The 55,615-nt window shown below is 72.4% G+C and carries 47 protein-coding genes, 1 tRNA gene and 1 pseudogene (1 of these 49 only partly in view); 35 read left to right on the top strand and 14 right to left on the bottom strand.

Annotated elements, in window-relative coordinates; all coding sequences use genetic code 11:
* From ACWBNA_RS26015 to ACWBNA_RS26000, 4 genes are all read left to right on the top strand, one after another.
* The coding region (locus tag ACWBNA_RS26015; protein WP_482706927.1) for a zf-HC2 domain-containing protein at positions 1 to 718 on the top strand (718 nt) is incomplete at its 5' end.
* 40 nt (positions 719 to 758) lie between these two features.
* The gene (locus ACWBNA_RS26010) at positions 759 to 1,547 is read left to right on the top strand and encodes an ABC transporter ATP-binding protein (protein WP_482706926.1); all 789 of its coding nucleotides are present in this window, start codon (positions 759 to 761) and stop codon (positions 1,545 to 1,547) included.
* Positions 1,548 to 1,612: 65 nt separating this feature from the next.
* Positions 1,613 to 2,896 carry a hypothetical protein gene (locus tag ACWBNA_RS26005; protein WP_482706925.1) on the top strand — a complete coding sequence of 428 codons (1,284 nt, stop codon included), beginning with the start codon at positions 1,613 to 1,615 and terminating at the stop codon, positions 2,894 to 2,896.
* On the top strand, positions 2,893 to 3,534 hold the full coding sequence (locus ACWBNA_RS26000) for a hypothetical protein (protein ID WP_482706924.1): 642 nt from the start codon (positions 2,893 to 2,895) through the stop codon (positions 3,532 to 3,534). The genes ACWBNA_RS26005 and ACWBNA_RS26000 overlap by 4 nt, the downstream gene beginning before the upstream one ends.
* A 64-nt stretch (positions 3,535 to 3,598) precedes the next feature.
* Here ACWBNA_RS26000 and ACWBNA_RS25995 read toward each other — a convergent pair whose 3' ends face one another.
* Positions 3,599 to 4,135 (bottom strand): HNH endonuclease, encoded by a 537-nt coding sequence (locus ACWBNA_RS25995; RefSeq protein WP_482706923.1) that lies wholly within the window; start codon positions 4,133 to 4,135, stop codon positions 3,599 to 3,601.
* A gap of 339 nt (positions 4,136 to 4,474) precedes the next feature.
* Between ACWBNA_RS25995 and ACWBNA_RS25990 the strand changes: the two genes are divergently transcribed.
* The 7 genes from ACWBNA_RS25990 to ACWBNA_RS25960 all read left to right on the top strand — a co-directional run bounded on the left by ACWBNA_RS25990 (position 4,475) and on the right by ACWBNA_RS25960 (position 12,592).
* Positions 4,475 to 5,572 carry a mechanosensitive ion channel family protein gene (locus ACWBNA_RS25990; RefSeq protein ID WP_482706922.1) on the top strand — a complete coding sequence of 366 codons (1,098 nt, stop codon included), beginning with the start codon at positions 4,475 to 4,477 and terminating at the stop codon, positions 5,570 to 5,572.
* 278 nt (positions 5,573 to 5,850) lie between these two features.
* Positions 5,851 to 7,062, top strand: a complete 1,212-nt coding sequence (locus tag ACWBNA_RS25985) for an ROK family transcriptional regulator (RefSeq protein ID WP_482706921.1) — start codon at positions 5,851 to 5,853, stop codon at positions 7,060 to 7,062.
* Between the two features lie 99 nt (positions 7,063 to 7,161).
* Positions 7,162 to 8,493: an ABC transporter substrate-binding protein gene (locus ACWBNA_RS25980; RefSeq protein WP_482706920.1), complete on the top strand. Its 1,332-nt coding sequence runs from the start codon at positions 7,162 to 7,164 to the stop codon at positions 8,491 to 8,493.
* On the top strand, positions 8,493 to 9,461 hold the full coding sequence (locus ACWBNA_RS25975) for a carbohydrate ABC transporter permease (protein WP_482706919.1): 969 nt from the start codon (positions 8,493 to 8,495) through the stop codon (positions 9,459 to 9,461). Before ACWBNA_RS25980 ends, ACWBNA_RS25975 begins: the two co-directional genes overlap by 1 nt.
* Positions 9,462 to 9,463: 2 nt before the next feature.
* Positions 9,464 to 10,357, top strand: a complete 894-nt coding sequence (locus ACWBNA_RS25970; RefSeq protein WP_482706918.1) for a carbohydrate ABC transporter permease — start codon at positions 9,464 to 9,466, stop codon at positions 10,355 to 10,357.
* A gap of 7 nt (positions 10,358 to 10,364) precedes the next feature.
* Positions 10,365 to 11,630, top strand: a complete 1,266-nt coding sequence (locus tag ACWBNA_RS25965) for a 6-phospho-beta-glucosidase (RefSeq protein ID WP_482706917.1) — start codon at positions 10,365 to 10,367, stop codon at positions 11,628 to 11,630.
* Entirely contained in the window at positions 11,621 to 12,592 is a 972-nt protein-coding gene (locus tag ACWBNA_RS25960) for an N-acetylglucosamine kinase (protein WP_482706916.1), read from the top strand. Before ACWBNA_RS25965 ends, ACWBNA_RS25960 begins: the two co-directional genes overlap by 10 nt.
* On the opposite strand, the gene ACWBNA_RS25955 is transcribed toward ACWBNA_RS25960, so the two are convergent.
* Positions 12,577 to 13,194 carry an AAA family ATPase gene (locus tag ACWBNA_RS25955; RefSeq protein ID WP_482706915.1) on the bottom strand — a complete coding sequence of 206 codons (618 nt, stop codon included), beginning with the start codon at positions 13,192 to 13,194 and terminating at the stop codon, positions 12,577 to 12,579. The genes ACWBNA_RS25960 and ACWBNA_RS25955 overlap by 16 nt on opposite strands.
* 256 nt (positions 13,195 to 13,450) lie before the next feature.
* Here ACWBNA_RS25955 and ACWBNA_RS25950 point away from each other — a divergent pair, with 256 nt between their 5' ends.
* The 7 genes from ACWBNA_RS25950 (at position 13,451) to ACWBNA_RS25920 (ending at position 24,079) form a co-directional block, all read left to right on the top strand.
* Positions 13,451 to 14,878, top strand: coding sequence for a hypothetical protein (locus tag ACWBNA_RS25950; protein ID WP_482706914.1), 1,428 nt, complete (start codon positions 13,451 to 13,453; stop codon positions 14,876 to 14,878).
* 14 nt (positions 14,879 to 14,892) lie between these two features.
* A complete protein-coding gene (locus ACWBNA_RS25945; protein WP_482706936.1) occupies positions 14,893 to 15,966 on the top strand; it encodes a glutamate ABC transporter substrate-binding protein in 1,074 nt (357 codons plus the stop codon).
* Positions 15,967 to 16,054: 88 nt separating this feature from the next.
* Positions 16,055 to 17,386 (top strand): hypothetical protein, encoded by a 1,332-nt coding sequence (locus ACWBNA_RS25940; RefSeq protein ID WP_482706913.1) that lies wholly within the window; start codon positions 16,055 to 16,057, stop codon positions 17,384 to 17,386.
* A 25-nt stretch (positions 17,387 to 17,411) separates the two neighbouring features.
* The gene (locus ACWBNA_RS25935; protein ID WP_482706912.1) at positions 17,412 to 19,958 is read left to right on the top strand and encodes a serine/threonine-protein kinase; all 2,547 of its coding nucleotides are present in this window, start codon (positions 17,412 to 17,414) and stop codon (positions 19,956 to 19,958) included.
* Positions 19,959 to 21,230, top strand: coding sequence for a PP2C family protein-serine/threonine phosphatase (locus ACWBNA_RS25930; RefSeq protein WP_482706911.1), 1,272 nt, complete (start codon positions 19,959 to 19,961; stop codon positions 21,228 to 21,230). It begins immediately after the preceding gene.
* 98 nt (positions 21,231 to 21,328) lie between these two features.
* Positions 21,329 to 22,678 carry a vWA domain-containing protein gene (locus ACWBNA_RS25925; protein ID WP_482706910.1) on the top strand — a complete coding sequence of 450 codons (1,350 nt, stop codon included), beginning with the start codon at positions 21,329 to 21,331 and terminating at the stop codon, positions 22,676 to 22,678.
* A 48-nt stretch (positions 22,679 to 22,726) separates the two neighbouring features.
* Entirely contained in the window at positions 22,727 to 24,079 is a 1,353-nt protein-coding gene (locus ACWBNA_RS25920) for an FHA domain-containing protein (RefSeq protein ID WP_482706909.1), read from the top strand.
* 79 nt (positions 24,080 to 24,158) lie between these two features.
* Here ACWBNA_RS25920 and ACWBNA_RS25915 read toward each other — a convergent pair whose 3' ends face one another.
* A complete protein-coding gene (locus tag ACWBNA_RS25915) occupies positions 24,159 to 25,142 on the bottom strand; it encodes a methyltransferase domain-containing protein (RefSeq protein WP_482706908.1) in 984 nt (327 codons plus the stop codon).
* 69 nt (positions 25,143 to 25,211) lie between these two features.
* Between ACWBNA_RS25915 and ACWBNA_RS25910 the strand changes: the two genes are divergently transcribed.
* The 9 genes and pseudogenes from ACWBNA_RS25910 (at position 25,212) to ACWBNA_RS25870 (ending at position 34,214) form a co-directional block, all read left to right on the top strand.
* A complete protein-coding gene (locus ACWBNA_RS25910) occupies positions 25,212 to 25,625 on the top strand; it encodes a globin (protein ID WP_482706907.1) in 414 nt (137 codons plus the stop codon).
* A gap of 203 nt (positions 25,626 to 25,828) precedes the next feature.
* The gene (locus ACWBNA_RS25905) at positions 25,829 to 29,077 is read left to right on the top strand and encodes an FtsX-like permease family protein (RefSeq protein ID WP_482706935.1); all 3,249 of its coding nucleotides are present in this window, start codon (positions 25,829 to 25,831) and stop codon (positions 29,075 to 29,077) included.
* A complete protein-coding gene (locus tag ACWBNA_RS25900; RefSeq protein WP_482706906.1) occupies positions 29,070 to 29,234 on the top strand; it encodes a hypothetical protein in 165 nt (54 codons plus the stop codon). Before ACWBNA_RS25905 ends, ACWBNA_RS25900 begins: the two co-directional genes overlap by 8 nt.
* The gene (locus ACWBNA_RS25895) at positions 29,227 to 29,391 is read left to right on the top strand and encodes a hypothetical protein (protein ID WP_482706906.1); all 165 of its coding nucleotides are present in this window, start codon (positions 29,227 to 29,229) and stop codon (positions 29,389 to 29,391) included. Before ACWBNA_RS25900 ends, ACWBNA_RS25895 begins: the two co-directional genes overlap by 8 nt.
* Positions 29,384 to 29,548: a hypothetical protein gene (locus ACWBNA_RS25890; protein ID WP_482706905.1), complete on the top strand. Its 165-nt coding sequence runs from the start codon at positions 29,384 to 29,386 to the stop codon at positions 29,546 to 29,548. Before ACWBNA_RS25895 ends, ACWBNA_RS25890 begins: the two co-directional genes overlap by 8 nt.
* A gap of 1 nt (position 29,549) precedes the next feature.
* A complete protein-coding gene (locus tag ACWBNA_RS25885; protein ID WP_482706934.1) occupies positions 29,550 to 32,534 on the top strand; it encodes an FtsX-like permease family protein in 2,985 nt (994 codons plus the stop codon).
* Between the two features lie 55 nt (positions 32,535 to 32,589).
* Entirely contained in the window at positions 32,590 to 33,555 is a 966-nt protein-coding gene (locus tag ACWBNA_RS25880; protein ID WP_482706904.1) for an ABC transporter ATP-binding protein, read from the top strand.
* Positions 33,470 to 33,898, top strand: a pseudogene (locus ACWBNA_RS25875) (GntT/GntP/DsdX family permease); the annotation flags it as partial. The gene ACWBNA_RS25880 and the pseudogene ACWBNA_RS25875, both read left to right, overlap by 86 nt.
* A gap of 85 nt (positions 33,899 to 33,983) precedes the next feature.
* A complete protein-coding gene (locus ACWBNA_RS25870; protein ID WP_482706903.1) occupies positions 33,984 to 34,214 on the top strand; it encodes a GntT/GntP/DsdX family permease in 231 nt (76 codons plus the stop codon).
* 114 nt (positions 34,215 to 34,328) lie between these two features.
* On the opposite strand, the gene ACWBNA_RS25865 is transcribed toward ACWBNA_RS25870, so the two are convergent.
* The 8 genes from ACWBNA_RS25865 to ACWBNA_RS25830 form a co-directional block, all read right to left on the bottom strand.
* The gene (locus ACWBNA_RS25865) at positions 34,329 to 35,027 is read right to left on the bottom strand and encodes a DUF8185 domain-containing protein (protein ID WP_482706902.1); all 699 of its coding nucleotides are present in this window, start codon (positions 35,025 to 35,027) and stop codon (positions 34,329 to 34,331) included.
* Positions 35,024 to 35,452 (bottom strand): acyl-CoA thioesterase, encoded by a 429-nt coding sequence (locus ACWBNA_RS25860; RefSeq protein ID WP_482706901.1) that lies wholly within the window; start codon positions 35,450 to 35,452, stop codon positions 35,024 to 35,026. The genes ACWBNA_RS25865 and ACWBNA_RS25860 overlap by 4 nt, the downstream gene beginning before the upstream one ends.
* Before the next feature lie 2 nt (positions 35,453 to 35,454).
* A complete protein-coding gene (gene ettA, locus ACWBNA_RS25855; RefSeq protein ID WP_482706900.1) occupies positions 35,455 to 37,119 on the bottom strand; it encodes an energy-dependent translational throttle protein EttA in 1,665 nt (554 codons plus the stop codon).
* Between the two features lie 222 nt (positions 37,120 to 37,341).
* The gene (locus ACWBNA_RS25850) at positions 37,342 to 37,812 is read right to left on the bottom strand and encodes a hypothetical protein (RefSeq protein WP_482706899.1); all 471 of its coding nucleotides are present in this window, start codon (positions 37,810 to 37,812) and stop codon (positions 37,342 to 37,344) included.
* Between the two features lie 143 nt (positions 37,813 to 37,955).
* Positions 37,956 to 39,371 (bottom strand): Cys-Gln thioester bond-forming surface protein, encoded by a 1,416-nt coding sequence (locus ACWBNA_RS25845; RefSeq protein ID WP_482706898.1) that lies wholly within the window; start codon positions 39,369 to 39,371, stop codon positions 37,956 to 37,958.
* 262 nt (positions 39,372 to 39,633) lie between these two features.
* Positions 39,634 to 40,098: a single-stranded DNA-binding protein gene (locus ACWBNA_RS25840; RefSeq protein ID WP_482706897.1), complete on the bottom strand. Its 465-nt coding sequence runs from the start codon at positions 40,096 to 40,098 to the stop codon at positions 39,634 to 39,636.
* 298 nt (positions 40,099 to 40,396) lie between these two features.
* Positions 40,397 to 42,478 (bottom strand): YfjP family GTPase, encoded by a 2,082-nt coding sequence (locus ACWBNA_RS25835; RefSeq protein ID WP_482706896.1) that lies wholly within the window; start codon positions 42,476 to 42,478, stop codon positions 40,397 to 40,399.
* Between the two features lie 3 nt (positions 42,479 to 42,481).
* Complete coding sequence (locus tag ACWBNA_RS25830) at positions 42,482 to 44,089, bottom strand: dynamin family protein (RefSeq protein WP_482706895.1); 1,608 nt, start codon at positions 44,087 to 44,089, stop codon at positions 42,482 to 42,484.
* Positions 44,090 to 44,413: 324 nt separating this feature from the next.
* Between ACWBNA_RS25830 and ACWBNA_RS25825 the strand changes: the two genes are divergently transcribed.
* The 3 genes from ACWBNA_RS25825 to ACWBNA_RS25815 all read left to right on the top strand — a co-directional run bounded on the left by ACWBNA_RS25825 (position 44,414) and on the right by ACWBNA_RS25815 (position 46,622).
* Positions 44,414 to 44,486 (top strand) — tRNA-Arg (locus tag ACWBNA_RS25825).
* 369 nt (positions 44,487 to 44,855) lie between these two features.
* Positions 44,856 to 45,182, top strand: coding sequence for a GYD domain-containing protein (locus ACWBNA_RS25820; protein WP_482706933.1), 327 nt, complete (start codon positions 44,856 to 44,858; stop codon positions 45,180 to 45,182).
* A 480-nt stretch (positions 45,183 to 45,662) separates the two neighbouring features.
* Positions 45,663 to 46,622 carry a D-2-hydroxyacid dehydrogenase family protein gene (locus tag ACWBNA_RS25815; RefSeq protein WP_482706894.1) on the top strand — a complete coding sequence of 320 codons (960 nt, stop codon included), beginning with the start codon at positions 45,663 to 45,665 and terminating at the stop codon, positions 46,620 to 46,622.
* A gap of 29 nt (positions 46,623 to 46,651) precedes the next feature.
* On the opposite strand, the gene ACWBNA_RS25810 is transcribed toward ACWBNA_RS25815, so the two are convergent.
* The 3 genes from ACWBNA_RS25810 to ACWBNA_RS25800 form a co-directional block, all read right to left on the bottom strand.
* Entirely contained in the window at positions 46,652 to 47,518 is an 867-nt protein-coding gene (locus tag ACWBNA_RS25810; RefSeq protein WP_482706893.1) for a tyrosinase family protein, read from the bottom strand.
* Positions 47,502 to 47,963 carry a tyrosinase family oxidase copper chaperone gene (locus ACWBNA_RS25805; protein ID WP_482706892.1) on the bottom strand — a complete coding sequence of 154 codons (462 nt, stop codon included), beginning with the start codon at positions 47,961 to 47,963 and terminating at the stop codon, positions 47,502 to 47,504. The genes ACWBNA_RS25810 and ACWBNA_RS25805 overlap by 17 nt, the downstream gene beginning before the upstream one ends.
* 283 nt (positions 47,964 to 48,246) lie before the next feature.
* Positions 48,247 to 48,525, bottom strand: a complete 279-nt coding sequence (locus tag ACWBNA_RS25800; protein ID WP_482706891.1) for a hypothetical protein — start codon at positions 48,523 to 48,525, stop codon at positions 48,247 to 48,249.
* A gap of 304 nt (positions 48,526 to 48,829) precedes the next feature.
* Between ACWBNA_RS25800 and ACWBNA_RS25795 the strand changes: the two genes are divergently transcribed.
* The 5 genes in view from ACWBNA_RS25795 to murJ are tightly spaced (at most 49 nt apart) and all read left to right on the top strand, a layout consistent with a single transcriptional unit that may run on beyond the window.
* Positions 48,830 to 49,978: a DUF3344 domain-containing protein gene (locus tag ACWBNA_RS25795; protein WP_482706890.1), complete on the top strand. Its 1,149-nt coding sequence runs from the start codon at positions 48,830 to 48,832 to the stop codon at positions 49,976 to 49,978.
* Between the two features lie 49 nt (positions 49,979 to 50,027).
* Positions 50,028 to 51,209 (top strand): glycosyltransferase, encoded by a 1,182-nt coding sequence (locus ACWBNA_RS25790; RefSeq protein ID WP_482706889.1) that lies wholly within the window; start codon positions 50,028 to 50,030, stop codon positions 51,207 to 51,209.
* A complete protein-coding gene (locus ACWBNA_RS25785; protein WP_482706888.1) occupies positions 51,206 to 52,633 on the top strand; it encodes an exopolysaccharide biosynthesis polyprenyl glycosylphosphotransferase in 1,428 nt (475 codons plus the stop codon). The genes ACWBNA_RS25790 and ACWBNA_RS25785 overlap by 4 nt, the downstream gene beginning before the upstream one ends.
* 5 nt (positions 52,634 to 52,638) lie before the next feature.
* Entirely contained in the window at positions 52,639 to 53,985 is a 1,347-nt protein-coding gene (locus ACWBNA_RS25780) for an O-antigen ligase family protein (protein ID WP_482706887.1), read from the top strand.
* A protein-coding gene (gene murJ, locus ACWBNA_RS25775; protein WP_482706886.1) for a murein biosynthesis integral membrane protein MurJ crosses the window boundary here: on the top strand, positions 53,982 to 55,615 show its 5' portion. Its footprint extends 67 nt past the window's final position; the window shows 1,634 of its 1,701 coding nt (coding positions 1–1,634); the start codon lies at positions 53,982 to 53,984; the stop codon falls past the right edge of the window. Before ACWBNA_RS25780 ends, murJ begins: the two co-directional genes overlap by 4 nt.

The following is a 55,615-nucleotide window of genomic DNA, read 5'->3' as shown; positions in this document are numbered from 1 at the left end:
GGCGGTTCCGGCGCGCGCGACACCGGCGCCCTCCCGCCCCTCCGCCAGCGCCCGCGCCCGGCCTCCCCGGCACCTCGGCCTCCCCATCGGCTCGCACCTCACCCGCGTCCTGTGGGCCGCGGGTCCCGCCGTGCGGGGTGCCTGGCTGCCGGCCGTGCTGCTCGTGGCGTTCGGGGCCGTCGCTCTCGCGTACGGGGCCGACTTCGCGGGCGCCCGGCCCCTGCTGCTGGCGATCGCGCCTGTCGTGCCGGTGGTCGGGGTCGCCCTGTCCTACGGGTCGCACGCCGATCCGCTGCACGAGATCGCCGCGTCCACGCCGTCCGCGGGGCTGCGGCTGGTGCTGACGCGGACGGCCGCCGTGCTGGCGGTGAGTCTGCCGCTGCTGACCCTCGCCGGAGTACTGGTGCCGTCCTCGGGTGCCCCGGGCGCGGCCGCCTGGCTGCTGCCGGGTCTCGCACTGACGCTGGCCTCGCTGACCCTGGCCGGTTACCTCGGCTGGCGGGCGGCGGCGGCCGTGACCGGTGGCGGCTGGCTGTCCGTCGTCCTCGCCCCGGCGCTCGTCGCGCCCGGCGGCCGGCTGACGGCCCGCCTGTCCGAGCAGCTCGCGTACTGCCTCGACGGCGCCCCGGCGCAGGGCGGCTGGGCGGCGGCTGCCGTCCTGTGCGCCGTACTGCTGGCCGCCCGCCGTCCCGCCCACGACCGCCTGGAGAGGCCGTGAACACGGCCCCGCACTCCTCGCCTCCACGTCTGGAGAACCGTTGAGCACGATACGAGTGACCGGGCTGCACGTCCGGCACCGCAGGACCGTCGCCCTCGACTCGGTGGACCTCGACTTCGGCCCCGGTGTGCACGGGCTCCTCGGCCCGAACGGGGCGGGCAAGACCTCGCTGATCCGGGTCCTCGCCACCGTCGCGGCACCGGCCGGCGGCCGGGTGGAACTGCTCGGGGACGACGTCCGCGACCACCGGCGGCGGGCCGCGGTGCGGCGGCGGCTGGGCTATCTGCCGCAGGAGTTCGGCTACTACCCGGGCTTCACCGTGCGGGAGTTCGTGGCGTACGTGGCCTGGCTGAAGGAGATGCCCGCCGCCGCGACCCCGGCCGCCGTCGAACGGGCCGTCGCCCGGGTCGGTCTCGCCGACCGCGTCGACGCGAAGGTCAGGACGCTGTCCGGCGGCATGGTCCGCCGTGTCGGCATCGCGCAGGCCATCGTCAACGACCCCGACGTGCTGCTGCTCGACGAGCCGACCGCCGGTCTCGACCCGGAGCAGCGCGTGGAGTTCCGCGAGCTGCTGCGCGAGCTGGGCGCCTCGTCCACCGTCATCGTCTCCACCCACCTGGTGGAGGACGTGGCGGCGGCCTGCACGGGGGTCACCCTCGTGGAGACGGGCCGGGTCGCCTACCGCGGCACCCCCGAGTCGCTGGCCGCGCTCGGCGAGTCGGCGGACGGCGCCGGCGACAACCCGATCGAGCGGGGCTACACGGCGGCCCTGCGCGCCCACCGCGCGTCCACGGCTCCGGCCCCGACGCTGGAAGGGACGGCGCGATGACCCTCGTGGCCGAGAGAAAACCTGAGAGAGAACCTCAGAGAAAACCGCAGAGCCCGCCGCACCCCTTGCGCGCCGAGGTCGTCCGCGGCTTCGGTCCCTGGGCGGGGGCCGCCGTCCTGCTGACGCTCACGGTCACGTCGGCCGTCAACTCGACGCAGTGGCAGGGCGGCTGGGCCGAGACCCGCGAACAGCTGCACACGGCGGCGGGGCTGCTGGGTGTCCCGATGGCCCTGGCCGCGGGCTGCTGGCAGGGCGGACGCGAGCGCCGACGCCGTACCGAAGAGCTGATGGCGACGGCCGCGCGCAGGCCGTTCGCCCGGCTGCTGGCGTCGGCGCTGCCACTGGTGCTGTGGGTGGTCGCCGGGTACGCGGTAGCGGTCGTTCTCGCACTGCTCGCCACGTGGTACTGCGCCACGGGCGACACGCCGTACCTGGTCGTGCCGCTCACGGACGCGGTCGTGCTGGCGGCTGCCACCGTGGCCGGCCAGGTCGTGGGGCTGCTGGTGGCCTGGCGGCTGACGGCACCGCTGCTGGCGGTGGGCGCGTACGTCCTCCTCGGTGTCCTGTCGTACGACGGCCGCGGCGCTCTCGCCCCTCTGTCGCCCGTCGTCGACGGCGTGACCACCACGGTCCCCGTGTGGTGGCAGCCGGTGGCGATGATGGTGTGGACGGGCGGTCTGGCGGTCGCCGCGGTCCTCGCGTACGCGGCCCGTCATCGCTCCGTCGCCCTGCTGCCGCTGGCCGCCGCGACCGCCGCAGGCGTGCTGCTGGTGCAGACCGGGGACGGCCTGTGGCACACCAACTCGATCGCCCGCCGTCAGGTGTGCGACACCTCCACCACTCCGCAGATCTGCGTGAACGCCCGCTACGCAGGGCTCCTGCCACAGGTCAGCGACGCCCTGTCCGGGCTCACCGGTCGTCTGGAGGGCGTACAGAACCTCCCGGTGCGGTTCGAGGACCGGCCGGGCCGGCCGGCGCGGGACGAGGCGGTGACGCCGATGCTCGCGCCGATCGGCTGGGCCGTCGTACGGGGCCGGCTCACCGATCCGAAGCAATATGCATGGGAGGCCGGGACGGCGCTGTACGGCCGGGTCGAGTGCGACGAGGTGGACGTGCGGCTGTGGCGGATCGACGACGCCGTCGGGCACTATCTGGCGCCCCGACCGAGGGAGAAATACTTCGACGAGGACCTCGCCAGGAGAAGCGAGGCCGATCGCGTCGAGTACGAGGCCCGGCTCGCGGCCCGCGCCCGTCTGAAGGCGATGGGCGAGCAGGAACGCCGCGCCTGGCTGTCGGAGTACTTCGCGACGGCGGACGAGTGTACGCCGAGTGGGGTGCCGGCGCTGTGAGCGACCTCTCCGTGCACCACGAGCGCTCGCGCGCCGCCGGACTGCTTCTCTACGCCCGCTCGCGCACCGTCCCGCGCGCCCTCGTCGTGCTCTTCGCCACCGCCGGGCTGGCCGTGTGGGCGGCGCACGGGCTGGACGCCTACGTGGATCCGGAGCGGCGGGTGCCGGTCGTGGCGCTGGCCCCGCTGTTCGCCGCCGCGGTGATCGGGTCGAGCCTGTACACCGCGTCCGACGAGCTGGACCGTACGGCCGTACAGCCCTGGTGGTGGCGGCGTCTGGCACATCTCCTGACCCTCACGGTGCTTGCCGCGGCCCTCCTGTCGGTGGCGGTGCTCGGGCACGCGTCCGTGTTCGGGCCGCCCGCGATGATCCGCAACACGCTCGGCTCCACGGGCCTCACCGCGGCCGCGGCCGCCCTGCTCGGCGCCCGGCTGAGCTGGCTGCCGGCCTTCGGCTACGTCAGCGCGGTGTACCTGGGGGCGGCCGGTGGGCGGGGTGTCGTCGGCACGGCGGTGTGGGCCTGGCCGGTGCGGCCGGGCGGGGAGACGGGCGCCTGGGCCGCCGCCTTGGCGGCCTTCGTGGTGGGAGGGGCGCTGTACCTCGTACGGGGGGCGCGGGCGGAGGGAGCGCGGGCCTGAAGGGGCCCCACGCCTGGACGTGGGGCCGTCACCGACAGCGGATATGCGAAAGCCCGGATCGATGTCAGGCGGAAATGCCCTCGATCCGGGCCAAGGCGTCGTCGGCGCCGAATGGCTGCAAGTACGGCATCCAGCGCGGATCCCTGTGGCCGGTCCCGATGATGCGCCAGGCCAGGCCGGTGGGTGGGGCGGGTTTGTGGCGCAGCCGCCAGCCGATCTCGACGAGATGCCGGTCGGCCTTCACGTGGTTGCAGCGGCGGCACGAGGCCACCACGTTGTCCCAGACGTGCTTGCCCCCGCGGCTGCGCGGGATGACGTGGTCGACGCTGGTTGCGACGCCACCGCAGTACATGCACCGGCCCCCGTCACGGGCGAACAGTGCCCGCCGGGTCAGAGGAACGGGCCCCCGATAGGGAACCCGGACGAATCGCTTGAGCCGGACCACGCTGGGTGCGGGGACTGTGACGGTCGCGCTGTGCATGAAGGCGCCGGACTCCTCGAGGCACACGGCCTTGTTCTCGAGGACGAGGATGAGCGCGCGGCGGAGCGGTACGACGCCGAGCGGCTCGTACGACGCGTTCAGGACCAGGACATGCGGCACGGATGGCCTCCTTGGACGCCGGCGGCGCGTGGCTCGCGCCGGGACGATTTCGTAGTCAGTCTCCCCTCATGCCTGGTGGAAACGCCACCATGTCCCGGTAACGGGCTGGGAGTGTTTTCGACCACATCTGGTTCATCCCCAGGATCACGAGTTGTTCATCCGACCTGTTCATCCCCAGGTGAAAGCGGTCTCTCCCTCGAACATTGCAACGATCCACACACGTTGCCCCGATAGTGTGGTGGGTCTGCCCCACCGGTGACCTTTCCGTGACCTTGAAGCACGACTGGACGACCTTGACCGCTGCCGGAGGGGCGGACCGCTGCACTGGAGGTACCTGCCGTGTCCTTGTCCGCCGTCCTACTGGCCGCCGGTTCGTCGCCGTCGCCGTCTCCCTCCGAGACGCCGACCACTCCGGCGGTGCCGTCGCTCGAGGATGCTCAGGAGAGCGCGACGAACGCCGCCGGCTGGATCGAGCAGAACTGGTCCACCTGGCTGGCGATCGGCCTGAGAGTCCTGCTGATCCTGGTCATAGCGACGGTCCTGAGAGTCGTGGTGCGGCGGGCGATCACCAAGCTGATCGACCGCATGAACCGTTCGGTGCAGTCGGTCGACGGCAGCTCGCTCGGCGGCCTGCTGGTGAACGTGGAGCGCCGCCGTCAGCGCTCCCAGGCGATCGGCTCGGTGCTCCGCTCGGTCGCGAGCTTCCTGATCCTCGGCACCGCGGCCCTGATGATCCTCGGCACCTTCGAGATCAACCTCGCCCCGCTGCTGGCGTCCGCCGGTGTCGCGGGCGTGGCGATCGGTTTCGGCGCCCGGAACCTGGTGACGGACTTCCTGTCCGGTGTCTTCATGATCCTCGAGGACCAGTACGGCGTCGGCGACACCATCGACGCGGGCGTGGCCTCGGGCGAGGTCATCGAGGTGGGCCTGCGCGTCACGAAGCTGCGCGGCGACAACGGCGAGATCTGGTACGTCCGCAACGGCGAGGTCAAGCGCATCGGCAACCTCTCCCAGGGCTGGGCCACGGCCGGCGTCGACGTCACCGTCCGCTCGGGCGAGGACCTCGACAAGGTGCGGCGGACCCTGAACGAGGTCGCCGAGAAGATGAGCAAGGAGGAGCCCTGGAACGAGCTCCTGTGGGGCCCGATCGAGGTACTGGGCCTGGACAGCGTCCTGCTCGACTCGATGGTCGTCCGTGTCTCCGCCAAGACGATGCCCGGCAAGGCCCTCACCGTCGAACGCGAGCTCCGCTGGCGCATCAAGCACGCCTTCGACGCGGCGGACATCCCGATCGTCGGCGGCGCGACCGTCCTGGCGGCCGAGGACCCGGACGCCGACCCGACGGCGGGCGTCGCGCCCCCGTCGGCGTACTCCAACACGGCGTCGCCCCAGGCGCAGGCGGCCACGCCGCTGACGCCGCCGAGCGTGGCGAAGTAGGAGCCGCACGGAGGAGCCGTACGAGAGGGGGCGCCCGGAATCTTCCGGGCGCCCCCTCTCGCGTGTCGCATTCCGGCCACGCCCGGCAACCGCCCCACCACCGCCACACCCCGGCAGGTAACGACTGTGTTGCCTCGGCGGCGGTCTCTTGACGACTGCTTCACGCCAGTCCTATGGTCCAGACCACAAGACAGGAAACCTTCCTAACAATCACTCCGAGATGGACTTCCCGGTGTGATCACTGGGAACCTGGACGACGGAAAGGCAGGTGTCGACCCATGGCAGGAACCGCCGGTACGCCGGGCACCCCGCGCGTCCTGCGCGCCATGAACGACCGTGCCGCCCTGGACCTGCTGCTGGAGCACGGGCCGCTGTCCCGCACCCGGATCGGCAAGCTCACCGGCCTGTCGAAGCCGACCGCGTCCCAGCTCCTGGCCCGCCTGGAGGCATCCGGGCTGGTCCTCGCGACCGGCACCAGCGAGGGCCGCCCGGGGCCCAACGCCCAGCTGTACGAGGTCAACGCGGCCGCCGCGTACGCCGCCGGGCTCGACGTCACCCCCGAGCGCGTCCGTGCCGCCGTCGCCGACATCACCGGCCGCACGGTGGGGACGTACGAGCTCCCGACCCCGGGGCGGCGTCCCACCCAGCCCGTCGTCCAACAGGTCGCCGACGCCCTCGACGGCGCGGTCAAGGCGGCCGGCCTCGCCCGCGGTGACGTGCAGCGGCTCGTCATCGGCACCCCCGGCGCCTTCGACCCCAACACCGGCCGCCTGCGCTACGCCTCCCACCTGCCCGGCTGGCACTCCCCCACGCTGCTCGACGAACTCGCCGCCACGCTGCCCATGCCGGTCGAGTACGAGAACGACGTGAACCTCGTGGCGGTGGCCGAGCAGCGGCTCGGCGCGGCCCGCGGACACGCCGACTTCGTCCTGCTGTGGAACGAGGGCGGCCTCGGCGCCGCCCTGGTCCTCGGCGGCCGCCTGCACCGCGGCTGGACCGGCGGCGCCGGCGAGGTCGGCTTCCTTCCGGTGCCGGGCACCCCCCTGGTCCGGCAGGTCAGCAAGGCCGGCAGCGGCGGCTACCAGGAGCTGGCCGGCTCGCAGGCGATCCCCAAGCTGGCCCGCGAACTCGGCGTCCGGAACATCCCGTCGGGCCCCTACGCCGAGGTCGCCGCCGCCCTCGTCGCCCGCGCCGCCGAGGCCGACGACGGTCCGCACCGGCGCCTGCTGGAGGCGTACGCGACACACCTCGCCACCGGCCTCGCCTCGCTCGTCTCCGTCCTCGATCCCGAGCTCGTCGTCCTCAGCGGCGCCTCGCTCACCAGTGGCGGGGAACCGCTGCGCGCCCTCGTCCAGGCCGAACTGGAGGAGCTGGCCGCGACCCGGCCCCGGCTCGTCGTCGGCGACGTCCAGGAACACCCCGTGCTGCGCGGCGCGCTGGAGAGCGCGCTCGCGGCCACCCGCGACGAGGTCTTCGACACCTCGCGCTGAGCCCCAGGCCCCCTCACCTTCACCCTCGCCCTCATCACAAGCCCCGCACGCTCGGACATCCACCACCCTTGCCCCGCCCTGCCCTAGGGAGACCCCGTCATGCCCGGAATGTCAAGAAAAGTCGCGCTCGCTGCCGCCGCCTCCGTGGCCCTCCTCGCCACCGCCTGCACCGGCCAGTCCGGCTCCGAGGCGAGCGACGACGCCGCCAAGGAGACGACCCTCAACTTCTGGCACGCCTGGAGCGCGCCCGCCGAGGTGAAGGCCGTGCAGACGCTGGTCGCCGGCTTCGAGAAGGCGCACCCCAACATCCACGTCAACGTCGTCGGCAACATGACCGACGACAAGATGAACCAGGCGCTGCGCACGGGCGGCGACAAGGCTCCCGACGTGATCTCGTCGTTCACCACCAACAACGTCGGCAAGTTCTGTTCGTCGGGCGCCCTGGTCGATCTCAACCCCCTCTTCGAGAAGTCGGGAATCGACCCGGAGAAGACCTTCCCGAAGGCGATGAACGAGTACACCCAATACGACGGGAACCGGTGCAGCGTCCCGCTGCTGGGCGACGCCTACGGCCTCTACTACAACAAGACCGCCTTCGAGAAGGCGGGCATCGACAGCCCGCCGAAGACCTGGTCCGAGTTCGAGGCCGACGCCAAGAAGCTGACGATCGACGACGGCGACAGCTACAAGCAGCTCGGTTTCATGCCGAACTACCACGGCTGGGAGACCACGACCGAGCACTACCTCGGGCAGTTCTCCCCCACCTACTTCGACTCCAGCGGCAAGTCGAACCTCGCCAAGGACCCGGCGTTCCGGGCCGGATTCACCCTCCAGAAGAAGCTCGTCGACGAACTCGGCGGTTATGAGCGGCTGGAGAAGTACCGCTCCACCCTCGGCGACGAGTGGGGCCCCAAGCACCCCTTCCAGACCGGTCAGGTCGCCATGCAGCTGGACGGCGAGTGGCGCCTGGGCATGGCCCTGGACGCCAAGCCGGACTTCGAGATCGGCGTGGCCCCGCTGCCCGTCCCCGACGACCGGGCCGACCAGTACGGCAAGGGCTACATCACCGGCACCATCGCCGGCATCGCCGCCACCAGCAAGAAGCAGAACGCGGCCTGGGAGCTGGTCAAGTACATCACCACGGACACCGACGCGGTGGTGAACTTCTCCAACGCCATCCACAACGTGCCGTCCACCCTGGCGGCCCTCAAGTCGCCGGACCTGAAGTACGACCCGCGCTTCAAGACGTTCCTGGACATCGCCGCGAACCCGAACTCCACGACCTCCCCGGCCTCGGTCAACGGCGGCGTGTACCTCGCGACGATCCAGCAGTTCGGCTACGAGTACGAGAGCGGCAAGGCCAAGGACCTCAAGGCGGGTCTCGCGAGCACGGCGCGGCAGATCGACACGGACATCGCCCAGGCCAAGTGATGAGCACGCTCACGCTGACGTCGAAGCGCCGCCCGCCCGGCCTCGCCGCGAAACAGCGGAAACAGGCGCTTCGCACCCTCGCCTTCATGTCGCCCTGGCTGATCGGCTTCGCGGTCTTCTTCGCGTACCCGCTGATCTCGACGGTCTACTTCTCCTTCATGCACTACGACGGCTTCAAACCGCCGACGTGGAGCGGAACGAAGAACTGGACGTACGTCTTCGAGCACTACCCCCTCTTCTGGCCCGCCCTGCGCAACACCCTGTGGCTGGTCCTGATCATGGTCACCCTCCGGGTCGCCTTCGGTCTCGGCGTCGGCCTGCTGATCACCAAGATCAAGACGGGCGCGGGCGTCTTCCGCACCCTCTTCTACCTGCCGTACCTGGCCCCGCCGGTGGCGGCCACCATGGCCTTCGCCTTCCTGCTCAACCCCGGCACCGGACCGGTCAACTCGATCCTCGAAGGCATCGGCCTGCCGGCCCCCGGCTGGTTCAACGACCCCTCGTGGTCCAAGCCGGCCCTCACCCTGCTCGCCCTGTGGGGCATCGGCGACCTGATGGTCATCTTCATGGCCGCGCTGCTCGACGTACCGCGGGAGCAGTACGAGGCCGCCGAGCTGGACGGGGCCTCGGCCTGGCAGCGGTTCCGGTTCGTCACCCTGCCGAACATCTCTCCGATCGTGATGTTCGCCGTGGTCACCGGAGTGATCCAGGCGATGCAGTACTACGCGCAACCGCTCATCGCCGGAAAGGTCGCCTCGGGCGTGATCCAGGGCGCCGGCACCCAGTTCGAGCCCGGCTACCCGGACAAGTCGACGCTCACCCTCCCCCAGCTCGTCTACAACCTCGGCTTCCAGCGCTTCGACTACGGCTCCGCCTGTGTGGTGGCCCTGGTGCTCTTCGCGCTGTCGATGGCGTTCACCGCGCTGCTCATGCGGCGCCGGGGCGGTCTCATCCAGGCAGGTGACTGACCATGACCCAAGTACTCGACAAACCCGTGGAGTTGAAGGCGGCGCCCTCGCCCGCCGAACGCACGGCCCGCCGCAGAACCGCCCTCCAATGGGTCGCGATCCACTCCTTCGGCGTCGCCGCGGCCCTCTTCTTCACGCTCCCCTTCGTGTTCGTCTTCCTGACCTCGCTGATGAGCGACTCCCAGGCCCTCAGCCGCGATCTGATCCCGCACACCTGGGAGTGGGGCAACTACGCCAAGGTCTTCGACACGCCCGGCTTCCTGACCTGGTGGAAGAACACCCTGCTGTACGCCGGCGCGGGCACCGTCCTCACCGTGGTGTCGTCGATCCCCGTGGCGTACGCCCTGGCCAAGTTCCGCTTCCGGGGCCGCAACCTGTCCCTGATGCTGGTGATCTCGATGATGATGCTGCCGCCACAGGTGGTCGTCATCCCGATGTACCTGTTCTGGGCGAAGCAGCTGGACCTGTCGGGCACGCTGTGGCCGCTGATCATCCCGATGGCGTTCGGTGACGCGTTCACCATCTTCCTGCTGCGGCAGTTCCTGACGACCATCCCGAACGAGTACCTGGACGCGGCCAAGGTGGACGGCTGCGGGGAGCTGCGCACGCTGCTGAGGGTCGTCCTGCCGATGGCCAAGCCGGGCATCGCCGCGGTCGCCCTCTTCCAGTTCTTCTACGCGTGGAACGACTACTTCGGCCCTCAGATCTACGCGTCCGAGAACCCCGGCGCCTGGACCCTGAGTTACGGCCTGGAGTCGTTCAAGGGCGCCCACCACACCGACTGGAACCTCACCATGGCCGCGACCGTGCTGGTCATGGCCCCCGTGATCCTCGTCTTCTTCTTCGCCCAGAAGGCGTTCGTCGAGGGCGTCACCCTCACCGGAGTAAAGGGTTGAGCCAGACATGAAACTCACCGTGGTCGGCGGAGGCTCGACCTACACCCCCGAACTCATCGACGGCTTCGCCCGTCTGCGGGACACCCTGCCCATCGAGGAACTGGTCCTGGTGGACCCGGCGGCGGACCGGCTGGAGCTGGTGGGCGCTCTGGCCCGCCGCATCTTCGCCCGGCAGGGCCACGACGGCCGGATCGTGACGACCGCCGACCTCGACGCGGGCGTCGAGGGCGCCGACGCCGTGCTGCTGCAGCTCCGCGTCGGCGGCCAGGCCGCCCGACAGCAGGACGAGACGTGGCCCCTGGACTGCGGCTGCGTGGGCCAGGAGACGACGGGCGCGGGCGGCCTCGCCAAAGCGCTGCGCACGGTCCCGGTGGTCCTCGACATCGCGGAACGGGTCCGCCGTACCAACCCCGACGCCTGGATCATCGACTTCACCAACCCGGTCGGGATCGTGACCCGCGCCCTGCTCCAGGCCGGCCACAAGGCGGTCGGCCTGTGCAACGTGGCGATCGGCTTCCAGCGGAAGTTCGCCGGGATGCTCGGGGTGGCGCCCCGGGAGGTCCACCTGGACCACGTGGGCCTGAACCACCTCACCTGGGAGACCGGCGTCCGCCTGGGCGGCCCGGAGGGCGAGGACGTCCTGCCCAAGCTGCTGTCCGAGTACGGCGACCCGATCGCCGCCGACCTGCACCTGCCCCGCCCGCTCCTGGACCGCCTGGGCGTGGTCCCGTCGTACTACCTGCGCTACTACTACGCGCACGACGAGGTCGTACGGGAACTGCGCACCAAGCCGTCCCGGGCGGCCGAAGTGGCAAAGATGGAACGGCGGTTGCTGGAGATGTACGCCGACCCGGCCCTGGACGAGAAGCCGGAGCTCCTCGCCCAGCGGGGCGGCGCCTACTACTCGGAGGCGGCGGTGGATCTCGCGGCCGGGCTCCTCGGCGGGGGAGGCAGCCCCTACCAGGTGGTGAACACGTACAACCGTGGCACGCTGCCGTTCCTCCCGGACGACGCCGTCATCGAGGTGCAGGCGGCGGTCGGCCACAAAGGCGCGACGCCGCTGCCCGTGCCGGCCGTGGACCCGCTCTACGCGGGCCTGACGGCGCAGGTGACGGCGTACGAGGACCTGGCGCTGGACGCCGCGCTGCGCGGTGGCCGCGACCGGGTGTTCCGGGCGCTGCTCGCCCATCCCCTGGTCGGCCAGTACGCGTACGCCGAGACCCTGACCGACCAGCTGATCGCACACAACCGGGAGCATCTCGCGTGGGCCTGACCGCAAGTGTCCTCGCCGTCGACGCGGGCAACAGCAAGACCGACGTCGCGGTCGTGGCGGCCGACGGAACGGTCCTCGCCACGGCCCGCGGCGGCGGGTTCCGGCCGCCCGTGGTGGGCGTGGAGGCGGCGGTGGACAAGGTGGCGGAGGCGGTGACGCGGGCGTTCACCACCGCCGGGGTCGTGGCGGTCGAGCACGTCTCCGCGTGCCTGGCCAACGCCGACTTCCCCGTCGAGGAGGAGCAGTTGGCGGCCGCGCTGCACGCGCGCGGGTGGGGGGCGAGTACAGAGGTCCGCAACGACACGTTCGCCGTGCTGCGGGCGGGCGTCACCGAGCCGCGCGGGGTCGCCGTCGTCTGCGGCGCCGGCATCAACTGCGTCGGCATGCGCCCCGACGGCCGCACCGCCCGCTTCCCCGCGCTGGGCCGCGTCTCCGGCGACTGGGGCGGCGGCTGGGGCCTCGCCGAGGAAGCCCTGTGGCACGCCTCCCGCGCGGAGGACGGCCGCGGGCCCGCCACGGCCCTCGCGCACACCCTCCCGGCCCACTTCGGCCTGCCCTCCGTGTACGCCCTCGTCGAGGCGCTCCACCTGGAGCACCTCGCCCCCGCCCGCCGCCACGAACTGACGCCGGTCCTGTTCGCCACGGCCGCCTCGGGCGACACCGCGGCCCGGGGCCTCGTCGACCGCCTGGCCGACGAGGTGGTGACCATGGCCACGGTGGCGCTGACCCGGCTCGACCTGCTGGAGGAGGAGACACCGGTGCTGCTGGGCGGCGGTGTCCTGGCCGCCCGCCATCCCCAACTGGACGACGGCGTACGTGACCTGCTGGCGGCCCGGGCGCCCAAGGCCGTACCCCAGGTGGTGACCGCGAGTCCGGTACTGGGCGCGGCCCTGCTGGGTCTGGACCGGATGGGGTCTCCCACACAGGTGCAGGCCCGGGTGCGGGCCTACTTCGAGGCCTGAGCCCGGACGGCCGCGAGCAGGGTGCCGACCAGGTCGGCGACGGGCGTGCCGTCGCCGACGTCGAGGCGCACCAGGCCCAGGTCGTCGACCGCCGCCACCATGAGCGCCTGGTAGCGGACGGTCCGCGCCAGGAACGCGTCCATGAGCAGGCGTTCCCTCTCGCTCGCCTCGTCGTGGCCACCGGACGCGTGCACGCGCGCGCGTACGACGGTGTCGTCCGCCGTGAGCCACACGGCAGCCGTGTGCGGGACCTCCAGCCGCGCCACGAGGGCGGGCCAGAGAGCCGACCCTTCGAGGACCAGACCCGCTCGGGAGGCGTTGTCGGCGGCGCGGGTCCGGATCAGCTCCTCCACCCGCGGCCACAGCCTCTCGTAGTGGCCGAGAACCGACGCGATCAGCTCGTCGACCGTGAGGGTGGTGTAGTGGGCGGAGACCTGGGCCGGGACCTCCCTCTCCGGTGTCCGCCAGGGCCGTCCCGGATGCCGTGCCAGGCCGTCCGTCGAGACGTGCTCGAACCCGAGCCGGGCCGCGAGCGCCCGGGCGACCGTGGACTTGCCCACGTGCGACGTCCCGCCGATCAGTACCATCCGCGCACCACCCATGCCGGCGACAGTACGCGGGCGCCCCGCGAGGGAACCGAACCCAATCCACCGGCGTATTCATGGGCAGGGGGTGGTGCGGGAAGAGGCTGCACCGCCGAGGCACACGCTGCGATCAGATCAAGATCCAGCCAAGGCCGGTGCGGATGTCGGTCCCGGCAGCGATACTTGCCGCGACGGATGACCATGGGGGAGGTCAACAGTGACACACCCGCCGAAAAGCAGCGCGGCACCACCACCGGGTTCCGGTGTGCCCACGATGCCGGCGGTTCCGCCGCAGCCGGGCGGGCCGGTGCCGTCGGTGCGGCACGGCGACCCCGCGCGAAACGGCAGTCCGGCCCGGCCCGTTCCTCCCGCCCAGCCCGAGCAGCCCCGCCGTACCGCCTTCGCCGAGGGCGTCGACCAGCTGCGGGCCGCCGCCACCACCGAGCCCGGCCGGCTGCGCATCATCGGCGCCCTCCTCGCCCTGCTCGTCGTCGCGTTCGGCGCCGTCACCGCCTGGCAGACGGCCGAGCGGTCCACCGCCGCCGACGACGTGCTGAACAAGAGCCAGCCGCTCAGCTCGGCGGCGGCCGACATCTACCGCTCGCTCGCCGACGCCAACACCGCCGCCTCCAGCGGCTTCCTGGCCGGCGGCCAGGAGACGGCCGCCTCTCGCGACACGTACGAGAAGGACATCGACGCCGCCGCCGAGGGGCTGGTCCAGGCCGCCGCCAACTCCGACCCCGGCTCACCGGCCGCGGCGACCGTGACCAAGCTGAACCGGCTGCTGCCGGAGTACAAGGGCCTGGTCGAGCGGGCGCGGACGTACAACCGCCAGGGCTTCCCGGTCGGCGGCGCCTATCTGCGGTACGCCAACGAGAAGATGCAGGGGCAGATGCTCCCGGCGGCCCAGAATCTCTACGAAAAGGAAAACGAGCGTCTGAGCGCCGACTACGCCGACGCCACGCCCTACCCCTGGGCGGCGATCGGCCTCGGCGTCCTCGCGCTGTCCGCGCTCGCCTGGGCCCAGCACCGCAGCTACCGGCGCACCAACCGCGTCCTGAACCACGGCCTGGTCGCCGCCACCGCCACCGCCACCGTGGTCCTGCTCTGGCTGGTCGTCGGCCACAGCGTCGCCCGCGCGGCCCTCGACGACTCCTACGACCACGGCGTCCGCTCGCTGAACGTCCTGCACGACGCCCGCATCGCCTCCCTGAAGGCCCGCGGCAGCGAGAACCTGACCCTGGTGGCCCGCGGCGCCGAGACGGTCGAGGTGGGCGGCAAGACCTACGACGCCTACGACCACGACTTCGGCGAGGAGATGAACACCCTCGCCAAGGGCCTCACCGAGGCCGAGAAACTCGCCGACGACAAGACGGGCGAGCAGCCGGTCACCGCGGCCGTCGGCAACATGACCGAGTGGAAGAAACGCCACACCGCGGCCCGCGCCCAGGACGAGAACGGCAACTACCAGGCGGCGCTGGAGCGGGTGATCGGCGCCAAGGGCGCGACCGGCGAGTGCTTCGACAGCGTCGACGCGAACCTCGCCAAGGCGATCGCACACGAGAACGCCGAGTTCGAGCAGGCGGCCGGTGACGGCGTGGACGCGATGACCGGGCTGACGGTGGGCGCGGCCGTCCTCGCGGTCCTGGGCGCGGCCGGCGCGGTGCTCGGCATCGGCCGCAGGCTGTCGGAGTACCGGTGAGAGGGGGCGTGACGATGCGGCGGTGGACCCGAGGGCGACGACTGCGGACCGGCCTGAAGGGCTGGGGCGGGGTGGGCGCGATGGCGGTCGTCTGCGCCCTGGCGGTGGCGTTCGTGATGCTGCTGCCGCTGATCGAGTCGCCCGGCGACGGCAGCACGGGCACGGGCGGCACGGGCCTCGCGTACGGCGCTCAGGCACGCGCGGAAGGGGGCTGCACCACGGACGAGATGGCGAAGGCCCCCGAGAAGCAGACGCTGTCCCCGTCGACCGCGGACGGCAGCACCATCGAGAAGATCAAGAACCGCACGGGCGAGAAGCGCAAGCTGATCGTCGGCGTCGACCAGAACAGCTACCGCTGGGGCTACCGCGACCCCAACAGCGGTCAGGACGCGGCCCTTGAGGGCTTCGACATCGACCTGGTCCACCGCATCGCCCAGGACATACTCGGTGACCCGAACGCCGTCCAGTTCAAGGCGATCCCGACCGACCAGCGCATCCCGGCGATCAAGGACGGCCGGGTCGACATGATCGTCCGTACGATGACGATCAACTGCAAACGCCTGGCCGATGTCGCCTTCTCCGCGCCCTACTTCAAGACCGGCCAGCAGGTGCTGGCCTCCAAGTCCTCCAAGATCACCGGGTACGACGGCTCGCTCGCCAAGCAGCGGATCTGCACGGCGAAGGGCTCCACAGCCAACACCAAGCTGGTCAACGACAAGCAAGCGGGCGACCTCGTCTCCTCCGCCGACCTGCGGACCACGGTTCCCAACCAGCTCGACTGCCTGGTGCGGCTCCAACTCGGCGAGGTGGACGCCGTGGTGACCGACGGCGCGCTCGCCGCGAGCCAGGCCGCCCAGGACCCGACGGTCATGCTGAAGGGCGAGCCCTTCACCACCGAGTACTACGGCGTGGCGATGAAGAAGAGCGCCAACGATCTGGTACGCCGGGTCAACCAGGTTCTCGTGGACTACCGCAAGGACACCGCGAACGGCTGGCAGGCGTCGTACGACAGGTGGCTTTCGGCGACACTGGGGAAGGACTCCTCGACGTCGGAACCGCCCGCACCGCAGTACCTGCGCACGAGCTGACGCACCATCGGCCGCGGTCGTCGACAGCCCACTCCTACGGACCCTTTCAGACGACTGACACGAAACACGACGCAGCGAGAGGTGATCGATGGGCGTCACGGACCCCGCCGGGCCGGTGATGGACCGGGACGAGGTGGACCGTGCGCTGGCGCGGCTCGGCGCGGAGCACGAGGCCATCGAGACCTCGCTCCTCGCCCTGCAGGACCACGCGGGCCGCAGACTCCTCGAAGGCGCCGAGCTCACCGGCGTGACCAAGGAGCGCTGGCAGGCCGCGGAGGCGTCGATCACCCTGCTGTGGGCGTATTTCGACGCCTACAGCGACGCGTTGCGCTCCGCCCGTGACATCCGCGCCCGGCGCCGCTGGTCCAGCCGCGAGGACCTGGTGGAGCTGACCGACCTGCTGCGCGGCGAGTCCGTCACGGTCGCCGGATCCGCCACGGCGACCGCCAACGCGCCGACCCTGCACGGCGGTCCGTCCAAGCTCAGCGAACGCTTCTCGCTGGTCACGCTCGTCGACCGGATGAACGAGCTGTACGCCACCTCGCTGGACATGGTCGTCGCCGCCGACGCCGTCTGGTCGGCGCTGCCCGCCCGTATCGATCTCCTGGCCGCCGAGCTCCAGCGCACCCTCCGGCTCGCGCACTCCGTCGGCGTACGCCCCGGCGAGCATCACGCGGGCGACGACCTGGAGCGCATCACGCGCACACTGACGACGCTGCGCGAGCAGGTCGTGTCCGACCCGCTGGCGTTCTGGGTTCCGACGCCGGGCAGTTCGGCACCCGGCGGCGGCAAGCCCGACACCACGGTGTACGACCGTGAGGCGCGCGCCCTGGAGGACGTGCGCAGGGAGATCGACGCCGTGCTCACCGTCCGGCAGGACGCGGAGGCCCGGCTGGTCAAGCTGCGGGACGTCCTCTCGCGCGCGGACCGCACCCTCGCCGAGGCCCGCATCGCGCGCGGTGAGGTCCTCGCGAAGATCGCCGCGACGGAGGTGCCGGTGGTCAGCGGCCCGCCGACCGCGCTGCAGGAGCAGCTGGCGACGGCCGCCGAGTACCGCCGACACGCCCAGTGGCACCGCCTCTCACCGCTCCTTGAGTCCCTGGAGCAGAAGGCGGAGGACGAACTGCTGCGTGCCCGCGAGTCGTTGACCGCGGTCACCCAGCCCCTGGCGGTCCGCGCGGAGCTGCGCGGACGCCTCGACGCGTACAAGGCGAAGGTCGCCCGGCACGGCCTCGCGGAGGACTCGCTCCTCGTGGAGCGGTACGACGCGGCCCGCCGCATGCTGTGGAGCGCACCCTGCGACCTGCGCGTCGCCGAACAGGCCGTGCTGCGCTACCAGCACGCGGCCGCCGAACTGCTCGCCGCCCCGAGGGTGCCGGAGCCGGGCGGGCCACAGGACCGTAGGGGGCCCGGAGCATGAGCGACAGAAGGGGGGCGGCGTCGTCATGAGTCAGGCACAACAGCCCTGTCAGCGGCCCGGCTGCGAGGGGACGTACGAGGACGTCGGCGGCGGCGAGCTGTACTGCGACACGTGCGGTCTCGCCCCGGTCGTCTCCAGGACCGGCATGGTCGGCTCGCCGCCCACCGGGATCACCGCCGGCGGCCGGGGCTCCAGGGGCTCCTCCGGCAGCGGCAGTTCCCGCTCCAGCAGCCGCAGTTCCCGCACGTCGTCGCAGTCGGCCAAGTCACGGCGCTCGGTGTCGGGCCGGCTGTCGCGCTCGGTGTCCGGCCGGTCCACGGGCCGCTCGGTGTCGGTGCGCAGCTCCGGCTCCGGCACCGGCTCCTCCTCCCGCGGCCGGCTCGGCGCGGGCCTGGTCGAGGTGCCGGGTGTGCCGCGGCCCGACCCGCGCGCGATGGTCCTGGAAAACCCGGAGGTGCCCGAGCGCAAGCGGTTCTGCTCGCGTTCCGACTGCGGGGCGCCGGTGGGGCGCTCGCGCGGCGAGAGTCCCGGGCGCACGGAGGGCTACTGCACGAAGTGCGGGCACCCGTACTCCTTCGTCCCGAAGCTGAAGGCCGCCGACGTCGTGCACGGCCAGTACGAGGTCGCGGGCTGTCTGGCGCACGGCGGGCTCGGCTGGGTCTACCTCGCCGTGGACCGGGCGGTCTCCGACCGCTGGGTCGTCCTCAAGGGCCTGCTCGACACCGGCGACCAGGACGCGATGGAGGCCGCGATCTCCGAGCGGCGCTTCCTCGCGGAGATCGAGCACGCCAACATCGTGCGGATCTACAACTTCGTCGAGCACCTCGACCAGCGGACGGGTTCGCTGGACGGGTACATCGTCATGGAGTACGTCGGCGGCAAGTCCCTCAAGGAGATCGCCAACGCCCGCCGCACGCCCCAGGGCAAGCGGGACCCGCTGCCGGTGGAGCAGGCGTGCGCGTACGGCATCGAGGCGCTGGAGGCCCTCGGGCACCTGCACAGCCGCAACCTGCTGTACTGCGACTTCAAGGTCGACAACGCGATCCAGACCGAGGACCAGCTCAAGCTGATCGACATGGGCGCGGTGCGCAGGATGGACGACGAGGAGTCGGCCATCTACGGCACGGTGGGCTACCAGGCGCCCGAGGTCGCCGAGGTCGGCCCCTCCGTGGCGTCCGACCTCTACACCGTCGCCCGCACCCTCGCCGTCCTCACCTTCGACTTCCAGGGCTACACGAACGTCTTCGTGGACTCCCTGCCGGACCCCGACAACATCGAGGTGTTCCGGCAGTACGAGTCCTTCTACCGGCTGCTGGTCCGCGCCACCGACCCGGATCCGGCCCGCCGGTTCGCCTCCGCGCAGGAGATGGCGGAACAGCTGACGGGTGTCCTGCGCGAGGTCGTCTCGCTGCAGTCGGGGCGGGCCCGGCCGGCCCTGTCGACGCTGTTCGGGCCCGAAGTGCGGGTCACGGACGCCGAGTTGTTCCCGAAGCTGGACGGCGAGGTGTCGCGGTTGGGGGCACGGCCCGTGCCCACCCGGCGGCGGCGTTCCTCCGCCGCCTCCCTGCTGCCCGCCGCCGCCCCGCCCCTTCCCGCCGGCAACGGAGCGGCCCTCGCTCCCGGCCTGGTCAAGCCGGTCGACGCCGCCGCCGGCGCGCTCGCCCTGCCGGTGCCGCACGTCGATCCGTCCGACCCCAACGCCGGGTTCCTCGCCGGTCTGATGACCACCGCGCCGGCCGAGCTGCTGGGGGCGATCGCCGCCGCTCCGGCCCGGTCGGCCGAGACGCGGCTGCGGCAGATCCGGGCCTGGCTGGAGAACGGCGACGCGCCCACCGCGCACCAGGCCCTGCTGGAGCTGGAGAAGGAGCGGCCCGACGACTGGCGGGTCGTGTGGTACCGGAGTGTCGCGGCGCTCGTCGCCGGCGACCACGAGGCCGCCGCGCTCGGCTTCGACGCGATCTACGACGCCTTTCCCGGCGAGATCGCCCCCAAGCTGGCCCTCGGCCTGTGCGCGGAGGTGCTCGGGCAGCTCGACAACGCCGCCGAGTACTACCGCCTGGTGTGGTCGACCGACCCCAGTTATGTGAGCTCCGCCTTCGGCCTGGCCCGCGTCCAGCTCGCCACCGGCGACCGGCAGGGGGCCGTGCGCACGCTGGAGTCGGTTCCGGAGTCGTCCATCCACTACACGGCCGCGCGCGTGGCGGCCGTCCGGGCACGGCTGCGGCAGCGCACCGCGGTCGCTTCCGACGTACTCTTCCTGGACGATCTGACGGCGGCCGCCGCACAGGTCGAGGCCCTGGAGGCGTACGGTCTGGACCCCGCGCGGCGTGAGCAGTTGTCCGCGGAGGTCTTCGGCTGTGCGCTGGACTGGATACTCTCCGGTAGCCAGGGTTCCGCCCCTCCCCCTGCCGCCGGGGGGCGGATGCTGCTCGGCAGCGGCCTGGACGAGCGAGGTCTGCGCTTCGGCCTGGAGCGTTCGTACCGCACGCTGGCCCGGCTGGCGTCGGGCGGCGAGGAGAGGATCGACCTGGTGGAACGAGCCAACCGTTACCGCCCCCGGACATGGGTGTAGTTGATGTCGCAGATGCCCCAGCAGACCGCCCTGTCGAGGTGTCCGAGCTGCGAGGAACCCCTCGAGTCGGGTGACCGCTTCTGCGGTGCGTGCGGATACGACCTGTCCGCCGTACCGGCGCCGCCGGGCGACCACCCGACCATCGCCATGAACGGTGGCTCGGCGCCCCCGCCGGCCGGCGCGCCCGCCGTGCCGCCGGCGCCGCCGCTCGCGGGCTCACCGCAGCCGCCCTTCACCGGTTCCCCGATGTCCCCCGCTTCGGGGGTACGGTTCGACCGGGCGCCGGAGCCCGACGAGTATCCGTTGCAGGCACCGGACCCGCGCGTGACCGCCGACGTGTCCACCCCGCCCGAGGGCGTCAAGGTGTGCGTGGCGTGCCGGGCGGGCCGGGTCGACAGCGACGGATACTGCGAGAACTGCGGGCATGCCCAGCCTCGGGAGCGCGACCACATGGAGCAGGACATCGGCCCGGTGGCCGCCGTGAGTGACCGAGGTCTGCGGCACCACCGCAACGAGGACGCGTTCGGCCTCGGCTGTGCCGCGCTGCCCGACGGCTCGGCCGCGGTCGTGGCGATCGTCTGTGACGGCGTGTCCTCGGCGACCCGCCCCGACGACGCCTCGCTGGCCGCGTCCCGCGTGGCGACCGAGACGCTGCTGGCCGCGCTGCCCCACGGCACGCACCCGCAGCAGGCCATGCACGACGCGATCCTCGCCGCCTCGCAGGCGGTCAACGCGCTGGCCGAGGAACCCGCCACGGCCCGCGAGCACGCCCCGCACCAGAACGCCCCCGCCTGCACCCTCGTCGGCGCGGTCGTGACGTCCGGGCTGCTGGTCGTCGGCTGGGTCGGCGACAGCCGCGCCTACTGGGTGCCGGTGGACCGCAGCGCTCCCCCGGCCCGGCTCACCGAGGACGACTCGTGGGCCGCGCAGATGGTCGCCGCGGGCCTGATGAACGAGGCGGAGGCGTACGCCGACGAGCGTGCTCACGCGATCACCGGCTGGCTCGGCGCGGACGCCTACGAGCTGGAGCCGCACACCGCTTCCTTCAAACCGGACCGGCCCGGTGTGGTGGTGGTGTGCACCGACGGTCTGTGGAACTACGCGGAGGCGGCCGAGGAGATGGCCGAGGTGCTGCCGCTGGACGCCGCCGTGCGGCCCCTGCACAGCGCCCGTGTTCTGGTCGGCCACGCCCTGGACGGCGGGGGCCACGACAACGTAACAGTGGCCGTCGTGCCGTTCCCGGCCCCGCCGCAGGGGGCAGGATCGGCCTGAGGGCCGCACACGGGGAAGTTTCGGGCGGGCCGGTGGGGACCGGTCCGTCCACAGTCGTCGCCCCGCCTCGGCGGGATTCGAGGGGGATGAGAGTAGGCATGGCCAATTTCTCGAAGTCGAACGTGCCGCAGTTCTCGGTGGACGTGTACCAGAACGAGTTCCTGCCGGAAGGCGCCCGCGAGGTCAACGCGATCGTCACGGTGACCGCGAGCGGCGGCGGCACGATCGGAAGCGCCGTCGCGGCGCCCCACCTGTACGCGCACGGCGAGGGCCCGTCCGCGGCCGTGGCGATCATGGTGGACTGTTCGGGCTCGATGGACTACCCGCCGACCAAGATGCGCAACGCCCGGGACGCCACGGCCGCAGCCATCGACACCCTGCGCGACGGCGTGCACTTCGCGGTGATCGGCGGCACGCATGTGGCCAAGGAGGTGTATCCCGGCGCCGGGCGGCTCGCGGTCGCCGACGCCACCACCCGCGACCAGGCCAAACAGGCACTGCGCAAGCTCAGCGCCGGCGGCGGTACGGCCATCGGCACCTGGCTGCGTCTCGCCGACCGGCTGCTGTCCTCCGCGGACGTCGTCATCCGTCACGGGATCCTGCTCACCGACGGCCGCAACGAACACGAGTCGCACGAGGACCTGAATGCCTCCCTGGACGCCTGCGCCGGCCGCTTCACCTGTGACGCGCGCGGAGTGGGCACCGACTGGGAAGTGAAAGAAGTCACAGCGATCGCCTCCGCGCTGCTCGGCACCGCCGACATCGTCGCCGACCCGGCGGGCCTGGCCGCCGACTTCACGCGGATGATGGAGACGGCCATGGGCAAGGAGGTCGCGGACGTCGCCCTGCGTCTGTGGACGCCGGTGGGTACCACGGTGAAGTTCGTCAAGCAGGTCGCTCCCACCGTCGAGCAACTGACCGACCGCCGCACCGAGTCCGGCCCGCGCTCCGGGGACTACCCCACCGGTTCCTGGGGGGACGAGTCCCGTGACTACCACGTCTGTGTCGAGGTCCCGGCCGCGAACGTCGGCCAGGAGATGCTGGCCGCCCGCGTCTCCCTGGTCGTCCCGCAGCCCGACGGCGGCACCCAGCCACTGGTGGGAGCGCAGGGTCTCGTGCGGGCCGTGTGGACCGACGACATGGTCGCGTCCACGTCGATCAACCCTCAGGTCGCCCACTACACCGGCCAGGCCGAACTGGCACAGGTCATTCAACAAGGCCTCGATCTGCGCAAATCGGGAGACTTCGACGGAGCAACGGCCAAACTGGGCAGGGCCGTTCAGCTCGCGAGTGCCTCCGGGAACGCCGATACTGCGAAACTGCTTGCGAAGGTGGTGGACGTCGTCGATGCCGCGACAGGTACTGTGCGACTGAAAGCGAAGGTCGCTGACGCCGACGAGATGACTCTCGAAACCCGGTCGACAAAGACTGTTCGTGTAAAGAAGTGACCTAGTAGGACCCTGGTAGGACACAGAAGGAGAGGGGGACGCGCCGACATGCCGACCTGCCCGAACGGACACCAGTCGGGTTCCGACGACTGGTGCGAGGTCTGCGGTCACCGCATGGCGGGTGCCGTGCCTCCGCCTCCTCCGCCACCGCCCCCGGGCGGGGGCTACGGCTTCCCGCCGCCGCAGGGCCCGGGCACGCAGCCGGGTCCGCCCGGCGGCCGCGCGCCCGAGCCGGAGCTGTGCCCGCAGTGCCGCACGCCCCGTGAGGGCGGTGCGCCGTTCTGCGAGGAGTGCCGGTGGAACTTCCTGACCAACACCGCGACGTCGTACACCCCGGCCGCGCCCCAGGGGCCCGGACCCGGCCCCAACCCGGCGGCGCGCTTCCAGCAGCCTCCGGGCCCGTCGTACGGCGGCGGTGACGCGTACGACTACCAGGGCTCGCGCCCCTCGCAGATGAACCGGCCGGCCGAACCGATCCCGCCGGGCCCGCCGTACGGCAACGGGCAGCCGGGTCCGGGTGGACCGGGTGGCCCCGGTCAGGGTCCCGGCCCGGGGCAGGGTCAGGGTCCCGGCGGCTACGGCGGCCCAGGTGGCCCCGGCGGTCCGGGGGGACAAGGCGGCTACGGCTATCCGCAGCCCGGCGGACCTGGTGGCCCCGGCGGTTCCGGGCCGTTCGGTGCCGACCCGTCGCGGCCGGTTCCGCCGCCGCCCGGGCCGAACCCGCACGGCGCCCCCGGCGCACCTCAGGCTCCCCAGGCGTTCCAGCAGCCCGGTCAGCCGGGCCGGCCCGGTCCCGGCTACCAGCAGGACCCGAACCGGCAGCAGCAGGGCGGCCCGTCCTTCGGCGGCGGTGGCGACGACTGGGTGCTCCCCCCACCGGGCGGCCCCGGTCAGGGCGGACCCGGTCAGGGCGGACCCGGCGGTGGCTACGGCTATCCGCAGCCCGGTGCGACCCAGGCGCCGCCCGCTCCCGGCCCCGGCTACCCGCAGCAGCCGTCGTCCTGGACGGCGACCATCGGCCCGGACCGCGACTACTTCATGGCGATGATGCAGCGCTCGGGGCCCGAGGCCGCGGGTCTCAACCTGCCCGCGTACTCGCCCGAGCAGCAGCGCGCCCTCACCGGCAACCAGATCACCATCGGCCGCCGCCGGCACTCCACCGGCGACACCCCCGACATCGACCTGGCGGTACCGCCGGAGGACCCGGGCGTCTCACACCAGCACGCGGTGCTGGTCCAGCAGCCGGACGGCTCCTGGGCGGTCGTCGACCAGAACTCGACGAACGGCACGACGGTCAACGGCTCGGAGGAGCCGATCCAGCCCTTCGTGCCGGTGCCGTTGCAGGACGGGGACCGGGTGCACGTCGGCGCGTGGACGACGATCACGATCCGGCGCGGATAGGTTTCTTCAGGTCGGCCGGGTTCATCGCGGCCGGGTCTGAGGCGAGCGGGCCGGGTCTGGGGCGAGCGGTCTCTGGTCCTCAGGCCAGGAGGGGCCATGCGTACGGCCCCTCCGGGTCGTCCAGCCACGCCCACTCGCGGTCGCCGCTGACCGTGATGCCGTACCGCTCGCGGCGCGGCTGTCCCTCCCGCTCCCACAGTGCGTACGCCTCCTGCGGGTCGAGGCTGCCGCGGGTCAGGGCGAGCAGGAACCGGAACAGTTCGTGGTCCCTGGCCGGCCGCGGCACCCCGCCCAGCGGGGCCTGCTCCGGCTCGGGTCCGCCGCCGCGCAGCGGCACGAAGTAGGCGGGCGTGTGCAGGAAGCGTCCCTCGGCCTGTCCGGCCTCCGTCACCGTCAGCGCGACCAGGCCGGTGGCGAGCGGGGTCAGGATGCGGGCGCCGGGACGGCACTGGGGCAGCCAGGCGGGCGGGATCGACGGCAGGGTGCAGGTCGCGATGATCCGGTCGAAGGGGGCGCGTTCGGGCACCCCGCGCGCCCCGTCGCCGGTGACGACGACCGGGTGGTAGCCGGCGACGGCCAGGTGCTGCCGGGCCGCCTCGGTGATCTCCGGTTCCAGGTCGACGGTGGTGACGAGGTTGTCGTCGCCGAGGCGATGGGCCAGCAGGGCGGCGTTGTAGCCCGTGCCCGCACCGATCTCCAGGACCCGGTCGCCGTCCGCAACCCGCAGTTCGGCCAGCATCATCGCCATCAGCGAGGGCTGGCTGCTGGAGGAGACCAGTTCGCCGTCGCGCAACCGGGTTGCCAGCGGGGTGTCGGCGTAGACGCCGCGCAGCCAGCGTTCGCGGGTGCGGGGGTCGGGGCTCTCGCCCCAGCGCCGCTCGTAGCCGCCCACCACGCCGACGTAGTAGTACGGCACGAACAGATGCCGCGGCACCGCCTGGAACGCCTCCCGCCACACCGGGTCGGCGTCCCACGCCCCGCTCTCGTCGATCTCACGCACCAGCGCCGCTCGCGCGGAAGCGGCGAGGTCGTCCAGCTTCTTGTCCAGAGCGTGCGCTCCCATAGGTCCACTGTGCACCCTCGGGCCGGGGTGGACCTAAGCCTTGAGTCCTCGGTCCACCCGTCTGAGACCATGGACGACGTGACAGAGATTCGGCGCGGCACGCTTCAGGAGCAGACCTTCTACGAGCAGGTCGGCGGGGAGGAGACCTTCCGCCGCCTCGTCCACCGTTTCTACGAGGGAGTCGCCGAGGACCCGATCCTGCGGCCCATGTACCCCGAGGAGGACCTGGGCCCGGCCGAGGAGCGCCTGGTGCTGTTCCTGATGCAGTACTGGGGCGGCCCCACCACGTACAGCGACAACCGCGGCCATCCGCGGCTGCGGATGCGCCATGCTCCCTTCACCGTCGACCGTGCGGCGCACGACGCCTGGCTGAAGCACATGCGGGACGCCGTGGACGAACTCGGCCTGTCCGAGGAACACGAGCACACGCTGTGGAACTACCTGACGTACGCGGCCGCCTCGATGGTGAACACCGCCGACTGAACAAGAACCGACTGCACAGGGACCGTTGAGGCTCGGATTCCGGTCGTACGACCCCGGATTCCGGTCACGATCCGGTCAAGCCCGCCCCACAAGCGCTTACCCGCGGCCCGTCCCCTCTGACACCATCGCCCGGAGATCCGGTGACGCCATCGCCCGGAGATCCGGACGACGGCGGGGAACGACGGAGCACGGCGGGGGGCCGGGTGACGGGGTGGGGCGGGGCCGCGAGATTCGTCCTCCTGCGTGCCCGGGCGCACCGGCCGCTGCTCGCCGCCGCCCTGCTGACCGTCCTGCTGACCACGGCCGTCCTGGCGACCCTCGCCGCCTACTCGGGCGCGATCGGCGACGCGGCCCTGCGCCATTCCTTACAGGACCCCCGCAACGCCGTCGACACCGCGCTGATCGTCAAGGCCGACGTGCCCGCCGACCGGCGCACGGCCGCCGACACCGCCGTACGGGACGCGGCCCGCGGGACCTTCGACGGGCTGCCGGTGACGGTACGGACCCTCCTGCGGTCGGGACCGTACGCCCTGCCCCGCTCCCTGCGACCGCCCGCCGAACGGGCCGGGGACCCTGACCTGACCTTCTTCGCGGCCCTGGACCGCACGCAGGTGCGGCTCGTCGCCGGACGGCTGCCCGGCCCGCGTGCCGGTGGCGTCGAGGTGGCCCTCCCCCAGGCAGCCGCCCAGCGCCTCGGCCTCGCACCCGGCGCCCGCCTCACCGTCGCCGACCGGCTCGGCGGCCCGGACATACGCGTCACGGTCACCGGCGTCTACCGGCCCGCACGGGCGGACGCGCCGTACTGGAAGCTGGACGACCTCGGCGGACGCGGAATCAAGCGGGTCGACTTCACGACGTACGGTCCACTGCTCGCCGACCCCGGCGTGCTGACCGGCGGGACGGTGAGCGCCGGGCCGTCGGCCTGGCTGGCGTCGGCCGACTTCTCGACGCTGACCACCGGGCGGATCGACGCCCTGCGCGAGGCGGCCCGCGCCGAGAGCGCGGCGATGCGCGAGCAGCCGGTGCTCAGCGGCAGCACCGCCGCGTCCACCGACCTGCCCGACGTCCTCGACCGCGTCGACCGCTCGCTGCTCGTGTCCCGCTCCACGCTCCTGATCGTCGCCCTCCAACTGGTACTGCTCGCGGCCTGCGCCCTGCTCCTGGTGGCCCGGCTGCTGAGCACCGAACGCGCGGGCGAGACCCGGCTGTTGCTGGCCCGCGGCGCCTCCCGCCGCCGGATCGCGGGCCTCACCGCCCTGGAGGCGCTGCTGCTGGCCGTCCCCGCGGTGGTCTGCGCGCCGCTGCTCGCCGGGCCGCTGACCCGGCTGCTGGCCGGACAGGGGCCGCTGGCCCGGATCGGGCTGCACCTGGACGTGCCGGCCGCTGGGCGGGCGGGGGTGTGGCTGGTGGCGGCGGGCGTGGCGCTGGGCTGCGCGCTCGCGGTGACGCTGCCCGCGCTGACCTCGTCCTTCGCCGTCGGCCGGGCGCGTGCGCTGCCCTCCGCGATCCGCGCGGGCGCCGACCTCGGGCTGCTGGCGGTGGCCGCGGTCGCGTACTGGCAGCTGAGCCGCCAGACCACCGGTGCCGTGACCGGCGACGGCACCGTCACGCTCGGCATCGATCCGCTGCTGGTGGCGGCGCCCGCGCTCGCGCTGCTGGCCGGAACGGTCGTGACGCTGCGGCTGCTGCCGCCGGTGGCGCGGCTCGCCGAACGCCGGGCGGCCGGCGGGCGCGGGCTGACCGCGGCGCTGGCGGGCTGGCAGATCGCCCGCCGACCCATGCGCGGGGCGGGCCCGGTGCTGCTGCTGGTCCTCGCCGTCGCGCTGGGCATGCTGGCGATCGGGCAGGGCGCCTCCTGGGACCGCTCGCAGAACGACCAGGCCGACTTCCGCGCCGGGACGTCGGTGCGGATCCTCGCCGCCGGGGACGGCGGCCTCGGCCGCACCGACGAGTACGCGGCGGTACCTCGCGTACGCCAGGCCGCCCCCGCCGTACGCACCGAGCTGTCGCTGTCCGGCGACCGGACCGCGACCGTGCTGGCGCTCGACACCGCGCACGCGGCGGACGCCCTGCTGCTGCGCCCGGACCTCGCGTCCGAGCCGGTACGGCCACTGCTGGCCGGGCTGGGCCCGAAGGGGACGTCGGCGGGCGCGGAGGTACCCGCGGGCACCGACCGGCTGCGGCTGACCGCGACCCTGCGCAGCTCGGCCGGCCCGGGCACGACGGCGGACGTCACCGTCACCCTCCAGGACCGCTACGGCACCCCGTACCAGCTCCCGGCCGGCGAACTTCCCTCCGACGGCCGCCGGCACCCCCTCGACCTGGACGTCCCCTCAGGTCCGCTCACGCTCACCGGCCTGGAACTGGTCATACCGCAGCCGGTCGACCGCGCCGAGCGACACCGCTTCGCACTCGACGAGTTGACCACCGTCGACCCCGAGGGGGCGGTACGGCGGCTGCCGCTGCCCACCGCCTGGAAGGCCGGGTCGGTCAGCGACGCGGAGGCGGCCGGTCCGGACGAACGCACGAAGCCGACCGCGCCGCGCCTGAGCACGCCGTCGGGGCGGCCGACGGTCGACTACGGCACCGGATACGTACCCCGCGAATACACCTGGGTCCTCTCGTCGGTGACCCTGCGGCTCCGGGTCGCACAGCCCCCGCCGCCCGCCGTCACGGCCGTCGCGACCGACCGCTTCCTCGCCTCCGCGGGCGCCCGCACCGGACAGCGCGTGGACCTCGCGTTCGGCGGCGGGACCGTGCCGGTGCGGATCGTGCGCGCCGTGCGGGCGCTGCCGACCACCGAGGAGTCGACCGGCGGGGCGCTGCTGGTCGATCTCCGATCGGTGAACCGGGTGCTGGAGGCGCGGTACGCGCAGAGCGTCACGCCCACCGAGTGGTGGCTGCGGACCGCGCCGGGCGAGGCCGGTGAGGTCGCGGCGGCGCTGCGGGCGCGGCCCGACACGGATCCGGCGCAGGTGGTGGTGCGGGACGAGATCGCCGAGCAATTGCGCGACGACCCCTTCGGCGCGGGCCCCGAGGCCGCGTTCGGCGCGGCGGCCGGGGTGGCGGCGGCGCTGGCCGCGGTCGGGTTCGCGGTGAGTGCGACGGGTTCCCTGCGGGAGCGGGGCGCCGAGTTCGCCGTACTGCGCGCGCTGGGCGCCCCACGCCGCAGGCTGGCCCGCACGGTCGCCGTCGAGCAGGGGGTGCTGGTGGCGCTGGCGCTGCTGGTGGGCGCGGCCCTGGGCACGGTCCTGACCCGGGCCGTGGTCCCGCTGATCGTGCTGACTTCGGAGGCTGCCCGGCCGGTGCCCGAGGTGCTCGTCGAACTGCCGGCCGCCCACGTCGCCGTACTGCTGGCCGCGGTGGCGCTGCCTCCGGCCCTGGTCACGGGGGTGCTGGCGCTACGGCGGGCGGACCCGGTCACGTCGCTGCGGGAACCGGGAGGTGAGTGACGTGCGTTCGGCGACGGCACCATGGGCACGCACCAGACTGCGCACCGCCCTGGGCGCCACCTGGGCACTCGCACTGCCTCCGGCCCACGTCACCGGCGTGCCGGCGCTACGGCGGGCGGACCCGGTCACGTCGCTGCGGGAACCGGGAGGTGAGTGACGTGCGTTCGGCGACGGCACCATGGGCACGCACCAGACTGCGCACCGCCCTGGGCGCCACCTGGGCACTCGCACTGCCTCCGGCCCACGTCACCGGCGTGCCGGCGCTACGGCGGGCGGACCCGGTCACGTCGCTGCGGGAACCGGGAGGTGAGTGACGTGCGTTCGGCGACGGCACCATGGGCACGCACCAGACTGCGCACCGCCCTGGGCGCCACCTGGGCACTCGCACTGCCTCCGGCCCACGTCACCGGCGTGCCGGCGCTACGGCGGGCGGACGCGGTCACGTCGCTGCGGGAACCGGGAGGTGAGTGACGTGGGTTCGGCGACGGCTCCATGGGCTCGCTCCAGACTGCGCACCGCCCCCGGCGCCGCCTGGGCACTCGCGCGGTGGGTGGCGCTGACCGCATTACAGGCCGCCGCGTTCCCCCGGGCCGTCGACCGGTACGGGGACGCCGGTCTGCACCGGGGCGTCGAGCAGGCCGGGCCCGAGCGCAGCGGTGTGCAGATCGCCGCCCCGCCTCCCGACCCGCTGCTGCCGCAGGCGCGGCGGGAGGACGCCCTGCGTCCCGACACCCTGGCCCGGCAGTACGGCCAGGTCCGCGCCCTCGTCCCGGGCCCGCTCACCGTCGATGGCGCCCAGTCGACGTACGGGGTGCGGACGAGGACGGACCTGGTGACGTCGGATGCCTGGCTGCCGAGGCCGACCGGGCTGCCCGCGCAGGTGTCCCTCGTCGCCCAGGCGGGCCTCGGCGAGCACGCGGACCTGCGGACCGGACGCCTCCCGCGCGCGACCGGGCAAGTGACCGCCGCGACGGCCGAGGTGGAGGCCGCGGTCACCGTCGAGACCGCCAGGAACCTGCGTATCAGTGCCGGTTCGGTGATCCACGTACCCGGTGTGGAACGCGATCCCCTCGCCGTCCGCGTCACCGCGATCGTCGCCTCGCGCGACCCGTCCGGCGCCTACTGGTCGGCCCAGCCCCTCCTGCGCACCCCCACTCTCGTCCGCCTGCCCGGCCCCTCCTCGGACGCGGACCGGTACTGGCTCGGCGCCCTCCTGCTCGCCCCCGAGGCGGCCCCGGCGATCCTGGGCACCCCTGGAAGCCCGTGGCGCTACTGGCAGTTGACCCCTTCCGCCGACTCCCTGCACGCGTACGACGTGGACCGGCTGCGCTCCGCGGTCGCCTCCCTGGAATCCGGCCCGGCCCTGCAGAAGGTGCGCACGGCGATCGGCGACCTCGCGGACGAGTACACGTCCGGCGTCACCGACGTGAACACCGACCTCGACGAGGTGCTCGCCTCCTACGCCCGGCTGCGCGAGGGCGTCGACCCGCTCGTCGCCGTCGCCGCGTTCGGCACCGGCACGGTCGCCGCCGTCGTCCTGCTGATGGCGGGCGGCCTCGCCGCCGACCGCCGCCGCACCGAACTCGCCCTCCTGCGCGCCCGCGGCGCCTCCCTGCGGGGCATGACCGGGCGACTGCTCGCCGAGACCACGGTGACCGCCCTGCCCGCCGGCGCCCTCGGCCTCACGGCCGCGCTGCTCGCACTCCCCGCCCCCCGCGCCCGGTCCACCGTCCTGGCAGCGGCGGCGGTCACGACCGTCGCCTGCGCCGCCCTGCCCCTGCGGGCCGCCGCCGCACACCGGGCGGTACGCGTCAACGGCGGCCGCCAGGACGTGACGTCCATGCGTCCGTCCCGGCGCCGTACGGTCGCGGAGCTCACGCTGGTGGTCCTCGCGGCCGGCGCGGTCGAGAGCCTGCGCCGACGCGGCACGTCGGGTTCCGCCGGGGACCAACTGGTCTCCCTGGCGCCTGTGTTGATCGGCGTGATCGCGGCGCTGGTCCTGGTCCGGCTCTACCCGCTCCCGTTGCGGGCGCTGGCCCGCCCGGCCGGCCGGCTGCGGGGCGCGGTGGGCCACCTCTCGCTGGCCCGCGCCGGGCGCACCTCCGTCTCCGCTGCGCTGCCCCTCCTCGCTCTGCTGACCGCCCTGACCACCGCGGCCTTCGGCGGCTCGGTCCTCGCCGGGGTGCGCGAGGCCCGCGACCACGCGGCCCTCCTCGCCGTCGGCGCCGACGCCCGCATCGAAACGACCGGCCCCCTCCCGACCGCCCTGCCCGACCGACTCCGCCGTACCCCGGGCGTGGCCGGGCTGGCGGAGGCGAGCATCACGTACCAGGCGAAGCCGGACGACGGCCGGGTGACGGTACCGGTGGTGGGAGTGGATCCCGGCGACTACGCGGCACTGGCCGGACGGACGGGGATCGGGGCGTTCGGGGAGGAGGAGTTGACCGCCGGGGGCGGGGAGGTGGGGGCAGGGACCGCCGGGGGCGGGGACGCCGGGGCCCATGAAGGCAGGGAGGCCCGGCCCGCCGGTGACGGAGAGGCAGGAGCCGGAACCGCCGGGCGCAGGGAGGTGGGGGTCGACAGGGGCGGGGACGCCGGGGCCCACGAAGGCAGGGAGGCCCGGGCCGCCGGTGACGGAGAGGCAGGATCCGGAACCGTCGGTGACGGGGAGGCGGGCTCGGCTGCCGCAGGCGACGCGGTACCCCTGCCCGCGCTGGCCTCCCCCGCCACGGCCGAGGCGTACGGCACCCGCCCTTTCCCGGTCCGTATGGAGGACGGCAGCACGGTCACCGTCCGGATCGCCCTCGTCCGGGAGGGCACCCCGGCGATCTCCGGCGCCCATTTCCTGGTCGTGGACCGCGCCGGACTCAGCGGCACCGCCGCCCGTCCCACGGCCCTGCTGATGACCGGCGACCACCTGGACGCCGGGGCGCTGCGCCGGACGGCGGGCGAGTCCGCGAGCGTCCGCGTACGGGCCGAGGAACGCGCCCGGTTCGTCGACTCCCCCCTCCAGTCCGGCGCCGAACGCGTCTACACCGCCGCGGTGGCGGCCGGCGCCGGCTACGCGGTCCTGGCCCTCCTCCTCGCCCTCCTGCGCGCCGCCCCCGAACGCACCGCCCTGCTGGCCCGCCTGCGCACCATGGGCCTCACCCGCGCCCAGGGCCGTCGCCTCCTCGTCCTGGAGTCCCTCCCCCAGGCCGTCCTGGCAGCCGTCGGCGGCACCCTCACAGGATGGGCCGCCATCCGCCTCCTCTCCCCGGGCATCGACCTGACGACCATCGCCCTCGCCTCGACACAGTCGGCTCCGGGCAAGGCCGAACTCCGCACGGACGCCCTGTCGTTGACAGTGCCGGCGCTTTCGGTGCTGCTGCTGGCGGTGGGGGTGGCGGTGGGGCAGGCATGGTGGTCGGGGCGGAGAGGATCGGTGCGGGAGTTGAGGGCGGGGGATGCGCGTTGACCACATGTTCCGCGCTGCTCCGGTTGCGGGCAGTTGTGCTGCTAGGAGACCTCGGATGACGACCAACCCCACTCTCACGGACCTGACCCACCGCGCCGCGGAAGACCGCGCCCGCCCCACCTACGGCCACGACGCCCTCATCACCTGCGACCGCCTCGTCCGCGTCTTCACCACGGACGGCATCGAAGTCCAAGCCCTCCAGGGCCTCGACCTCCTGGTCCGGGAAGGCGAACTCATGGCTCTGGTGGGCGCCTCCGGCAGCGGCAAATCCACCCTCATGAACATCCTCGCCGGCCTGGACACCCCCACCGCCGGCGCCGCCCGTGTGGCCGGCCGCGACCTCCTCACGATGACCGCGAAGGACCGCCTCGCCTACCGCCGAGAGGTCGTCGGCTTCGTCTGGCAGCAGACCTCCCGCAACCTCCTCCCCTACCTGACCGCCGCCCAGAACGCCGCCCTGCCGATGCAACTGGCCGGACGCACCCGCACGCCCAGGACCCGCCGCGCCCACACCGACCGCGTCCTGGAACTCCTCGACCTGCTGGAGATCGCGGACTGCCGCGACCGCCGCCCGCATCAGATGTCCGGCGGCCAGCAACAACGCGCCGCCATCGCCGTGGCCCTCGCCAACAACCCGGCGATCCTGCTCGCCGACGAACCCACCGGCGAACTGGACTCCCACACCGCGGAACAGGTCTTCGCCGCCTTCCGCACCGCCAACGAGCAACTCGGCACCACCATCGTGATCGTCACCCACGACCAGGCGGTCGCCGGCGAGGTCCGCCGCACGGTCGCCATCCGGGACGGCCGTACCTCCACGGAGGTCCTGCGCCGCAGCGAGGTGGACGCGGCGACCGGCCACGAGACGGTGGTCGCCCGGGAGTACGCCATGCTCGACCGCGCCGGCCGCCTCCAGCTCCCCGCCGACTACACCCGTGCCCTCGGCATGCGCGACCGCGTGGCCCTGGAACTGGAGGCGGACCACATCGCCGTACGGCCGGACGACAGCGGCCACGACTGATCCGTCGCGCCCGTCGCCGGTGTCCACAGCGCCGCCGCCGCGGAGGCACTGGCCTCGCCCGCGGCCTGGGACTCGACCCGGCGACCGTCGTGGAGAGCCTGCTGCACGGCGCCGCCGGTTCGCGTTCGCCCACTCCCTCATCGACCGCTTCGGCTCCAAGCGCACCCCGCTCGCGCTCACCGTCGCCGGTCTCGTCCTCGGGATCCCCGTCTTCTTCGAGGTCGGCCTGATCATCCTGATGCCGATCGCGTACGGCGTCGCCCGCGCCTCCCGCAAGCCGCTCCTCGTCTACGCCCTCCCGATGGGCGCCGCGATGCTCACGGTGCACGCCTTCCTTCCCCCGCATCCCGGCGCGGTCGCCGTCACCCAGGCCATCGGCACCGACCAGGGCCTGGTCCTGCTCAGCCGACCAGGGCCTGGTCCTGCTCATGGGCATCCCGGTCACCGCGGTCGTGATCCTGCTGGGCTACCTGAACTCCCGCCGGATGACCCGCCGCGAATGCGCGGGCGGCCTCGCCGTCTCGCACCTCAACGACGCGGGCTACTGGATGTTCACCAAGCTGACCGGCCTGCACTTGGCCTCCGGCCAGCGCACCTGGACGGTCCTGCCGACCACCACGGGCGTCATCCCACCACGGGCGTCATCGGCTTCGGCCTGAGCGCCGCCCTGTGGCCACTGGTCCAGCCAGGGTGGTCTCGCCAGGCTGGTGTAGCCAGGGTGGTGTAGCGAGGGCCGCTGGTTGAAGAGGCGGCGGCCCCTGGTGCGGCGGGGTTCAGCGGACGCTGACGTCCAGTGCCCCGAGTCCCGCCCCGCGTACGGCGATCGACCCGTACGGCGTGCGCAGCCTGAGCCATGCGCCCGACGAGAACAGCGCCAGCGGCGCCTCGTCGGGCGCACGCGTGTCCGCGGGCACGGCCGGACGCAGGAACCCCAGCGACTGGGCGGCGTGCACGGCCCGAACCGGCAGCCCGGTGTCCCCGACCGTCCGGGACCAGATCTCCCGCCCGATCCGGTCGAGTTCGGCCCTCGTACGCTCCTCGGGCCCCAACTCCTGCGTACGCGACCGGAATTCGGCGATCACGGCGGCGACCATCGCCCGCAGGGCGTCCGGCTCCGGCAGTCCCGCGCGGACCCGCCACCCGCCGCGCGGCGGCAGCACCCCGGCCCACGGCGGCCCGGTCACCGCCTCCGGAACGCCGACGGTGACCGCGGCCTCGTCGACGGACTCCAGAAACTCGCCCGCGGACACGGTCACGTCGAGCGTGACGTCGAGCCCGTCCTCGTACGGCTTGGCGAGCCGCACCGTGCGGATCGCCAGGACCTCGAAGGACGGCGGCCGTCCGAAGACGGCGAGCGCGGTGCCGGCCGCCTGGACCCGCACCGCGGCCCCACGGTCGTAGTGGAGCAGCCGGGAGAGGAAGGCCGCGAGATCCGCCGCCTCCCCCTCGTCGGCGAGGTGGAGCACCGTCATGCGGCGACGGCCTCCTCCTCGGCGGAGTCGTCACCCCGGTCGTCGCGGTACTCCTCCAGGAACTCACGCTCCTGAGCGGTGAGCCGGCGCGGCCGCTGCGCCTCGAAGTCGAACGGCACGATCACCGTCGAGGCCTGGACGTAGACCTGGTCCGGGTCCTTGACCTCGTACACGATCGTGAAGGACGCCGCCCTTATCTCCGTGATCCACAACTCGATGTCCACCGGCGTGTGCCGGTGGACCAGCTGCCGCTTGTAGTCGATCTCATGGCGCGCCACCACGGACCCCTGCTTGAAGTCCTTGTCCGGGCGGAACAGGAAGTCGATACGGGCTTCCTCCAGGTAGCGGAGGAAGACCACGTTGTTGACGTGGCCGTACGCGTCCATGTCCGCCCAGCGCAGCGGGCAGCGGTAGATGTGCCGCAAGATCAGCCCCGGGTCAGCTTCTTGTAGGTGGCGCGGTGCGGACGCGCGGCGTCCGCGCCCAGCCGCTCGATCTTGTTCTTCTCGTACGACTCGAAGTTGCCTTCGAACCAGAACCACTTGGAGTCACCCTCGTAGGCGAGGATGTGCGTGGCCACCCGGTCCAGGAACCACCGGTCGTGGGAGACGACCACGGCCGCGCCCGGGAACTCGAGCAGCGCGTTCTCGAGGGAGGACAGGGTCTCCACGTCGAGGTCGTTCGTCGGTTCGTCGAGGAGCAGCAGGTTGCCGCCCTGCTTGAGGGTGAGCGCGAGGTTCAGGCGGTTGCGCTCACCACCGGAGAGGACACCGGCGGCCTTCTGCTGGTCCGGGCCCTTGAAGCCGAAGGCGGAGACGTAGGCCCTCGACGGCATCTCGACCTGGCCGACGTTGATGTAGTCGAGCTCGTCCGAGACGACGGCCCACAGCGACTTCTTCGGGTCGATGTTCTCGCGGCCCTGGTCGACGTAGGCGATCTTGACGGTGTCGCCGACCTTGATCGTGCCGGAGTCCGGGGTCTCGAAACCCTGGATCATCTTGAAGAGCGTGGTCTTGCCGGCGCCGTTCGGACCGATGACACCGACGATCCCGTTACGCGGCAGCGTGAACGAGAGATCGTCGATGAGGACCTTGTCGCCGAAGGCCTTGCTGAGGTTGTTGACCTCGACGACCACGCTGCCCAGACGCGGGCCCGGCGGGATCTGGATCTCCTCGAAGTCCAGCTTGCGCATCTTGTCCGCCTCGGCGGCCATCTCCTCGTAGCGCGACAGTCGCGCCTTGGACTTGGCCTGACGCCCCTTGGCGTTGGACCGCACCCAGTCGAGCTCTTCCTTGAGCCGCTTGGCGCGCTTGGCGTCCTTCTGACCCTCGACCTTGAGGCGGGAGGCCTTCTTGTCGAGGTACGTGGAGTAGTTGCCCTCGTACGGGTGGGCGCGGCCGCGGTCCAGCTCGAGGATCCACTCGGCGACGTTGTCGAGGAAGTACCTGTCGTGGGTCACGGCGACGACGGTGCCGGCGTACTTCGCGAGGTGCTGCTCCAGCCACTGCACGGACTCGGCGTCCAGGTGGTTGGTGGGCTCGTCGAGCAGCAGCAGGTCAGGAGCCTCGAGCAGCAGCTTGCACAGCGCCACGCGTCGACGCTCACCGCCGGAGAGGTTGGTGACGGGCCAGTCGCCGGGCGGGCAGCCCAGGGCGTCCATGGCCTGCTCCAGCTGCGTGTCCAGGTCCCACGCGTTGGCGTGGTCCAGGTCGTCCTGGAGCTTGCCCATCTCCTCCATGAGCGCGTCCGAGTAGTCGGTCGCCATGAGCTCGGCGACCTCGTTGAAGCGCTTGAGTTTGCCCATGATCTCGGCGGCGCCGTCCTGCACGTTCTCCAGGACCGTCTTGGACTCGTCGAGCGGCGGCTCCTGAAGGAGCATGCCGACGGAGTAGCCGGGCGACAGGAAGGCGTCACCGTTGGACGGCTGCTCGAGCCCGGCCATGATCTTGAGAACGGTGGACTTACCGGCACCGTTAGGACCGACCACACCGATCTTCGCGCCGGGCAGGAAGCTCAGCGTCACGTCATCAAGGATCACCTTGTCGCCGTGCGCTTTGCGCGTCTTGCGCATGGTGTAGATGTACTCAGCCAAGAGAAACCGTCCGGCAGCTTGAATTCTGGCAGTGGGCAGATACACCCCATCTTGCCTGACGGCTACCCCTCGAAGGAAACGCGTTCGGTCGGGGGGCCGTGACCTGGACGTTCGCCGACCGCGGGAGTAGCCGACCTGTCACCGGGCGTCGTGGCCAGTCGCCGCCACCCCCGGCTTCGTCCGGACACGGCCACCGAAGCGGCCCTCAGCAGGGGCACCCGGTCAGATTTCCAGTGCACTCAGTTCGCGCCGAAGAACGACACGAGCAGCCCGGGTCGCGTCTCCGTGTGCCTGCCTTGCCGTCTGGTAGCTCGCCGACGTCAGCGTGCTACCGGCGGCGAGTATCTCGCGTACGTCTCGCAGCGAGTGATACGAGGCGTCGATCGCCGACATCACCGCGTCGCTCGCTGTGAGGATCAGCCGTTCACGTGCCTCATCACATCCCGACGCCTGGAACTGTTGTCGGATCTTGGCTGCTCTGGCCTGCGGACTCGCATGGTCCTCGTCAGCAGCCAACCGCATGGCCTCGTGCGCCCTCCGAAGGGAGATGAGACAGTCCACGTACAGGTTCCGGCGGTCCTGCAGCCTGTTGTCCCTGATGGTGCGCCGCCAACGCACGTGTTCGCCGATCAAGGTGGCCCCCACTCCCAGTACAGCCCCAAGTCCCGTCCCCACCAGCGTCGTCCACTCCACGGCAGGGATCGTGCCATAGGGCGACACCGCGTCTACGCGCCGGACAGTCGCCGAGGTACCGCTCCAAGCGGAAGCGCACCTCGGCGGGCCTGCCATCGAGGCCCGGGTGCATCAGATCCGACCAGACGAGGGTCGCCGAAGCACTACTGGTCCCGCGTCGGCGTCTTCTCCCTGCCCACCAGCAGCAGCGCCGCGCCGCCGATCACCACGAGGGCGATGGCCGTGCCGGCGATCACCGGGGTGGCGTTGGAGCCGCCGGTTTCGGCGAGGTTCACGTCACTGGCGGTGCCGCCGACCGTCGCGGGGCTCGGCTCGCTCAGGGTCTGGGCCGCGTCGCCACCGGTCTCGCTGCCCTGGGTGCGGCAGTCCAGGACGCCGGTGAAGCGCTGCTCGAGGCCGGCCGGACCCGTGATCGTGAAGTCGTACGCCTGGTCCTCCTGGAGCGGGATCGTCACCGTCTGGGTCTCGCCCGCCGGGATGCTGTGCTCGAGTCCCATGAGTTCGAAGGTGAACGTCTCGTCGCCCACGTTGGCCGCGGTGATGTCCAGGCCACCCTTGGCGCAGTTCTTCGTCGCGGACAGGGCCGGTATCGCGCCCTCCTTCGCCCAGGCCGCGCCGGCCGTCGCGGAGACCGTCGACTCGCTGGAGCCGGCCAGGATCTGCGTCTGGCTGCGGCTCTCGGAGGCGAAGGCGCGGCCCACCGGCACGGTGGTCGAGGCCTGCACGGTCAGCTCGGCCGAGCCGGCCGTCGCGTCCTCGGGCACGTCGATGAAGAGCTGGCTCCCGTTCACCGCGGACGTGATCGCCTTGCCGTCCTTGCCGACGATCCGCACTCCGCTGGTGGCGGCGTCCGTCGGCGGTGTCACGGTCACGCCGGCCGCGTTGGTGTGCACCGTGACCGGACCGAGCAGCTCTCCGGGGTGGCCGGAGACCGCGGGCGGGTCGAGCGTCAGGGACGCCTGGGGCTCCGCCACGTTCCGGGCGCTCTTCTCCAGGTGGTCCGCGAGCTTCTCGGCCTGCGGGTCGACGGCGTCGACGTCCGCGCCGTCCGAGTAACGCCAGATGGCCACCTGGGTGCCGGCCGCCGCGTCCTCCTCGGTGAAGCCGCCGCCCACACCCGCCGCCGCCGCGAGCGCCGCGAGATCGTTGACCTGCGGATAGGAGTTCTGCAGGATCCAACGGATCTTGCCGGCGTTCCTGTTGGCGCCGAGCGAGGTGCCGCTCCACGGGGTCTCGTGGTACCTGGCGTCCCGCTGCGTGGGGTTGTGCAGGTCGACGCAGTAGGTCTGCAGGGTGCCGCCGCCCTCGACGGACATCTCGAACAGGCCCGCCGACACCGTCAGGTCTCCGGTGTCGCCGTGTATGACGGCGTCGCCGTACGTCTTCATTCCGCCTATCGTCGCGGTCGCCCCGCTCTGGCTCTGTGCCGTCTCGTCGGCGGACGCCGTGCCCGCGCCGGACAGCACGCCGGCGGCGACGAGTGCGGACATCAGCGCGGCGGCGACGAGGCGGGCCGCGCCTCGCCTGCGCACCGACGGCGCGGAGGACGAAGAAAACACAGAATTCCCCTTCGAGCAGGACCCGTTGACGTGGGGGGTGCGGTCCCACCAGCAGAAACAGAAACCCCGAGAGCCTACGTTCGGCATCCTAGGTACCTGGCGCACCGCGCTTCCCGGGGATGCCGTCGGTCAACCGATCCGACTCGGAATCGTTATCGCCAGGACCACACCCGAACAGGGCTTATCGACAAATCCACCTGCGTTGTGCGGTGCGCATTCACCGATAAGCCGCAGTTCGGTCAGCTCCGGCGAACGGCTGACGTCACGTCACCACAGCGGGTTCCGCCCGCCGTTGGGCATCCGGCTCGGCGGGCGGTGTCTCCCAGTTGGGCTCGGGTTGCGCCGGGGCGCCCGCAGCCGACGTGTCCGGCCTTGGGGTGCGTCGGAAGGCCGAGGTACCACGGGCGAGATCGTGGCCGATGGCCAGCGCGTCGATGTCGGCCGACGTCCAGCTCTGCCCCTCGCGTACGTCCGAGCGGACCTTCAGCCTGCCCTGCACGACGACGGGGTCGCCCACGTCGAGCGACGCCGTCACGTTGGTGGCGAGCTGCCGGTTGGCCCACACCGTGAAGAAGTTGGTGTGGCCGTCGGTCCACGTGTTCTTCTCGCGGTCCCAGTACCGCGAGGTCACCGCCAGCCGGAAGCGCGCCGACGCGCCCGACGCCAGCTCCCGGAACACCGGCCGCGTCGCCACGTTGCCCACCGCGCAGATGACCGTCTCGTTCATCTCGATCCCCACCCTCTCCCGGCCGCTCACGCGCCGGACGGATACGCCGACGGGCCCGTCCCGTACGGCTGCGTCTGCCGCGGCGACCGCGTCCGCCGCGATCGCCGTGAGGCCAGACTGCCTCCGTCGGGCCGAGCCCGCTGAGCGCTGTGGACCACTGCCCGGCTGTGGACAACTCCGCCACCCGAACGAGGGACCCCACCCCGAACCACCGTTGTCTCAGGCCCCGGCGCGAACCACCGTTGTCTCAGGCCCCGGCGCCCCGAACCACCGTTGTCTCAGGCCCCGTCGGCCGGGATCACCGTGCCGCCGCCACTCCCATGACCCGCCCGTACTGCTCCCGCACCTCCCGGTAGCGCAGCAGTTCCGCCGCCACCGGATCCAGCACCCGGGCTCGCCCGCATCCGGCGGACGCCTCCCTGAGCCGCCGCTCCGCCTCCAGTCCGTACCGCCGCGCGGGCCCACGCGCCGCCATCCGGCAGCTCCACTCGACCAGCGGGCCGCCGATGATGCCGGCCACCATCAGCAGCACCGGCACGCCCAGGTTCGGCGACATGAACCCGACGATCTGGCCCAGCAGCCACAGACCCCCGATGACCTGAAGGATCGTCATGGACGCCTGGGCGAACACGGCCGCCGGCCACCAGCCCGGCCGCGGCGGCCGTCCCGGCGGCAGTCCCGCCCGCACCGCCAGCTCGTCCAGCGCCTCGGGCAGCCCCTGCGCACCGCGTACGGCGGCCTCGCGCACCGCCTGTCCCCAGGGTGCGGGCAACCCGGCCGACGCCCGGTCGGCCAGTGTCCGCACCGCCTGTTCGACCCGCTGGCGGGCCGTGACCTCCTCGTCGGCCTGGGAACGCGACGGCAGCCGCCCGGTGGAAGGTTCGAACCGGTCCTCGTACCACCGCCACAGCCGCAGCCAGGGCGTCCCACAGGCGCGGTTGGCGTTGCGCAGCCACGCACGCTCGGCCGCCTCGCCCGCCGCGGTGGCGCCCACGGCCTCCGCGAGCCGGGCGGCGAACTCGTCCCGCGCCTGCTCGCTGAGCCCGGTCCGCCGGCCCGTGGCGTAGACGGGCCGCAGCCGCCACCCGGCGGCCTCCACGTCCGCCGCGATACGCCGAGCCGGCGCCCCGCGTTCCGCCACGAACTGGCCGAGTGCCTCCCGCAGTTCCCCGATACCGTCCCCGGTGAGCGCCGACAGGGCGAGCACGGTGGCGCCCGGTTCGCCGTACTCGCCGAGCACGATCCCGTCCTCGTCGAGCAGCCGCCGCAGATCGTCGAGGACCTGCTCGGTGGCTTCCCCGGGCAGCCGGTCGATCTGGTTGAGGACGACGAACATGACCTCCGCGTGGCCCGCCATGGGCCGCAGATAGCGCTCATGGAGGACGGCGTCGGCGTACTTCTCCGGGTCGACGACCCAGATGACCGCGTCGACGAGCGCCAGGACGCGGTCCACCTGCTCACGGTGCTGTACGGCGGCCGAGTCGTGGTCGGGCAGGTCCACCAGGACGAGCCCGCGCAGCTGTGCCTCGGCCTCGGCGCTCTGCACGGGCCGCCGCCGCAGCCGCCCCGGGATGCCGAGCCGGTCGATGAGGGCGGCCGCGCCGTCGCTCCAACTGCACGCGATGGGCGCGGCGGTGGTGGGCCGTCGTACGCCCGTCTCCGAGATGTTCACTCCGGCGAGCGCGTTGAACAGCTGCGACTTGCCGCTGCCCGTCGCGCCCGCGATGGCGACGACGGTGTGCTGCCCGGACAGCCGCCGGCGCGTCGTCGCCTCGTCCAGGACCCGGCCCGCCTCGGCGAGGGTCCTGCTGTCGAGCCGCGTACGGGACAGCCCCACCAGCTCGCGCAACGCCTCGAGCCGGGACCGCAGCGCCCCGTCGTACGCCAGCTCGGGCGGTGCCTGCGGAGGGGACGGCCGGGCCTCCACGACGGTGACGTGCTGCGCGGCGGTCTCCTCGGTGACCCTTCGCGCGATCAGCCCGTCGTCCCAGGCGCTGTCGGAGTCCGTACGACCGGAGGCGCCCGTACGGCTCGCGGAGTGGCCGTCCTTCACGGGCGCGTGCCGGTCGCCGGAGCGCCCTTCGGGTTTGCCGGGATCTTTGGGCACCTCGGATGCTCCTGGTTTCTCGGACTCCTCCGAATCCGCGGACTCCCCGGGCTCCCCGGACTCCCCGGACCCCTTGGGAGCCGCCTTCTCGGCGGGCTCGTCCGCGGTGCCCCCGCCTGCCGAATCGGCCTCTCCAGAGTGATCGGGATGGTGTTCGCTTTCGGGCGTGCCCTCTTCGGAGCCGGCGTTCTCGGGACGCTCGTCGTCCTGACGACCCGCGTCACCCGCATCGTCCGTATGCTCCGTGTGGTCGTGGTCTGTGACGGCGGTCACCGGTCACCTCTCCTTCTGCAGTACGGACAGCGCGGCGATGAGTTCGGCCTGCGGTTCGGGGTGGACGTCCAGGGCGTCGAGTGGGGCGAGGCGGCGCTCGCGTTCGGTGTGCATGATCCGGTCCAGGTGGTCGGTGAGCAGCCGGCCGCCGCGGTCGCGCAGCCGCAGCGCGCCGTGCGCGCCGATCCGCTCGGCGAGTCCCTCGCCGGCCGACCGCGCCCGGCGGCCGCCCAGCAGGGCGGTGGCGACGAGGGCGGCGACGAGTTCGGGGGAGGGCGCGACGCTCCGGTCGAGGCCGTTCACCTCCTCCTCCGCGCACTCCTCCAGCTCCCGCCGCCACCGCCGCACGGCCAGTCCGATGCGGTGCTCGGCGCCTTCCGCGGACGTGTCACGGCCTGTCAGTTCCGGTGCGTCCGCGGCCGGTTCGCGTCGCCAGGCCTCGTCGACGCGCTCGTCGGCGGCGGTGACGGCGCACAGCAGGAGCGTGCCGAGGCTCTCCGCGAGGGCGTCGAGGAGTTCCTCGGCGGTGCAGTCGAGCGGGAAGGCCCGCCAGCGCTTCAGTGCGTCGCCGGCGAGTACGGCACCCGCCTGCAGACGGCCCCGTACGCGCGCGTGCTCGCTGTCGTACGCCCCCTCGACGGCTGCGGTGAGCCGCAGCGCGGCCGCGTACTGTGCGGCGGCGGCGCTCGCCAGCTCGGGCATCCGGGCCTTGAGCGAGTCGAGGACGCCGTACGCGGTACGGGCCATCGCGTGCTGCCGGGCCACCTGGTCCTGCGCCTGATGGAGGAGCCAGGTCCGCAGCGGCGCGACGGCGGTGGCCGGCAGGAGCCCGCCGCCCCACGCCGACTCGGGCAGTTCCGGCACGGTGAAGCGGGGTACGTCGCCAAGGCCGGCCTTGGTGAGCAGCGCGCCGTACTGCCGTGAGACCTCGGAGACGACCTGGTGGGGCACCCGGTCGAGCACGGTGACGAGCGTGACGTTGTACTCCTTGGCGGTGCGCAGCAGATGCCAGGGCACGGCGTCGGCGTACCGGGCCGCCGTGGTGACCATGACCCAGATGTCGGCCGCGCAGATCAGTTCGGCGGCGAGGACACGGTTGTCGGCGACGAGGGAGTCGACGTCGGGGGCGTCGAGGAGGGCGACGCCGGGCGGGAGGGTGTCGGCGGTCTCGATGCGCAGGACGCGCGTGGGATCCTCGCCGGGCAGCAGGAGTTCGTCCGTCTGTTCCCGGTGGGGCACCCACACGCGCGTGAGGTCGGGCAGCACCCGCATCCCGCTGAACCAGTGATGGTCCTCCGGATGGCAGACGAGCACGGGGGTCCGGGTGGTCGGCCGCAGCACGCCCGCCTCGCTGACCCGCCGTCCCACGAGCGAATTGACGAGGGTCGACTTTCCCGCACCGGTGGATCCGCCGATGACGGCCAGCAACGGCGCTTCGGGTTCCCTCAACCGGGGCACCAGATAGTCGTCGAGCTGGGCAAGCAGTTCGTCGCGGTTGGCACGCGCGCGTAGAGCCCCCGCCAGGGGCAGCGGGAAGCGTGCGGCGGCGACACGGTCGCGCAGGGCGGAGAGTGCGTCGAGCAGCTGAGGCCGTACGTCCAAGGTCACCACATGCGAAGAATGCCCAATTTTAGGGGAATTCTGAAGCATATGAGCATGTCTGCGCGCCGACGGAACACAAGGGGCGGAAGGGACGACTGGGACACGGGCACAGTCAAGGCATAACGAGTGCACAACACCCGATGCACAAGCAGCCAAAAGGGATGCATGATTCGCACCTGCCTGCGATTATCAGGACCGCTTCACCGAACCTCCACATCGAGCCACGGAGGCGAAGCAACAGGGACAAGGACGCGGGAGCCCTATCCTTGTCCCCGGCAACGTCACGGAACGGCCCACACCCGGGCGCACCCACGACAGAGGCCACCACACCCGGCCCCCGTAGCTCAGTGGATAGAGCAGGCGCCTTCTAAGCGCTTGGCCGCAGGTTCGAGTCCTGCCGGGGGCGCCTATCCTCGCCCTTCCTCCGGGAGGGTGTTTTTGCTGGTCAGACCATGTAACGCTCGACACGCAGCAGCCCCGGGCACTCCCCCGATGATCAAGGGAAGGCTCCAAGCTGTCAGGCTGTCAGGCTGTCACCGGGTTATCGCGGTGACTGTGGGCGCAACTCTCCGACCGTCCACCCTTCGGGGGGCCTTCGCCATGCCCCATTCGGGAAGTTCCCGCCCGAAGCCTCTGCACACCGCCTGGGTGAGCGTCCCATCCGCCGACTGTCGCCTGCCGCTCATCGTCCCGGCCGTACGGGGGATTCCCGAACCGCCGTCGGCGCGTTTGCCGCCCCGCGGGGCATCCCTTGACGGAACGGAAGGGAGACATGATGCCGCTCTACCTATCGAGGTTCAGTTACACGCCGGAGACTTGGGCGAGGCTCATTGGCCACCCGGAGGACCGCGCACAGGCCGCTCAGTCGTACATCGAGTCCGTCGGCGGGAAGCTCCATGGCTTCTGGTACGCCTTCGGCACGCACGACGGCTACAACCTGTGGGAGGCGCCGGACAACGTGTCCATGGCCGCGGCTGCGCTGGCGATCAGCGGAGGCGGCGCACTCAGCTCGTTCGAGACGACTGTTCTTCTGACCGTTGAAGAAACGCTGACGGCCCTGCGCACAGCGGAGCAGGTCCAGTACCGGGCTCCTGGCTCGTAATGGTCCAGATCTGTTACAGCACGCCATGAACCATGCTCGCCCCACGCTGTGCGCGTCACCGGCGGACGGGATGGGGGCTGGGGTGAGTGGTGAGTAGCGGTGTGGCTTGGGCTACGAGGTCGGAGAACCTCAAGGCAGCACGACCGGAGTTCCCCTCGAAGGTGGCAATCGCAGATTGCGTCGCCCCTACGAACTGGGGGGAGACGCTACGGGACGCGGGTTACCACAGCGGACGGCTCTACCTCTCCCCTGCTCGGGGCGCGGCGGAGTTCCTGGAGCTACCGACCGCTCTGACACCGGCCCGTCAGGGCAGCTGTGCCGTCGAGCTGCCGACGTTCCGGGCTTTCCTGCGTGACGTGGGTGTCGGCAATCCCCGGAACCGCGGAACCGCGGAACCGCCGGGCCGCGGAACTGCCGGGCCGCCGGGCCGCCGCAACCGCCCGTGTACCGTCGCGTCACCGACGAGACGGGAGAGACGACGTGCGACTTCGCTGTGCGGTGCTGGACGACTTCCAGGGGATGGCGACCCGATTCGCCGACTGGTCGGTGATCGAGGGGGAGGTGGAGGTGGTGGCACTGCGCGAGCACCTCGCCGACGAGGACGCCCTCGCCGCGGCCCTCGCGGACGTCGACATCGTGGTCACCCTGCGCGAACGCGTGCCCTTCACGGCCTCGCTGTTCGCCCGACTACCCCGGCTGCGGCTGCTCGTCGCCTCCGGAATGCGCAACACGGTCATCGACTACGCCGCCGCCGAGGCGAACAGCGTCACCGTCTGCGGCACGGCCAGCTCCTCCACCCCGCCCGTCGAACTGACCTGGGCCCTGTTGCTCGGCCTCGCCCGCCAGATCGTCGAGGAGAGTAACGCCCTGCGCTCCGGCGGCCTCTGGCAGCAGACGGTCGGCGCCGACCTGCACGGCCGCCGCCTCGGACTGCTCGGGCTGGGCAAGATCGGCAGCCGGGTGGCGCAGGTGGGGCTCGCCTTCGGCATGCAGGTCAGCGCCTGGAGCCAGAACCTCACCCAGGAGCGCGCCGACGAGGTGGGCGTCGACCTCGCCCCCTCCAAGGAGGCGCTGCTGGCGTCCAGCGATTTCGTCTCCGTCCACCTGGCCCTCGGTGACCGCACCCGCGGCCTTCTGGGCCCCGCCGAACTCGCCCTGATGAGACCGACCGCGTACCTGGTCAACACCTCCCGCGCGGCCATCGTCGACCAGGACGCCCTGCTGTCCGCGCTGCACGAGGGCCGTATCGCGGGCGCCGCCGTCGACGTCTTCGACACCGAGCCCCTCCCGGCCGACCACCCCCTGCGCACCGCCCCTCGCCTGCTGGCCACTCCCCATCTCGGCTACGTCTCCCGGGACAACTACGCGACGTACTACGGCCAGGCCGTGGAGAACATCCGGGCCTACCTGTCGGGCCACCCGGTACGACGGCTGCCCTGACGGCCGACCGGCCGGTCACACGGCGGTCGCTACGCGTACCGGTAGATCCCGCTGTGGTCCTGCAGTTCCTCCGGTGTCACGTCCCACGGCGGCATCTTCTCCTGCCGTGCGACGACCCTGCCGTGCTGGGCGTCGCCCGCGGCGAGCGGTCTCGCGGGGAGGTAGCGGGCGTTCGGGTGCCGCCGCTGCCAGCGGGACCACAGGAGGTCGACGAAGGCGTGGTGCATCCAGAAGACGGGGTCGTTGGCGGAGGCGCCACCCACCATCTGGCCGCCGACCCAGCGGTGAACCCGGTTGTGGTTGCGCCACGAGGCGGCGCCCCTTCCCGGTCCCCACCCCTCCAGTTTGTTGCGGAACCCCTTGGCGGACGTGGAGTTCCACGGCGCCGTGTCGTAGACGGGATCGGCGAGGGCCCCCGCCACGTCCCTGGCCGTCGGCAGTGCGATGGGTTTCTGGGAGCGTCCCAGGTCACGCTGGAGGAACGGCGTGTCGGTGAATCCCACCTTGATGGTCCACTTGCCGTTGCGGTGAGCGAAGGGGCCGGTCATGACCTGGCGGTCGGACCTCCGCCCGGTGCCGCCGAGCAGGTCACCGGTCCACGGTGCGGCCTTCGGAGTGCGATCACGCGTCCAGTCCCAGTACGGGACGGTCACCGCATCGTCCACGCGGCGCAGTGCCCGCTCCAGGTCCAGCACGAACCTGCGGTGCCAGGGCAGGAAGGAGGGCGCCATGTGCGCGGTGCGCAGACCGTGTTCGCCGTCGGGCTTGTAGTACTCGATGTGCGTGCGTACGAACTCGTCGTACTCACCGCGGCGTTTGATCTCGAGCAACGCGGTGATGAGCCGACGCCGCTCGGCACGGGTGAGCGTACTGACGTCCTTACGCGTGTACACCACTGCGATGATCCCCCTCGAATCCTGTGCGGCCGCCCGCCGCACCGCTGCCGTTCGTGCGGCCGCCACTGTCGCCCGGCGTGCCGAGCCCCTCGGTGGGGCCGAGTTCGTCGACGGCCGCGCGCGCGGCGGCGAGCGGGGTCGGATAGGACTGGTAGTGGTCGACCATGGTCATCCAGCTGCCGTCCGCCCGACGCATCAGGTGCAGCGGCCGTCCGTCCACGGTGACCTGCCACCCGCCGGAGCCGTCGTCTCCGGACCCGCCGACGCGGCGTCTGACGCCGACTACACGACGCCGGCGATATGTCTCCTCGAACCCCTCCGCCGGCACGACCGACCCCGACGCCGTCAGGACCGGTGAGAGCGCCACCCCGGCCCCTGACGCCAGCAGTCCCAGCAGTACCCGCCTGCGGCCCGGAGAACACGTTTGGTTGGTGATTGAGGTCACCGCGGCACTGTACCGACGCGCCGGAACGCGCCCGTACGTTCCCTCACCCGAGCGGCCTATTCGTACACACACGACCACACGAATGAGGGATTCCACTTTCGCCGTCCCTTGAGTTACCAGAGGGAATTGCGGCACGGTACCAGGCGAAATCGAGGAAGGGCATACACCCCCGCTTTTCACGTCCACGGACAACACCAAAGGCCGACTCAACCGGGCGCGGAATCGGCCTGTTCGGAACGACACCCTGCAGCGCCGGTAAAGGACATCGCGACCGGGAAAAACCTCAGCTGTGCAGCGGAGGACCGTCCAGCGACTTACCGCCGGCCAGTCCCTTGGCCGCGCCCCGCACCGTGTTCAGCGGCGAGTCCTTCTTCTTGATGTCGAGCCCGTCCAACTTCCGCACCGACCCCTTCCGGGCAGGACCCCTGGTGAGGGTGCTCGCCACGGTGTCGACGGTGGTGAGCACCCTCACGTCAGCGGCGTTCTGGGCCAACGCGAACGCGGCAGCACCGGCAATGACCAGGGATCCGGCGACGACGGCGGCAGACGTCAGAGACTTCATCGCGTTCCTTTCCTCGGCCGCGTACGCAGCCGGGGGAAATTTCTGAACCGGTGCCCACCGACCCGCGACCGGTCCGGTAACTCCGCACGCAGGGTCGCCGACTCCTCATGCGAGATTTTCAAGGGGCCGGATCTCCCAGCGGGATCCACCTCTCCTTCACCATTCCGACACGCTCGCCAGGTTTCGTCTGCTCATATCCATGAGCGGCTAGAGTTGCGCACCTCTCCACGCGCCCTCACGGCACCCACTTCGCCTTCGTACGCCCTCTGACACTGCAATTTTTTCCGAAAGGGAAACGCCGATCATGCGCAATTCTCTTGTCCCGCTGATGCACCGCGTGACGGCAGGCGCTCTTGTCCTCGTCGGGAGTTGGGCATCCGTCGGCGCCCAGGCGACCGCGGCCACGGCCCCGCCCTCACCGGAGGCGAGCCGCGTCGCGTTCGCCGAGCGGTACCGCGCACTGCAGCACGGCGGCATCGTGCGCGCGGCCAACACCTCCATCAGCTGCCGTACGACAGGGGCGGTCCCAAGACCTCCGCAGTCGACGGTGCACGGCTGCCCGGCCGCCCGCGCGGGCGAGGCCGGTGTGAACGGCCACTTCGACACGGACTACATCGACATCGACCGCGACCCGAACACCTACAACTCCTCCCAGGCGGAGGTCCGGCTGCCCAAGGGCTCCCGGGTCAGTTACGCACGGCTGTACTGGGGCGGCAATCTGCGCGTCGGCGAGCAGAAGCCGCCGAAGGACAATGGGCGGGTGCTGATCGCCGAACCCGGCGGGGAGTACAAGGAGGTTCTCGCGGACACGGTCGTCGGCCACCGGGTGGCGAACGGCGCCGACGCCTTCCAGGCCTCGGCGAACGTGACGAAGCTGGTGCGGGAGAGCAGGCCGGGTCTGTACACCGTGGCGCAGGTCAACGTGGCGGGGGGCAGGTCGGCGGCCGGCGCGTGGGGCGGCTGGACGCTGGTGGTGGCGTACCGGAACCCGGCGGCGCCCCTGCGGCACCTCGCCCTCTGGGACGGCTTCGACACGCTGAAGCACGGTGCGGGGCAGGAGATCCGGCTGTCGCGGCTGCGCTTCCCCGCCGGCGCGGGCGGCCGCGCGGGTCTGGTCACATACGACGGAGACCGCGGCGTCACCGGCGACACGCTCACCCTCCGGACCACCCGGGCTGGTACGCACGGTCAGCGCCCTCGCACCACGGTCACCCCCCTCACCAACTCCTCCAACCCGGTCGCCGACGTCCTGAACTCCACGATCAGCCAGCCCGGGACGGCCGCGCCCAAGCGTGTCCCGGCGTACGCCAACACCCTCGGCTACGACTCCGATGTCCTCGATCTCGGCCGCGGTCTGCGCAAGGGCGGCAACCAGCTGGCCTTCCGGCTGGAGTCGCAGCGGGACGTGGTGTGGGCCGGCGCGCTCTTCATCGCCGTCGACGCCCAGCAGTGAGACGCGTCCGCCGCCGTCCCGAGCACCACCCCGAGCGAGGACATCGCGCATGCATCGGTCACCGACCCTCTCCCGGCCGCGGGTCCTCCACCTTGCCCAGCCCGTGGAAGGCGGTGTCGCCCGCGTCGTGACGAACCTGGTACGGGCGCAGCTCGCGGGCGGCCTGGCGGTGACGACGGCCTGCCCCGACGGCACCCTCTCCGTCGGACTCAGGTCGCTCGGCGCCGACGTACGGCACTGGCACGCCACGCGGTCGCCGGGTCCGTCGCTCGTCCGGGAGGTGCGGCACCTCGCCCGTCTGATCGACGAGGTGCGCCCCGATGTCGTGCACGCCCACAGCGCGAAGGCCGGGCTCGCCGGGCGGCTCGCCGTGCGGGGGCGGATCCCCACCGTGTTCCAGCCACACGCCTGGTCCTTCGAGGCGGTCGGCGGGGTCGCCTCGGCACTCGCGTTGACGTGGGAGCGGTGGGGGGCGCGTTGGGCCTCGCGGGTGGTGTGTGTGAGCGAGGCGGAGCGCGCCACCGGGGTGCGCGCCGGAATCGACGGACGGTGGAGCGTCATCCCCAACGGTGTGGACACCCGGCGCTTCCATCCCGCCCCGGCCGGCACCGTACGAACCGGCCTGGAGCCGTTGCACGGGGTCGATCCCGCCGCACCGCTCGTCGTCTGCGTGGGGCGGCTGTGCCGCCAGAAGGGGCAGGACGTCCTCCTGACGGCGTGGAGGGCCGTCGCCCCCAGGGTGCCCGGCGCGCGTCTCGTGCTGGTCGGAGATGGGCCGGACCGCGACCGGCTGCGGGCGCGGGCGCCGAAGTCCGTGCTGTTCGTGGGAGCCGTCGCCGAGACCTCCCCCTGGTACCAGGCCGCGGATCTGGTCGTTCTGCCGTCCCGCTGGGAGGGTATGGCGCTGGCCCCGCTGGAGGCGATGGCCTGCGGGCGGCCGGTGGTGGTCGCGGACGTCGACGGTGCCCGCGAAAGCCTGCCGTTCTCTGTCACCGCGCGGTGCCTGGTCCCGCCCGAGAACCCGGTGGTGCTGGCCGGGGCTGTGGCAGAACTGCTGCTCGACCCGCCGCTGCGCGAGTCTCTCGGCCACCGGGGGCTCCGACACGTGCTGTCCACACATGACGTGCGGCACACCGCCGAGGCGGTCGCGGAGGTCTATCGCGACCTGATCGGCGCATGGCCCGCAGGGCGCGTCGCGCCCATCGAGCACAGGGAGCCCCTCCACTCGTGACCGCGGAAAGCACCGTCCCCTCCCCCGGCGCACAGCCCCGGGAACACGGATTCTCGCCCGTATCGCTCCTGCCGCCGCAGGCCACCGCCCCGGGCGGCCGGTTCCCCGCCCACAGGCCGCCGCCACGGCCCACCTCGCCGGTGCCGCTGCTCGTCGTGGACGGCGCGGCCGCCCTGCTGGGCGCCCTGACCCTGCCCGGACCACAGCTGCGCCCGCTCCCCGTCACGCTGCTGCTCGCCGCGTCACTGCTGCTGGGGGCGCCCCGCGCACACCCCCCGGTGCCAGGCGTCCTGCCCGAGCTGCCGACCGTCTGCGGCCGGACCGCAGTGGCCTGGCTCGCGCTCGCGGCACTGGTGGCGGCATACCGGCCGGACCATGCGCTGTCCGCCCGCACCCTGCTGGCGGGCTTCGCCGTGCAGGCGGCGGCGGGCTGCGCGCTGCGCGCCGCCGAGTACGCGAGGTGGCGCGCCGTACTCTTGCGCCACCCGTGCACCGCTCTCGTCATCGGCCCGGCGGAGGCCGCGCAGCGCGTGGCCGCCGCCGTGCTGCGGCATCCGTCGTGCGGGATGCGGCCCGTGGGAATCGTGGCGGACCGCTCGGACGGTACGGAGGGCCTGCCGGTGCTGACGACCGGGGAGGAAGTCGAGCGGGCGGTCATCCAGAACGGGGTACGGGCGGTGCTGGCCGTCCATCCGTCCGTGCGGACCCGACAGGGACCACTGCTGCGCACGCTGGCCGAGGCGGGATGCGAGGTATGGGAGGTCGACGCGGGCGCTCCGTCGTACGCGAGACAGGAGCGGCTGGCCGGGTTCCCCTGCCGGCGTCTGGAGATGACCGCCGCGCGCCGCGGCAGCGTGGGCAAGCGGACGCTGGACATCCTCGTGTCCGGAACACTGTTGCTGCTGGCTGGCCCCCTGCTGCTGGCGTGCGCGGTGGCACTGCGGATCAGCGACGGGCCCGGCGTGGTGTTCCGGCAGCAGCGCATCGGCAAGGACGGGCGTCCGTTCACGCTGCTGAAGTTCCGCACGCACCGCCCGGTCGACGCGCACGAGGCGGCGACCCGGTGGAGCGTGGCGGACGAGAACGAGATGCGCGGGCTGTGCCTCATGCTGCGGCGCACCTCGCTCGACGAACTGCTCCAGTTGTGGAACGTTCTCCGGGGCGACATGAGCCTGGTCGGCCCGCGCCCCGAACGGCCTTACTTCGTCGCGCAGTTCAGGCAGACCTACCCCGGTTACGCGGACCGCCACCGCGTGCGCACCGGCATCACCGGGCTCGCCCAGGTCCACGGGCTGCGTGGCGACACCTCGATCGAGGACCGCTGCCGGTTCGACAACGCCTACATCGACAACTGGTCGCTGTGGCAGGACGTCTGCATCCTGCTGCGTACCGCGGCCACGCTCGTGCGTCCGACGGGGAGCTGAGAGCCGTGCGCCTCGCGCTGACGCCGCTCCCGCGCCGGGGCACCTCCCTGCCACCGGTCCTGCCCGTGATGGCCGTGATCGGCCTGCTGGCACTGCCGACCACCCCGGACGGCGCGGGTCCCGCCGACGCGATGTCCGGGCTGGCGGTGCTGTACTGCGCGATCCGTCTCGTACGGGACCGGCGGCGCCCCTTGTCGCGTACGGCCGCCGTGGTGCTGGGTCTGCCGGTCGTCGGGCTGGCCGTCGCCGCCATGGGGGCACTCTCACCCTGGGCCGGTGTCACCGGCATGGGCCGCTGTCTGCAGGTCTTCGTGCTCGTTCCGGCGGCGGTCCTGCTACTGATCCGCCACCGGGGTGACTTCCGCGTGCTCACCTGGTCGTTGGTGGGGCTCGCCCTGTGGCAGGGGGCCGTCGGAGTGCACCAGTACGTCACCCGGACCGGCGCCTCCTACCGGGGCGAGCACATCCGCGCCGTCGGCACCTTCGGGCCCCAGGAGGTCATGAGCATGGCGACAGTGGTCGCCGTCGGCCTGGTGTGCGCGGTCGGTCTGGCGCTCGGCCGGACCTCCCCGCGACAGCGGTGGGTCGCCGTCGGGTGCGCGCTCGTCCTGCTGGCGCCGCTCGCGCTGTCCTTCAGCCGGGGCGCGTGGATCGCCACGGCCGTGACCTGTGCGGCGCAGCTGGCGCTGGCCGGGCTGCGGCGCGCGCTGAGGACGGCCGCGGCCGTGGCCGCCGTGGGCGTGATCCTGGTGGGCGGCCTCGGCGTCGGCACGGCGATGCTGCAGGAGCGGATCGACAGCATCACGCGGGTCACCGACGCTCCCGACCAGTCCGTCGTCGACCGGTTCGCCCTGTGGGCGGCCGCGACCGGCATGTGGCGCGACCACCCGGTCACCGGCGTCGGACTGAAGGGCTTCCCCGAGTACCGGGACGGGTACGCTTCGCCGGCGCTGTCAGCGGCCAGCGACACGGAGGGCGCGGGGTCGGCGTACCGCAGACAGCCGCTCCTGTCGCCGCACAACATGTATCTGCTGGTGCTCAGCGAGCAGGGCCTGATCGGCCTGTCGGCACTCGCCGGGAGCTGGCTGGCGTTGCTGGTGGGCGGGCTGCGGCGCCTGTCGCGGACGCGGGCGTCACAGGGGCCCGGCCTGGACTGCGCGCTCGTCGCCTGCGGACTGCTGGTCTGGCAACTGACCGACTTCCTGTACGCCGACATCGGCGGCCCCTCCACCGTGCTGACCGGGGTGTGCTTCGGGCTGGCGGCCTGGTGGGCGCTGGCCGGACACGGCGAGAGGGCGGGCTCGGCGTCTGTTCCGGCGCCGCGGAGCGTCGAGGAGGCCGTGGCGCGATGACGATGACGCCGCCGCGGAGCCCACGGACTGAGCGCGCTTCCGCTTCCACATCCGCATCCGGGACCGAGCGTGCGGCCCTGCCCGCGGCGCGGGCCTCGGACAGCACCGACCTCACCGCGGTCTCCCGGAGCTTCCTCGCCAAGGCCACCCTGATCACGGCGTCGCTGTCGATCGCCGGGGCACTGCTCGGCCTGGTGCGCGACCAGGCGCTGGCCCGGATGTTCGGGGCGGGCAGCGAGACGGACGCCTTCCTGATCGCGTGGACCGTGCCGGAGTTCGCCTCCACGCTGCTCATCGAGGACGGGCTGGCCTTCGTGCTGATCCCGGCGTTCAGCATGGCCCTGGCCCGACGCGCCCAGGGCGCCCCCGGAGATCCGGTCCGCTCCCTGGTGATCGGTACTCTGCCCCGTCTGTCCCTCGGTTTCGTCGCCGTGTCCGCGCTGGTCGCCGCCGGGGCCCCGTACCTGGTCGGGGCCCTGGCGCCCGGCCTGCCCGATCCCCGTCTCGCCGTCGACTGCACCCGGCTGACGGCGATCTGCGTGCCGGCCTTCGGGCTCGCCGGGTACTGCAGCGCGGTCCTGCGGGCACATCGGCGCTTCCTGGCCGCCGCGACGATCTACGTCGCCTACAACACCGGCATCATCGCCACGATGTCCCTGCTCGGCAAAGACTGGGGCGTACGATCGGCCGCGGCCGGGGTCGCGGTCGGCGGCTGCCTCATGGTGGTGGTCCAACTTCCCTCGCTGTGGCGGCAGTTGAAGAGTCGTACGCCCGCGTCCGGCGATGCCGTGGTCGAGGCAGGCCCGATGCGCCTCTCCCTGCTGGGCGCCGTTCTCCTCTTCGCCCTGTGCCGCCAGTCCCAGGTCCTGATCGAACGGTTCCTCGCCTCCACCCTTCCCTCCGGGGCCATCTCACACCTCAACTACGCGCAGAAGGTGGCCCAGATCCCCATGACGCTGTCGCTGATGCTGTGCACGGTCACCTTCCCGGTGATCGCACGGGCGCTCGCGGACGGCGACACGGAACGGGCCCGGACCCGTGTGGAGCGGGACCTGGCCCTGGCTTCCTGGCTGGTGCTCCTCGGCGCTTCCGCGGTGATCGCCTGCGCCTCGCAGATCACCGAACTCCTCTTCCAGCGAGGCGCGTTCACGGCGCGGGACACGGCGGCGACGGCGGGCGTGCTGCGTGTGTACGCCCTCGGGCTGCTCGGCCAGACCCTGGTGGGCGTCCTGATCCGCTCCTACTTCTCGGCGGGGCGGCCCACCTGGTATCCGGTCGGCGCCATGGCGGCAGGCATCATCGCGACCTCATGGATCGGGGTGGTGACCGTGGGCCCGTGGGGCGTGCCCGGTATCGCCGCCGCAAACGCCGCCGGCATCACCGTCACGGCGGCACTGCTGCTCGCCGGCCTCGCCGGCAAGCCCGGGCGCCGCGGCCCGCGCGGGGTCCCGATCCGTGTCCGGCAGGTGCTGGCCGAGCTGAGCCCGCCGCTACCGGCCGCAGCGGTCGCGACGGTGACGGGGGCGTTGGCCGCGAGTGGGCCCCAGTCCCCGGTGGCGGGCCTCCTGACCGGGTGCGTGACCGTGACCGCGGTGTTCCTCCCGCTCAGCCGGGCCCTGGGCACCGAGGG

The organism is Streptomyces sp. Q2 (assembly GCF_056820935.1).
This window is presented reverse-complemented; position numbering and strand designations above follow the sequence as displayed.

What these genes read in the sequence shown, in the direction of transcription:
- ACWBNA_RS25985 (WP_482706921.1), top strand. Translation starts at nt 5,851, where the DNA reads ATGGCAGGAACCGCCGGTACGCCGGGCACCCCGCGCGTCCTGCGCGCC.
- ACWBNA_RS25980 (WP_482706920.1), top strand. Translation starts at nt 7,162, where the DNA reads ATGCCCGGAATGTCAAGAAAAGTCGCGCTCGCTGCCGCCGCCTCCGTG.
- ACWBNA_RS25975 (WP_482706919.1), top strand. Translation starts at nt 8,493, where the DNA reads ATGAGCACGCTCACGCTGACGTCGAAGCGCCGCCCGCCCGGCCTCGCC.
- ACWBNA_RS25970 (WP_482706918.1), top strand. Translation starts at nt 9,464, where the DNA reads ATGACCCAAGTACTCGACAAACCCGTGGAGTTGAAGGCGGCGCCCTCG.
- ACWBNA_RS25965 (WP_482706917.1), top strand. Translation starts at nt 10,365, where the DNA reads ATGAAACTCACCGTGGTCGGCGGAGGCTCGACCTACACCCCCGAACTC.
- ACWBNA_RS25955 (WP_482706915.1), bottom strand. Translation starts at nt 13,194, where the DNA reads ATGGGTGGTGCGCGGATGGTACTGATCGGCGGGACGTCGCACGTGGGC.
- ACWBNA_RS25950 (WP_482706914.1), top strand. Translation starts at nt 13,451, where the DNA reads ATGCCGGCGGTTCCGCCGCAGCCGGGCGGGCCGGTGCCGTCGGTGCGG.
- ACWBNA_RS25945 (WP_482706936.1), top strand. Translation starts at nt 14,893, where the DNA reads ATGCGGCGGTGGACCCGAGGGCGACGACTGCGGACCGGCCTGAAGGGC.
- ACWBNA_RS25940 (WP_482706913.1), top strand. Translation starts at nt 16,055, where the DNA reads ATGGGCGTCACGGACCCCGCCGGGCCGGTGATGGACCGGGACGAGGTG.
- ACWBNA_RS25935 (WP_482706912.1), top strand. Translation starts at nt 17,412, where the DNA reads ATGAGTCAGGCACAACAGCCCTGTCAGCGGCCCGGCTGCGAGGGGACG.
- ACWBNA_RS25925 (WP_482706910.1), top strand. Translation starts at nt 21,329, where the DNA reads ATGGCCAATTTCTCGAAGTCGAACGTGCCGCAGTTCTCGGTGGACGTG.
- ACWBNA_RS25920 (WP_482706909.1), top strand. Translation starts at nt 22,727, where the DNA reads ATGCCGACCTGCCCGAACGGACACCAGTCGGGTTCCGACGACTGGTGC.
- ACWBNA_RS25915 (WP_482706908.1), bottom strand. Translation starts at nt 25,142, where the DNA reads ATGGGAGCGCACGCTCTGGACAAGAAGCTGGACGACCTCGCCGCTTCC.
- ACWBNA_RS25910 (WP_482706907.1), top strand. Translation starts at nt 25,212, where the DNA reads ATGGACGACGTGACAGAGATTCGGCGCGGCACGCTTCAGGAGCAGACC.
- ACWBNA_RS25880 (WP_482706904.1), top strand. Translation starts at nt 32,590, where the DNA reads ATGACGACCAACCCCACTCTCACGGACCTGACCCACCGCGCCGCGGAA.
- ACWBNA_RS25870 (WP_482706903.1), top strand. Translation starts at nt 33,984, where the DNA reads ATGGGCATCCCGGTCACCGCGGTCGTGATCCTGCTGGGCTACCTGAAC.
- ACWBNA_RS25865 (WP_482706902.1), bottom strand. Translation starts at nt 35,027, where the DNA reads ATGACGGTGCTCCACCTCGCCGACGAGGGGGAGGCGGCGGATCTCGCG.
- ACWBNA_RS25840 (WP_482706897.1), bottom strand. Translation starts at nt 40,098, where the DNA reads ATGAACGAGACGGTCATCTGCGCGGTGGGCAACGTGGCGACGCGGCCG.
- ACWBNA_RS25820 (WP_482706933.1), top strand. Translation starts at nt 44,856, where the DNA reads ATGCCGCTCTACCTATCGAGGTTCAGTTACACGCCGGAGACTTGGGCG.
- ACWBNA_RS25800 (WP_482706891.1), bottom strand. Translation starts at nt 48,525, where the DNA reads ATGAAGTCTCTGACGTCTGCCGCCGTCGTCGCCGGATCCCTGGTCATT.
- ACWBNA_RS25795 (WP_482706890.1), top strand. Translation starts at nt 48,830, where the DNA reads ATGCGCAATTCTCTTGTCCCGCTGATGCACCGCGTGACGGCAGGCGCT.
- ACWBNA_RS25790 (WP_482706889.1), top strand. Translation starts at nt 50,028, where the DNA reads ATGCATCGGTCACCGACCCTCTCCCGGCCGCGGGTCCTCCACCTTGCC.